The 55,923-nt window shown below is 57.9% G+C and carries 55 protein-coding genes and 4 pseudogenes; 30 read left to right on the top strand and 29 right to left on the bottom strand.

Going from position 1 to position 55,923, the window contains the following annotated elements; genetic code table 11:
• Window positions 1–59 precede the first annotated feature (59 nt).
• Window positions 60–959, top strand: a complete 900-nt coding sequence (locus tag BFQ04_RS27845; RefSeq protein ID WP_007910298.1) for a LysR family transcriptional regulator — start codon at window positions 60–62, stop codon at window positions 957–959.
• Window positions 960–991: 32 nt separating this feature from the next.
• Here the strand turns inward: BFQ04_RS27845 and BFQ04_RS27840 are convergent, their stop codons facing one another.
• Window positions 992–1,894: a LysR family transcriptional regulator gene (locus tag BFQ04_RS27840; RefSeq protein WP_065953538.1), complete on the bottom strand. Its 903-nt coding sequence runs from the start codon at window positions 1,892–1,894 to the stop codon at window positions 992–994.
• 166 nt (window positions 1,895–2,060) lie between these two features.
• On the opposite strand from BFQ04_RS27840, the gene BFQ04_RS27835 reads away from it, so the two are divergent.
• The 3 genes from BFQ04_RS27835 (at window position 2,061) to BFQ04_RS27825 (ending at window position 3,365) form a co-directional block, all read left to right on the top strand.
• Window positions 2,061–2,258, top strand: a complete 198-nt coding sequence (locus BFQ04_RS27835; RefSeq protein ID WP_007910302.1) for a tautomerase family protein — start codon at window positions 2,061–2,063, stop codon at window positions 2,256–2,258.
• 70 nt (window positions 2,259–2,328) lie between these two features.
• Window positions 2,329–2,682, top strand: a complete 354-nt coding sequence (locus tag BFQ04_RS27830) for a putative quinol monooxygenase (protein ID WP_007910304.1) — start codon at window positions 2,329–2,331, stop codon at window positions 2,680–2,682.
• A gap of 68 nt (window positions 2,683–2,750) precedes the next feature.
• On the top strand, window positions 2,751–3,365 hold the full coding sequence (locus tag BFQ04_RS27825) for a nitroreductase family protein (RefSeq protein WP_065953537.1): 615 nt from the start codon (window positions 2,751–2,753) through the stop codon (window positions 3,363–3,365).
• 84 nt (window positions 3,366–3,449) lie between these two features.
• Here BFQ04_RS27825 and BFQ04_RS27820 read toward each other — a convergent pair whose 3' ends face one another.
• The 3 genes from BFQ04_RS27820 to BFQ04_RS27810 all read right to left on the bottom strand — a co-directional run bounded on the left by BFQ04_RS27820 (window position 3,450) and on the right by BFQ04_RS27810 (window position 6,069).
• Window positions 3,450–4,154 (bottom strand): hypothetical protein, encoded by a 705-nt coding sequence (locus tag BFQ04_RS27820; RefSeq protein WP_256544625.1) that lies wholly within the window; start codon window positions 4,152–4,154, stop codon window positions 3,450–3,452.
• A 71-nt stretch (window positions 4,155–4,225) separates the two neighbouring features.
• Entirely contained in the window at window positions 4,226–5,020 is a 795-nt protein-coding gene (locus tag BFQ04_RS27815; RefSeq protein ID WP_065953536.1) for an SDR family NAD(P)-dependent oxidoreductase, read from the bottom strand.
• A gap of 140 nt (window positions 5,021–5,160) precedes the next feature.
• On the bottom strand, window positions 5,161–6,069 hold the full coding sequence (locus BFQ04_RS27810) for a LysR family transcriptional regulator (RefSeq protein WP_065953535.1): 909 nt from the start codon (window positions 6,067–6,069) through the stop codon (window positions 5,161–5,163).
• A gap of 145 nt (window positions 6,070–6,214) precedes the next feature.
• On the opposite strand from BFQ04_RS27810, the gene BFQ04_RS27805 reads away from it, so the two are divergent.
• Window positions 6,215–7,168, top strand: a complete 954-nt coding sequence (locus tag BFQ04_RS27805; RefSeq protein WP_139111978.1) for an alpha/beta fold hydrolase — start codon at window positions 6,215–6,217, stop codon at window positions 7,166–7,168.
• Window positions 7,169–7,240: 72 nt separating this feature from the next.
• Here BFQ04_RS27805 and BFQ04_RS27800 read toward each other — a convergent pair whose 3' ends face one another.
• The gene (locus BFQ04_RS27800) at window positions 7,241–8,140 is read right to left on the bottom strand and encodes a LysR family transcriptional regulator (RefSeq protein WP_065953533.1); all 900 of its coding nucleotides are present in this window, start codon (window positions 8,138–8,140) and stop codon (window positions 7,241–7,243) included.
• 109 nt (window positions 8,141–8,249) lie between these two features.
• On the opposite strand from BFQ04_RS27800, the gene BFQ04_RS27795 reads away from it, so the two are divergent.
• The 4 genes from BFQ04_RS27795 to BFQ04_RS27780 are packed head-to-tail and all read left to right on the top strand — an operon-like array spanning window position 8,250 to window position 10,825.
• Complete coding sequence (locus BFQ04_RS27795; protein ID WP_065953532.1) at window positions 8,250–8,879, top strand: NADPH-dependent F420 reductase; 630 nt, start codon at window positions 8,250–8,252, stop codon at window positions 8,877–8,879.
• 19 nt (window positions 8,880–8,898) lie between these two features.
• A complete protein-coding gene (locus BFQ04_RS27790; protein WP_065953531.1) occupies window positions 8,899–9,741 on the top strand; it encodes a DODA-type extradiol aromatic ring-opening family dioxygenase in 843 nt (280 codons plus the stop codon).
• Entirely contained in the window at window positions 9,734–10,405 is a 672-nt protein-coding gene (locus BFQ04_RS27785; protein ID WP_065953530.1) for an alpha/beta hydrolase, read from the top strand. The genes BFQ04_RS27790 and BFQ04_RS27785 overlap by 8 nt, the downstream gene beginning before the upstream one ends.
• A gap of 18 nt (window positions 10,406–10,423) precedes the next feature.
• The gene (locus BFQ04_RS27780; protein WP_007910319.1) at window positions 10,424–10,825 is read left to right on the top strand and encodes a DoxX family protein; all 402 of its coding nucleotides are present in this window, start codon (window positions 10,424–10,426) and stop codon (window positions 10,823–10,825) included.
• An 81-nt stretch (window positions 10,826–10,906) separates the two neighbouring features.
• Here BFQ04_RS27780 and BFQ04_RS27775 read toward each other — a convergent pair whose 3' ends face one another.
• Window positions 10,907–11,788 (bottom strand): LysR family transcriptional regulator, encoded by an 882-nt coding sequence (locus BFQ04_RS27775; protein WP_065953529.1) that lies wholly within the window; start codon window positions 11,786–11,788, stop codon window positions 10,907–10,909.
• Window positions 11,789–11,955: 167 nt separating this feature from the next.
• Between BFQ04_RS27775 and BFQ04_RS27770 the strand changes: the two genes are divergently transcribed.
• From BFQ04_RS27770 to BFQ04_RS27715, 12 genes are all read left to right on the top strand, one after another.
• Window positions 11,956–12,963, top strand: coding sequence for an LLM class oxidoreductase (locus tag BFQ04_RS27770; protein WP_065953528.1), 1,008 nt, complete (start codon window positions 11,956–11,958; stop codon window positions 12,961–12,963).
• A complete protein-coding gene (locus BFQ04_RS27765) occupies window positions 12,960–13,760 on the top strand; it encodes a TIM barrel protein (RefSeq protein ID WP_065953527.1) in 801 nt (266 codons plus the stop codon). The genes BFQ04_RS27770 and BFQ04_RS27765 overlap by 4 nt, the downstream gene beginning before the upstream one ends.
• A 15-nt stretch (window positions 13,761–13,775) precedes the next feature.
• The gene (locus BFQ04_RS27760) at window positions 13,776–14,600 is read left to right on the top strand and encodes a sugar phosphate isomerase/epimerase family protein (RefSeq protein ID WP_065953526.1); all 825 of its coding nucleotides are present in this window, start codon (window positions 13,776–13,778) and stop codon (window positions 14,598–14,600) included.
• Between the two features lie 24 nt (window positions 14,601–14,624).
• A complete protein-coding gene (locus BFQ04_RS27755; protein WP_065953525.1) occupies window positions 14,625–15,608 on the top strand; it encodes an LLM class flavin-dependent oxidoreductase in 984 nt (327 codons plus the stop codon).
• A 79-nt stretch (window positions 15,609–15,687) separates the two neighbouring features.
• Window positions 15,688–16,062 (top strand): ArsR/SmtB family transcription factor, encoded by a 375-nt coding sequence (locus BFQ04_RS27750; protein WP_065953524.1) that lies wholly within the window; start codon window positions 15,688–15,690, stop codon window positions 16,060–16,062.
• A gap of 325 nt (window positions 16,063–16,387) precedes the next feature.
• On the top strand, window positions 16,388–17,497 hold the full coding sequence (locus BFQ04_RS27745; protein WP_065953523.1) for an S-(hydroxymethyl)glutathione dehydrogenase/class III alcohol dehydrogenase: 1,110 nt from the start codon (window positions 16,388–16,390) through the stop codon (window positions 17,495–17,497).
• Between the two features lie 65 nt (window positions 17,498–17,562).
• Window positions 17,563–18,141 (top strand): S-(hydroxymethyl)glutathione synthase, encoded by a 579-nt coding sequence (gfa, locus tag BFQ04_RS27740; protein ID WP_065953522.1) that lies wholly within the window; start codon window positions 17,563–17,565, stop codon window positions 18,139–18,141.
• 251 nt (window positions 18,142–18,392) lie between these two features.
• Entirely contained in the window at window positions 18,393–19,085 is a 693-nt protein-coding gene (locus tag BFQ04_RS27735; RefSeq protein ID WP_065953521.1) for a 3-oxoacid CoA-transferase subunit A, read from the top strand.
• Window positions 19,086–19,093: 8 nt separating this feature from the next.
• Window positions 19,094–19,735, top strand: coding sequence for a 3-oxoacid CoA-transferase subunit B (locus BFQ04_RS27730; RefSeq protein WP_065953520.1), 642 nt, complete (start codon window positions 19,094–19,096; stop codon window positions 19,733–19,735).
• Between the two features lie 151 nt (window positions 19,736–19,886).
• Complete coding sequence (locus BFQ04_RS27725) at window positions 19,887–20,315, top strand: MarR family winged helix-turn-helix transcriptional regulator (protein WP_065953519.1); 429 nt, start codon at window positions 19,887–19,889, stop codon at window positions 20,313–20,315.
• A gap of 52 nt (window positions 20,316–20,367) precedes the next feature.
• Window positions 20,368–21,624 (top strand): M20 family metallopeptidase, encoded by a 1,257-nt coding sequence (locus BFQ04_RS27720; RefSeq protein ID WP_065953518.1) that lies wholly within the window; start codon window positions 20,368–20,370, stop codon window positions 21,622–21,624.
• Window positions 21,625–21,630: 6 nt separating this feature from the next.
• Complete coding sequence (locus BFQ04_RS27715; RefSeq protein WP_065953517.1) at window positions 21,631–22,275, top strand: trimeric intracellular cation channel family protein; 645 nt, start codon at window positions 21,631–21,633, stop codon at window positions 22,273–22,275.
• Between the two features lie 25 nt (window positions 22,276–22,300).
• On the opposite strand, the pseudogene BFQ04_RS27710 reads toward BFQ04_RS27715, so the two are convergent.
• From BFQ04_RS27710 to BFQ04_RS27680, 7 genes and pseudogenes are all read right to left on the bottom strand, one after another.
• Window positions 22,301–23,636: pseudogene (locus tag BFQ04_RS27710) on the bottom strand (MFS transporter).
• A gap of 29 nt (window positions 23,637–23,665) precedes the next feature.
• Window positions 23,666–24,586, bottom strand: coding sequence for a formylglycine-generating enzyme family protein (locus BFQ04_RS27705; RefSeq protein WP_065953516.1), 921 nt, complete (start codon window positions 24,584–24,586; stop codon window positions 23,666–23,668).
• Window positions 24,570–26,276 carry an arylsulfatase gene (locus BFQ04_RS27700; protein WP_083218083.1) on the bottom strand — a complete coding sequence of 569 codons (1,707 nt, stop codon included), beginning with the start codon at window positions 26,274–26,276 and terminating at the stop codon, window positions 24,570–24,572. Before BFQ04_RS27700 ends, BFQ04_RS27705 begins: the two co-directional genes overlap by 17 nt.
• A 47-nt stretch (window positions 26,277–26,323) precedes the next feature.
• Window positions 26,324–27,733 carry an alginate export family protein gene (locus BFQ04_RS27695; RefSeq protein ID WP_065953514.1) on the bottom strand — a complete coding sequence of 470 codons (1,410 nt, stop codon included), beginning with the start codon at window positions 27,731–27,733 and terminating at the stop codon, window positions 26,324–26,326.
• 130 nt (window positions 27,734–27,863) lie between these two features.
• Window positions 27,864–28,799: a catechol 1,2-dioxygenase gene (gene catA / locus BFQ04_RS27690; protein ID WP_065953513.1), complete on the bottom strand. Its 936-nt coding sequence runs from the start codon at window positions 28,797–28,799 to the stop codon at window positions 27,864–27,866.
• A 49-nt stretch (window positions 28,800–28,848) separates the two neighbouring features.
• A complete protein-coding gene (catC, locus tag BFQ04_RS27685) occupies window positions 28,849–29,139 on the bottom strand; it encodes a muconolactone Delta-isomerase (protein ID WP_065953512.1) in 291 nt (96 codons plus the stop codon).
• Window positions 29,140–29,164: 25 nt separating this feature from the next.
• A complete protein-coding gene (locus BFQ04_RS27680) occupies window positions 29,165–30,286 on the bottom strand; it encodes a muconate cycloisomerase family protein (RefSeq protein ID WP_065953511.1) in 1,122 nt (373 codons plus the stop codon).
• Window positions 30,287–30,436: 150 nt separating this feature from the next.
• Between BFQ04_RS27680 and BFQ04_RS27675 the strand changes: the two genes are divergently transcribed.
• Complete coding sequence (locus BFQ04_RS27675) at window positions 30,437–31,309, top strand: LysR family transcriptional regulator (protein WP_065953510.1); 873 nt, start codon at window positions 30,437–30,439, stop codon at window positions 31,307–31,309.
• A gap of 43 nt (window positions 31,310–31,352) precedes the next feature.
• On the opposite strand, the gene BFQ04_RS27670 is transcribed toward BFQ04_RS27675, so the two are convergent.
• On the bottom strand, window positions 31,353–32,228 hold the full coding sequence (locus BFQ04_RS27670; protein WP_007910381.1) for a LysR family transcriptional regulator: 876 nt from the start codon (window positions 32,226–32,228) through the stop codon (window positions 31,353–31,355).
• A gap of 100 nt (window positions 32,229–32,328) precedes the next feature.
• Between BFQ04_RS27670 and BFQ04_RS27665 the strand changes: the two genes are divergently transcribed.
• Window positions 32,329–33,678 carry an MFS transporter gene (locus BFQ04_RS27665; protein ID WP_065953509.1) on the top strand — a complete coding sequence of 450 codons (1,350 nt, stop codon included), beginning with the start codon at window positions 32,329–32,331 and terminating at the stop codon, window positions 33,676–33,678.
• An 84-nt stretch (window positions 33,679–33,762) separates the two neighbouring features.
• On the opposite strand, the gene glyA is transcribed toward BFQ04_RS27665, so the two are convergent.
• The 3 genes from glyA to BFQ04_RS27650 are packed head-to-tail and all read right to left on the bottom strand — an operon-like array spanning window position 33,763 to window position 37,570.
• On the bottom strand, window positions 33,763–35,025 hold the full coding sequence (gene glyA, locus BFQ04_RS27660) for a serine hydroxymethyltransferase (RefSeq protein WP_065953508.1): 1,263 nt from the start codon (window positions 35,023–35,025) through the stop codon (window positions 33,763–33,765).
• Window positions 35,026–35,065: 40 nt separating this feature from the next.
• Window positions 35,066–36,244 (bottom strand): M20 aminoacylase family protein, encoded by a 1,179-nt coding sequence (locus tag BFQ04_RS27655; RefSeq protein ID WP_065953507.1) that lies wholly within the window; start codon window positions 36,242–36,244, stop codon window positions 35,066–35,068.
• Between the two features lie 3 nt (window positions 36,245–36,247).
• Entirely contained in the window at window positions 36,248–37,570 is a 1,323-nt protein-coding gene (locus tag BFQ04_RS27650; RefSeq protein WP_065953506.1) for an MFS transporter, read from the bottom strand.
• A 388-nt stretch (window positions 37,571–37,958) separates the two neighbouring features.
• Here BFQ04_RS27650 and BFQ04_RS27645 point away from each other — a divergent pair, with 388 nt between their 5' ends.
• A complete protein-coding gene (locus tag BFQ04_RS27645) occupies window positions 37,959–39,098 on the top strand; it encodes a porin (protein ID WP_065953505.1) in 1,140 nt (379 codons plus the stop codon).
• Here BFQ04_RS27645 and BFQ04_RS27640 read toward each other — a convergent pair.
• Entirely contained in the window at window positions 39,095–40,018 is a 924-nt protein-coding gene (locus BFQ04_RS27640) for a LysR family transcriptional regulator (protein ID WP_065953504.1), read from the bottom strand. The two genes, BFQ04_RS27645 and BFQ04_RS27640, sit on opposite strands and share 4 nt — an antisense overlap.
• Window positions 40,019–40,178: 160 nt before the next feature.
• On the opposite strand from BFQ04_RS27640, the gene BFQ04_RS27635 reads away from it, so the two are divergent.
• A complete protein-coding gene (locus BFQ04_RS27635) occupies window positions 40,179–41,240 on the top strand; it encodes an SDR family oxidoreductase (protein ID WP_065953503.1) in 1,062 nt (353 codons plus the stop codon).
• Window positions 41,241–41,525: 285 nt separating this feature from the next.
• Here the strand turns inward: BFQ04_RS27635 and BFQ04_RS27630 are convergent, their stop codons facing one another.
• The gene (locus BFQ04_RS27630) at window positions 41,526–42,461 is read right to left on the bottom strand and encodes an alpha/beta fold hydrolase (RefSeq protein WP_083218082.1); all 936 of its coding nucleotides are present in this window, start codon (window positions 42,459–42,461) and stop codon (window positions 41,526–41,528) included.
• 97 nt (window positions 42,462–42,558) lie between these two features.
• On the opposite strand from BFQ04_RS27630, the gene BFQ04_RS27625 reads away from it, so the two are divergent.
• Window positions 42,559–43,140, top strand: coding sequence for a CGNR zinc finger domain-containing protein (locus tag BFQ04_RS27625; RefSeq protein WP_065953502.1), 582 nt, complete (start codon window positions 42,559–42,561; stop codon window positions 43,138–43,140).
• Window positions 43,141–43,201: 61 nt separating this feature from the next.
• Here BFQ04_RS27625 and BFQ04_RS27620 read toward each other — a convergent pair whose 3' ends face one another.
• Window positions 43,202–43,501 (bottom strand): hypothetical protein, encoded by a 300-nt coding sequence (locus BFQ04_RS27620; RefSeq protein ID WP_065953501.1) that lies wholly within the window; start codon window positions 43,499–43,501, stop codon window positions 43,202–43,204.
• Between the two features lie 196 nt (window positions 43,502–43,697).
• Between BFQ04_RS27620 and BFQ04_RS27615 the strand changes: the two genes are divergently transcribed.
• Complete coding sequence (locus BFQ04_RS27615) at window positions 43,698–44,276, top strand: DUF1349 domain-containing protein (RefSeq protein ID WP_256544627.1); 579 nt, start codon at window positions 43,698–43,700, stop codon at window positions 44,274–44,276.
• A 47-nt stretch (window positions 44,277–44,323) separates the two neighbouring features.
• Here the strand turns inward: BFQ04_RS27615 and BFQ04_RS27610 are convergent, their stop codons facing one another.
• The 4 genes and pseudogenes from BFQ04_RS27610 to BFQ04_RS27595 form a co-directional block, all read right to left on the bottom strand.
• On the bottom strand, window positions 44,324–44,950 hold the full coding sequence (locus tag BFQ04_RS27610) for a GNAT family N-acetyltransferase (RefSeq protein WP_065953499.1): 627 nt from the start codon (window positions 44,948–44,950) through the stop codon (window positions 44,324–44,326).
• 170 nt (window positions 44,951–45,120) lie between these two features.
• The gene (locus tag BFQ04_RS27605; RefSeq protein WP_065953498.1) at window positions 45,121–45,738 is read right to left on the bottom strand and encodes a dTMP kinase; all 618 of its coding nucleotides are present in this window, start codon (window positions 45,736–45,738) and stop codon (window positions 45,121–45,123) included.
• Window positions 45,739–45,789: 51 nt separating this feature from the next.
• Window positions 45,790–47,529, bottom strand: a complete 1,740-nt coding sequence (locus tag BFQ04_RS27600) for a hydrogenase maturation protein (RefSeq protein WP_065953497.1) — start codon at window positions 47,527–47,529, stop codon at window positions 45,790–45,792.
• A 139-nt stretch (window positions 47,530–47,668) separates the two neighbouring features.
• Window positions 47,669–48,022, bottom strand: a pseudogene (locus tag BFQ04_RS27595) (zinc-binding dehydrogenase); the annotation flags it as partial.
• Between the two features lie 190 nt (window positions 48,023–48,212).
• On the opposite strand from BFQ04_RS27595, the gene BFQ04_RS27590 reads away from it, so the two are divergent.
• Complete coding sequence (locus BFQ04_RS27590; RefSeq protein WP_065953495.1) at window positions 48,213–49,118, top strand: LysR family transcriptional regulator; 906 nt, start codon at window positions 48,213–48,215, stop codon at window positions 49,116–49,118.
• A gap of 1 nt (window position 49,119) precedes the next feature.
• Here the strand turns inward: BFQ04_RS27590 and BFQ04_RS27585 are convergent, their stop codons facing one another.
• The 3 genes from BFQ04_RS27585 to BFQ04_RS27575 form a co-directional block, all read right to left on the bottom strand.
• Complete coding sequence (locus tag BFQ04_RS27585) at window positions 49,120–50,052, bottom strand: cupin (RefSeq protein WP_065953494.1); 933 nt, start codon at window positions 50,050–50,052, stop codon at window positions 49,120–49,122.
• Window positions 50,053–50,210: 158 nt separating this feature from the next.
• A complete protein-coding gene (locus tag BFQ04_RS27580; RefSeq protein WP_065953493.1) occupies window positions 50,211–51,533 on the bottom strand; it encodes an LLM class flavin-dependent oxidoreductase in 1,323 nt (440 codons plus the stop codon).
• 23 nt (window positions 51,534–51,556) lie between these two features.
• Window positions 51,557–52,513 (bottom strand): ABC transporter substrate-binding protein, encoded by a 957-nt coding sequence (locus tag BFQ04_RS27575; protein ID WP_065953492.1) that lies wholly within the window; start codon window positions 52,511–52,513, stop codon window positions 51,557–51,559.
• 292 nt (window positions 52,514–52,805) lie between these two features.
• On the opposite strand from BFQ04_RS27575, the gene BFQ04_RS27570 reads away from it, so the two are divergent.
• Window positions 52,806–53,675, top strand: coding sequence for an isocitrate lyase/PEP mutase family protein (locus BFQ04_RS27570; protein WP_065953491.1), 870 nt, complete (start codon window positions 52,806–52,808; stop codon window positions 53,673–53,675).
• Window positions 53,676–53,735: 60 nt separating this feature from the next.
• Here BFQ04_RS27570 and BFQ04_RS30605 read toward each other — a convergent pair.
• Both BFQ04_RS30605 and BFQ04_RS30600 read right to left on the bottom strand, forming a co-directional pair.
• Window positions 53,736–54,212, bottom strand: a pseudogene (locus BFQ04_RS30605) (methyl-accepting chemotaxis protein); the annotation flags it as partial.
• A gap of 111 nt (window positions 54,213–54,323) precedes the next feature.
• Window positions 54,324–55,091: pseudogene (locus BFQ04_RS30600) on the bottom strand (PAS domain-containing protein); the annotation flags it as partial.
• A gap of 183 nt (window positions 55,092–55,274) precedes the next feature.
• On the opposite strand from BFQ04_RS30600, the gene BFQ04_RS27560 reads away from it, so the two are divergent.
• Window positions 55,275–55,655 carry a RidA family protein gene (locus BFQ04_RS27560; protein WP_065953490.1) on the top strand — a complete coding sequence of 127 codons (381 nt, stop codon included), beginning with the start codon at window positions 55,275–55,277 and terminating at the stop codon, window positions 55,653–55,655.
• Window positions 55,656–55,923 lie beyond the last annotated feature (268 nt).

Genomic DNA, 55,923 nt, shown 5'->3' with positions numbered 1-55,923 from the left:
ATCACCAACCTGAATACTGGTATGCTTGCAGCCTCGTCACTCCTCCCGAGCTGCCTGCAATGCACCTACGCGAACTCGACCTGAACCTGCTGGTGATCTTTCATCAACTATTGATCGACCACAGTGTTTCCGGTGCGGCTGAAACGCTTGGCCTCACTCAGCCGGCCGTGAGCAACGCACTCAAGCGTCTGCGTACCTCACTCAATGACGAATTGTTTGTACGCACCCATCAAGGCATGCAACCAACGCCCTACGCGTTGCAAATGGCCGAGCCGGTGTCTCAGGCAATCAACCTCCTGCACGGCGCGATCAATCGCCAGGACGAGTTCGATCCGGCCACCAGCCAGAAACGCTTTGTCGTAGCGATGACCGACATCGGTGAGATTTACTTCATGCCGCGATTGATTGAGGCCCTGCTCAAGCAGGCCCCCGGAATTTCGGTCAGCACGCTGCGCAGCAATGCGGGACTGTCTGAAAGTCTTGCCAGCGGCGAAGTGGATCTGGCGGTCGGATTACTGCCCGATTTGCAGGCAGGCTTCTATCAACGGCGTTTGTTCCATCATCGATACGTGTGCCTGTGCCGCCAGGATCATCCGCTGACACAACAACCCATGACGCGAGAACGTTTTTGTGAATATGGGCACGTGAGAATCGTTGCGGCCAGTACCGGACATGGTGAGATCGACACGCACATGCAGCGGGCTGGCCTGCAACGCCAGATACGCCTGGAGGTGCCGCACTTTGTGGCGGTAGGGCATATCTTGCAGAACACCGATCTTGTCGCGACCGTGCCTGAGCGCTTCGCCAGCAGTTGTAGCGGACCGTTCGGTTTGACCATCCTGCCGTTGCCATTACCGCTGCCGGAGATTGCGATCAATATGTTCTGGCACACCAAATATAACCGCGATCCGGCCAACAAATGGTTCCGGCAACTGATGTTTGATCTCTTCAGCGATTGAGTTTCAGACGCTAAGGGCGCCATGGCAGCAGGTCACTGCCAATGCTCACAAAGTTTTACCAACTCATCGACCACGTACCTGACTTTCGGCCGCAGATGCGAGACCTTTGGCCAGACGGCATGTACATCAACCGGATCAGGCTCGTAATCTTCCAGGACTTCGACCAGCCTCCCCGCCTCCAGGTCTTCTCTGAACAGGCAGCGCGGCATCTGGCACAAGCCTGTCCCGGCGACGGCGGCAAGAATCATCGCTTCGCCGTCGCCTATTTGATGCGTGGACGGTGGCGCATAACGGACAGTTTCCGCGCCTTGCCTGACGCGCCACGACAAAGGCTGGCCGCGACGATGGCCGACGATGCAATGGTGATGGCTTAAGTCCTCCAGTGTTTGTGGCACTCCAAACCGCTGCAGATACCCGGGCGCCGCACAAATCGCCCAGCGTTGGCGAGTAAGCCTGCGTGCTACCAGGCCGCTGGTGTCCTTCAGCTCGCCGAAGCGCACTAAGAGATCAATGCCTTCTTCGAACGGATCAACAATGTGGTCGGAAAACGTCATGTTCAGTTGCAGTGCGGGGTATTTGTTAGCGATCTCGAACAGCAATGGCGCAACGACCCGACGACCAAACGCCACCGGGATGTCCACTCGCAAGCGACCGGATGGCTCCCCTGCCCCCGGCCCAAGGCCACTTTCCGCTGCGCCGATTTCCTCGAGCGCTGTGGAGCACGCGGTGAAATACGCTTCGCCGTCGGCCGTCAGCGAGATGCGTCGTGTGGTGCGGTGGAACAGCTGTGTGCCCAGGCGTTCCTCAAGGCGCGCAATTGATTTGCCCACGGCCGATTTGGATAGTCCGAGGCGTTCTGCGGCCTGAGTGAAGCTGGTTGATCGGGCGGCGATCACGAAGGTGATAACGCCCTGAAACGAATCGACAGGAATCATGCGAGCCATCTGATTGTAGAGTTTGAATCTACCCAGATTATAGTTTCAGGCTGTTTATCGCCAGATGATTCGACATTAGCATTGAGACTCGAAAAACATCGGTGCAACGCGCTCAAGCGTGCAAGCACACCGATTATCCAGATCAATGTCTAAAGAGGAATTTGCCATGCCTGTCGTACGAGTCAGTTGGTTTGAAGGTAAAGAACACGAGCAGAAAGCCGCTGTTGCCGCAGACATCACCGCGAGCATCGTCAAGCACACCGGTACTGATGCGAACTACATCTACGTCATTTTTGAAGACGTCGCAGCCTCCGACTGGGCCGGTGCCGGCAAATTGTTTGGAGAGGCGCCGGAGAAATCCTGACCCGATCGTTAACGCCTGCATCGGCTGGGTCAGCGATGCATTCTCACTAGCGTCTAAGGAAAAAACCGCCATGCATCCACATATCTCCTGCCTGTTCTCCCTCGCGGTCAAACCCGCTGACTTCCCTGAATTCAAAGCGCTGATCGCCAACATTGTCGAAGCCACCAGCGCTGAGCCGGGCACACTGGTTTACGAATACAGTGTCAACGAAGACAACAGCGTCGTTCACATTCTTGAGCGCTACAACGTCGGTGCCGTGGTCAGCCACGTAGACACTACGTTTGCACCATTCGGTCAGCGCTTTCTAGAACTGTGCACCGTCACCAGCCTGGTTGTGTATGGCACGCCTGACGCCGAAATCCGTAAACGTCTGGATCCGTTCGGGGCTGTGTACATGACCCCATTCGACGGTTTCAGCCGCTAATTTTCAGACGGCGCAGGCTCCACTTCAATGACTGGGTCTGCGCACTGTCTTCCCGCACAGAGACCCTCATGTCCGATATCGCAAACATTATCAAATCGCGAATTTCCGCCAACAGCTATGACACTGAGCGCAGCCTGAGCGATCGACAGGTTGCCGAGCTGATCGAGTTGGCTACCCATGCACCTTCCGCGTTCAATCTGCAAAACTGGAAATTCCTCGCCGTACGCAGCGCCGAAGCCAAAGCGCGTCTCCTGCCTCTGGCGTGGGGGCAGCAGAAAATCGTCGACGCTGCCGTGACATTTATCGTCTGCGGCACACTCAATCCGCATGAGACATTGCCGTCGGCGCTTAAACCTACCCTGGATGCCGGCATCATTGATCAGGCTATCTACGACATGTGGGTAGGTGCAGCTGAAGGCATGTACAAGGAAAACCCACAACTGCAGCGCGATGAGGCGATTCGTTCCGGCTCACTGGCAGCCATGACACTGATGCTGGCCGCGAAGGGCCAAGGCCTGGTTTCTACGCCAATGATCGGCTTCGATCAGTCGGCGGTGGCCAAGGAGTTTGGTCTGTCTGACCTGGAAATTCCGGTCATGCTGGTCACCGTTGGCTACCCGGGTGCGACCAACTGGCCGCAGAAGCCACGCAAGGCCGTCAACGACGTTCTGCAGTTCGTGTAAGCACACGCGCCCCGGCGAAGTCAGATTGATCTCTGACTTCGCCGGGGTATTGATCTATTCAAAGGCATTACAAGCCTTTGAAGTTCAACCCTTGTCGTTTCTGGAAATCCGCAGATTTCTGAAGTGCGCGACTGTCCCGGACTCGATCCAGATACCCACTCCTCCGCGCTGCGCCGCCCCGTACTTCAGATCCCGTACGATAAACGCTGGTTTCTCGTTGTGATCCAGGAACAGATCAACGTTTGAGCCTTTGATCACCAACTTCATATGAATCCATCGACCCAACTGGAGGTCGGCGTAGGTCTCGTACTTTTCCGGTGATTCTTTGCGAAGCTGATCAAATCTGAAGTCTGGATAACCGGCGTATTGCACAGAATGATTGCGTCGTATCTGGTCATCAGCCGAACTGTTGGTCGGTCGCAGGTAAATGCTTTCGAAGCGTCCTGCCCTGTCGATACGAAAGGCAACACCGACAAATCCACGCGCGTATTCAGGGGCGTCTTTCGCCAAGTCACTGGCGACGTCGAATTCGATGGAGCCATCGCCGAAATCCATGGGCAGCCACGCCATGAAATTTCTATCGAGCAATCGTTCCCGGGTCGGATCCTGATAGGAAGAACCGGGCATTTGCAGCGCTAAGGCGTGCTGCCCTTGATAAAGCGTCTCGACCAGCGAAACGCCCGAAAGCCGATATTCAGCGGGCGCTGTATACGCGCGGGCCTTTTGATCACTTGCCATCACCACTTCAACTAAAAGAGACGCCGCGACAGCGATTGAATGCAGCATCATCGCAAAGTCTCCAGGCTAAGAACAAAAAAGACCCATGACACAGGCTGACATGGGTCTGCGATTGTTTCGAATCAGACGATGTCGTCGACTACGCCACCATCGACCCTGAGCGAAGCCCCCGTGGTGGCCGATGCTTGCGGCGAGCACACATAAACGATCATGTTGGCCACCTCCTCCACAGTGGCTGCACGCTGGATGATCGAGCTCGGGCGATGCTGCATCACAAAATCAGCGACGACCGTCTCCAGCGATTTGCCGGTGCGCTCGACTTCACCCTTCATCATGTCTGCGACGCCATCGGATAGCGTCGGCCCAGGCAGGACGCTGTTGACGGTGACACCGCTGCCGGCGACGCGTTTTGCAAGGCCACGCGCCAGCGCCAGCTGCGCTGTTTTGGACACACCGTAATGGATCATGTCCGCGGGAATGTTTCGGGCCGACTCGGAGGCGACAAACACCACCCGGCCCCAACCGTTCTCAACCATGGCAGGCAGCAATGCACGACTGAGGCGAACGCCGGACATCACGTTGGTTTGCCAGTAGTTGTTCCAGACCTCGTCGTCTGTTTCAAAGAAATCCTGTGGCTCATAAATGCCTGCGTTGTTCACCAGGATGTCGATGCCACTGACACCGGCGAGCAAGACCTCTACGCCTTCGGCAGAACTCAGATCTGCAGCCACACCACTGACGGTCGCGCCGGGCACTGCCGCGTGCAATCGGGCGATCGCGTCGTTGACCGAGCGTTCACTGCGACCGTTTATGACAACCGCGGCGCCGGCCTGTGCAAGCCCCTTGGCAATGGCGAAACCAATACCTCCGGTAGAAGCGGTGACCAGTGCGTGTTTGCTATCGAATTGGATATTCATCATTTCTCCGTCAAGAATGAGCGGGTATTGCTACCCGTCATCTGTTTCTACTGTCAGCGTAGAAAACAAAGCTGCCACTGTATGGGCTGCCCTTGCGTGGATAAATATCGATTCGGAATGGGGATCTACAACAGTTTGTTTCAAAAGCGCTCGGGCGCGATCGAGTCGGCTCCAAACGCCGCTATAGCGAAGTCGAGAAAACTGCGCAATTTTGGCGTCAGTCTGCGATCCGGCGCGTACAAGACATGCAGGGGGCGACTCGGCGGTGGATAGTCGGGCAATAAAGAAACCAGCTCACCGTTCTCAAGTGATTGGCGAACCAGTTCCTCCGGCTGCAGCAATATGCCCAGGCCGGCCAATGCGGCACACAACAGCGGTTCGCCGTGATCAGCCATGAAGCGGCTGCCAACCGGAACGACCACCGTTCCTTCCGGGCCATTGAATGTCCAGTGTGTACGTAATTCCGTGTGCGAGAAACCCAGGCATTCATGGTCCTGAAGGTTCCAGGGTGTTTCGATCGCTGGCTTGCCTTGCAGATAAGAAGGTGCAGCGCAGAGCACGAGTTTATAGGGCGCCAGTTCTCTGGCAACCAGACCGCTGTCTGCCAGTTGCCCGACCCTGAATACCACGTCGAAACCTTCATCGATGAGGTCGATTGCACGGTTGGCGAGGCTCAGTTCGATGCTCACCAACGGATTGGCTTCCATGAACTCAGGCAGTCGCGGCGCAAGAGACTGCATGCCGAAACTGACGGGAGCGTTGATCCTCAGACGCCCACTGGGCAAAGCCTGAGTGTGCGCGGCCAGGTTCTCAGCCGACTCCACTTCAGCAAGGATGAATTTGGAACGCTCATAGAATTCACGCCCGAAGTCAGTCAGGCTCTGTCGTCGAGTCGTGCGATTGAGCAAGCGAACGCCCAAGTGTTGCTCTAAATGATGGACATGTTTGCCAATCAGTTGCGCCGACATTTGCAACGCGTCACCGGCGGCGCTGAAAGACCCCATCTCCACGGCTTTAACAAATGCCGCCATGCTGCTCAGACGATCCATTCCCAACAATCCGTTTCTAATGTTTGGGCATTTTGAGTATTTATTCCCCTACTGTCCAAGGCCTATCGTGGTGGCGCAGCGAATCGCTGCGCCTGGCGAGGCATTCGCCTGTTCAGACACGACTTTTAAAGACATGGGAAGGACTGTGAAATACCCGCTGAAAAATCAATCGATCTCCGAATTGCTCGGCGAAGACTTTTACTTTCCGCACGAAATCATTGGCCAGGCGTTCCGCGCTGCGGACTTTGAAGAGCTGAAAATCAGCAGCTTCACCACAGGCGACGGAGTGAGCCTGGCGTACTGGGAAGCCGGAAGCGGTCAGCCGTTGATCTTCATTCCCGGCTGGTCGGCGAACGGCGCGATGTATTTCCACCTTATGCAAATCCTCAGCAAGCACTATCACGTCTACGTGCTTGATGTTCGCAACCAAGGGCTTTCGGAGAAAACCGAAAAGGGTAATCGCATCTCGCGTTACGCCATGGACGTGAAGGAATTTGCGCAGCATCTGGATCTGCCCCAAGCGCACTATTGTGGTTGGTCCATGGGGGCCTCGATCATGTGGGCTTATATTGATCTTTTCGGCACACAAGGCATCCGTACCCTTAGCATCATTGACCAGGCCCCCTCAATCTACTGCCACGCTGACTGGACGGAACAGCAGCGACTGGAGGCCGGAGCATTCACCACATCGCCGGAACGCATGATCGCGTCCTACGTCAACATGACGCCCACCAACCAGTTGATTTCTGGCAGTCGGGTTGTCGAGCGGGCGATGGCGCTCGACTCCCCTTATTTTCACAATGTGATTAGCCTGGTACAGGTTGTGGTGAAGGACGACATGGCGTTCACTGGCCTGGTACTTTTCGATCACGCTACCAACGATTGGCGCGATGTCATTGAAACCAAAATAGACGTGCCTACGGCGATCTTTACCGGCGAATACAGTGACTGGCTGGAAAGCCAGCGATGGATGCACGCCGTGATCCCGGACTCGGTTCTGCATGTCTACAGCAAGGCGGACCAGGGCGATCACTTCCTGGCATTCAAGCACCCGGAAAAGTTTGCGGCAGATTTGCACAGCTTCTTGCAACGGTCGTAATTGATACAGGCTCCTTTTGCCCGGCTGAATGCTCCCCCTTGTTGTCAGCCGGGATTTTTTGCTGAACCTGTTCTAGCGCTCCCATTGCGGGTGAGCGAAACGCTCAGCCAGAAAGTTGATCAACACGCGGACTTTGGTCGCCAGATGCTTGCGCGTGGGATAGACCACATAGATGCCCAATTCCACCGATTGATACGCTGGCAGAATCTCAACCAGATCCCCTTTGCGCAGGTCATCGGCCACCATGAAACTGGGCTGCAAGGCAATGCCACCACCTGCCAGCGCGATGCTGCGACAGGTATCACCATTGTTGCAGCGCACACTCGAGCGCGTACGCACAGTCTCGCTTCCATGAGGCCCTTCGAACTGCCACTCATTGCCGCTGGCAAAGTTGGTATAGGCGATCACGCCATGCTCAGTCAGGTCAGACAGCGAGCGAATCTCAGGGTGATTGGCCAGGTACTGGGGCGAGGCACACAAGCACATTCGCGTACCCGCCAGACGTCGCCCCACCAGAGAAGAACTTTCCATCCGCGCAATGCGAACGGCGGCATCAAAGCCCTCCTCCACCAGATCCACCAACCGGTCATTCAGGCTGATATCCAGTTCAACGTTGGGGTACACCTTCATGAAGTCTGCCCACACCGGAGCCAAGTGCAGCACCCCGAAACTGACCGGCGCATTGATCCGCAGTACACCGCTCGGCTCGGGCGCCGACGACGAAACCGCCTCTTCCGCTTGATCCATGAGCGTCAGTACATCGCGTGCCTGGTGATAGAACTGACGCCCTTCCTCCGTCAATGAAAGCTTGCGTGTGGTGCGATGCAGCAGTCGCACGCCCAGGCGTTCTTCAAGCCCACTGACGTAACGCGAAATAGCCGCCTTCGACATCTCCAATGGCTCGGCTGCGCCGACGAAGCTGCCTTTATCCACCACCGTGCAGAACACCTGCATCTCTAACGCCCTGTCCATCACTGTCTCACTAAGTGGAACTATTAATCACATTTCGCCTTATTTATCTCATTTTTACAACCTATAAACTGAGCCCATCGAAACGAACATCAACGGAGATGAAGTCACTATGAAAATTACAGTCGTGGGTACCGGCAACATGGGTTCGGCGTTCACCAAGCAATTGTCCGCCGCCGGACACATCGTTCGAGTCACTGGCCGTGACATGGGAAAGGCCAAGGCACTGGCTGCTCAGGTTGAAAATGCACAGGCTTACCCGGCAGCAGAGGCTCTGGGCGACAGCGATGTCGTGGTAATTGCCACCGCCTACCCCGATGCCGTAGCAGCGCTGCAAAGCCTGGGCGATCTGATTGGCAAAGTGATCATCGACATCACCAACCCCCTGAGCGCCGACTACATGTCGCTGACCATCGGTCACGAGACAAGCGCCGGCGAAGAAATCGCCAAAGCAGTGCCTCAAGCGCACGTCGTCAAAGCCTTTAACACCTTGTTCGCTCAAGTACTCGCCGATGGTCCGACGTTCGCGGATAACCAGAAAGGCAGCGTGTTCGTCGCCAGCGACAGTGAGCGTGCCAAACAAACCGCTATCACCCTCGCCTACAGCCTGGGCTGGAACGCGGTGAACACCGGTGGACTGATCAACGCACGTTACCTGGAGCCACTCGCCGGCCTGAATATCTACCTCGGCTACGGCGCCGGTCTGGGCACCTCGATTGCCCCGGTCTGGCTGAACAAGTAATCACATTGGAGCTTTCACCATGAACACCTCGTTCCCCCTGCTGTTTGTGTCTCATGGTGCTCCGCTGTTTGCCATCGAGCCCGGTCTGGCTGGTCCGCGTCTGGCCGAGCTCGGTCGCGAACTGCCGCGACCTGATGCCATTGTCATCCTGTCTCCGCACTGGATGACCCGTGGTGAAGTCAATGTCACGGCGAGCACCGCCCCGCAAACCATTCACGACTTCGGCGGTTTTCCCGACGAGTTGTATCAATTGCGCTACCCGGCACCGGGTGCTCCGATCCTGGCTGCCCACATCGTCAAACTGCTGCAGGCAGCAGGCTGGACCTCCCGACTCGATCACCAGCGCGGGCTGGACCATGGGGCGTGGGTGCCGCTGATGTACTTGGCGCCCGATGCCGACATTCCCGTGGTTCAGGTGTCGATGCCCGCGCGGCTCGATACCCATCAGGCCTGGAAACTCGGTGAGGCGCTCAAACCACTGCGTGACATGAATGTGCTGATCGTAGCGTCCGGCAGCCTGACTCATAACTTGTACGAGTTTCGTGGAGCGACCCGCGAGGGTGCGGATTACGTGAAGGCGTTCGCGGCCTGGACCGCGCAAACACTGCGTGCCGGGCAAACCGATCAACTCCTGGATTACCGGCAACAGGCGCCCTCTGCCGAGCGCGCTCACCCGACAGATGAGCACTTTTTGCCGTTGCTGATCGCTCTGGGTGCCGCCGGCGAACGTTATGACACCCGCGTGCTGGAAGGCGGCGTGTCCTACGGGGTGCTGGCGATGGACAGTTACCTGTTTTCCTCGAAAAACGAAGATGGATCTGAATCCACTCCTCTCAATCAAGGCGTTACCAACCATGCGTGATACGACTTTTTCCGAAGCGGCCCGCGAGCCGCAATCGGGCCTCTTTTTCCGCAAGGGCTGCAGCGTTGCAGCGCCCAAGGGCCGACTGATTCTGCTGCATGGCGTGGGCTCGAATGAAGCCAACCTTGCGTCTATGGCTCAATCGCTACCCGAAGGTCTGGAAGTGATTTTGCTGCGCGCTCCCCTGCAGGTCGGGCCTCAGGGCTTCGCCTGGTATCAGGTGAACTTCACCAGTAATGGCCCTTCGTTCAATCAAGAGCAAGCAGAAGCCAGCCGGCATCTGCTGCACACCTTTATAGACGCACTGCCCCAGTTGCCGACGGTCATCGCAGGCTTCAGTCAGGGCGGCATCATGAGCGCGAGTCTGGGCGTGACCGAGCCTGAACTGGTGCAAGGTTTTGCGATTCTCAGCGGCCGAATGCTGCGCGAGATAGCAACGAAGGTCGCCTCGCCTGAGCGTCTCAAGTCAGTGTCGGCATTCATCGCCCACGGTCACCACGACGGCGTGTTGCCGGTGGACTGGGCCAAGGAAGCTGACGCTTGGCTGGATCGAATCGGCGTCGTCCACGAAACCCATTTCTACGAAATGGCCCACGAGATCGTCGCTGAAGAACTGGCTGACTTCTCGACATGGCTGACCCAAACGCTGTCACTGATTCATTAAACAAAAAGGAGCTACACCATGATTGACTCTCGCACCGCCCCCTACGCTGCATTTGTGATGCGCCTCGCCCTGGGCATCATGTTTATCGCTCACGGCCTGACCAAAGTGTTTGTTTTCACGCCCGCAGGTACCGCAGGTTTTTTTGAATCCATCGGTTTTCCGGGCTTTCTCGCTTACCCGGTCATGGCATTTGAAGTGATCGGCGGCTTGATGTTGGTATTGGGTGTTTACGCACGCTGGGTGGCCGCCTTGGCGGTGGTTCAGCTGTTCGTCGCCGCAACCGTCCACTTCGGCAACGGCTGGAGTTTCACCAATGCCAACGGCGGCTGGGAATACCCGATCTATTTGTCCGTGACGGCATTGGTTGTTGCACTGCTGGGTGACGGCGCCTTTGCCGCGAAGGCATCCCGCACAGCGTAACTCTCTGCGTAGTACTTGAATGCCGATGCACTGGAGCAATCCAGTGCATCGGCATTTTGCGTTGTGGTCAACGGTGGTACATCACGCCAGTCGCTCAGTCATGAAGCTGACGAACGCTTTTATTTTCGGCAAAGGGTGGCGACTGGATGGCCAAAGAATGCTGAACGTACGGTGATCGCTCATGTAGCGATCCAGAAGCGCAACCAATCTTTCATCGGTGATGGCATCTTCGACAAAAAAATCCGGCAGGCACGCGATTCCCAATCCAGCCTCAGCCATCGCCATGAGCGGCTCTATCGCATTGGCGGTTGCCGACTGCCCGGGTTCATAGCTGTCCTGACCCTTTTTTGTCAGTAGTGGCCAAGGGTCGAGTTTGCCACTGGTTGGATACCGGTAACGCAGGCAGGAATGGCCGGCGAGATCTGACGGCCGTGCAGGCGTACCACGGGTTTTGAGGTAGTCAGGCGATGCAACGAGCCGATGGCTGTAGCCATTGAGCTTGCGCATTGTCAGGCGCGAGTCTTCGACCTCACCGATACGCATCACCGCATCAAAACCCTCCTCGATGACGTTGACCAGCCGATCACTGAATTCAAGCTCCAGCTCCACGTCGGGATAGGCCTGCTGAAACGCAATCAAGTGAGGCATCAAACGCATGCCCAACTGGGGCAAGCCCAGACGCAATTTGCCCTGGGGTTTACCAGCAGCCTCGGTGATCTCCCGTTTGGCGACCTCATATTCCGCAAAAATACGGTGACAGCGCTCAAGGAACACACTGCCCTCGGAGGTCAGCGTTATCGCCCGTGTGGAGCGGTGAAACAACCTCACGCCGATTTCTTCCTCCAAACGTGCCACGGCCTTGCTGACCGCCGATGAAGAAACGCCAATCCTCCGTCCAGCCTCGGTAAAGCTGCGCGTTTGCGCGGCCTGAACGAACGCGCCGAGCGCTCCAAAATGGTCCATGACGACTCCGATCTATTTGAGCGTTTTATTCATAAATGTTCGGAACTGCATCCTGTTTTTCTTTCACATCATACAACCTATAGTCACCGAAATTGTGGCTTCACCCCAAGGCGTATCGCCTCGCGAAGCCTCTGCCATCCTGGATTACAGAAGAGCCCTCGAAAATCATGTCCTCTCGCTATACGAGTGCGCCGGAACTGCAACAGCACCGCGGTTATGCGCGGGTTTTTCAGCCCGGTCATCTGACGTTTGGCTTCATCGCCCCCTTGGAAAGTTACCCCGACAGTCCGGGTCCGACTCTGCAGGATCATGCGCAGTTGGCTCGCCGGGTCGATGAGGCTGGTTTTTCCGCGATCTGGCTTCGCGATGTACCATTCTATGACCCGAACTTCGGTGATGTGGGGCAGATTCTTGACCCTCTGGTGTACGCCGGATTCCTTGCTGGCGTGACCCGTAATATCACCATCGGTACCGCGGGCATCGTTCTCCCTTTGCGCGATCCATTGATCGTTGCCAAACAGGCTGCGAGCATCGATCAGTTGCTAGGGGGACGATTTATCCTCGGCCTGGCCACCGGCGACCGTCCGGTGGAATACCCTGCTTTCGGGCTTGATTTCAACAATCGCGCCGAGCGTTTCCGTGATGCGCTGGCGATCATCCGCGCTGCAACCGAAACCCACTGGCCAGTGCATGCCTCTAAGTTTTATGGCCAGTTGAACGGTGATATCGACCTCATTCCCAAGCCTGTCAGCCCACGTATGCCGACCATTATTGTGGGTCAGGCCGGCCAGTCGCTGGAGTGGATTGGCGAAAACACCGACGGCATTCTCTCGTATATCTCCAATCCGATCCTGATTCCGCAAATCATCGAACGCTGGCGCACGGTTTGTGGCCAGGGGATTTACAAGCCCTACGGCTACGGCACCCTGTTTGATCTGGACCGCGACCCGAACTTTCCACTGCAGGCGGGTCGGGTGCTGCGTGCCGGTCGCAACGCATTGATCGAGCATTGGAAGCGTCAACAGGATCAGGGCGTCGGTCACGTTGCCCTGCACTTCAAACCTCAGCGACGTCACGCCTCGGAAGTCATCGATGAGCTGGGCGAATACCTTCTCCCACACTTCCCCAGTGCATCACTCCCGGTCGAACCCTCACCCATGCAGGCCCGCTCATGAATCGCCCTCTTCATCACATGGATTTCATCTTTCAGACCGCATTGGGCACTTACCCGTTGGCAGCACAGTGCGAAATGCTCGCCGAACTCGGCTACCAAGGCATGACGATGTCTGCCTGGAGTAAAGACTTGCAGTCGATTGCCCAGGTCAAACCCACTTGGGGCCTGGACGTAGGTGCCGTCTACCTGATCTATCGCCTAGGTCTGGAATCGTTTGTAACCAAGATCTTCGAAACCATTGAGGGCTGCACCACGATTGAGCTAGCCCTGCATTCGGGCGACGAAGTCACCGACGCTGACCGCAGAATCCTTGAGCACCTGCTGCCGATCTGCGAGCGTCGAGGCCTTGAGATCAATCTTTATCCCCACGCGCGCTACGGCATGCAGACAACCGCCGAAGCCGCGGCACTGTGCGAAGAGTTCAACCACCCGCTACTCAATATCGTTTTCAACGGTTATCACTGGTATGCGATGCAGGAGCAGGCTCTTGAACAGCGTCTTGATGCGGTTTGGCCCTGGCTGAAACAGGTCAATATTGCCGGCACCCGGCGCTCGCCACTGGGATGGGGTGGCCTGGCGACCATCGAACCGCTCGATGAAGGGGAAATGGACAACTTCGTGTTGTTGGGCGCCCTCGAACGTCGTGGTTTCGACGGACGCTTTGGCGTTCTGGGCTGGGAGAGTATGGGCGGTGACGTCTATGGCAACCTGCGCCGTTCGGTCACTGCGTTTCGCTCCATGGAGCACCGGTTGGCGGTCCATCCCGAATGGTCCGTTCTGACCGACTCACCGCGCTGAGCCCAGGAGATAAACATGGCTCATCGTATCCATGCACTCGATTCATTTTTCTACTCATCAATGGGCGTTTACGCCTTTCAAACGCAATGCGAAATGTTGGCCGAACTGGGTTATGACGGCATCACCGTCGCGGCCTGGGGAGGTACACCGCTGACCGATCTCACTTTATTACCTCGTGTCAGGGAAACCCACGGCTTGCACGTCGAGGGGCTTTATCTGGTGCTGCACGAGGGGCGTAACGACATTCTGATACGACGCATCGTTGAAACCGTCGAAGGTGTCGAACTCATCGAGCTGGCGATACAAACCAGCGTCAATGGTGCTCAAGCCATTCTCGGGTTCATCGAGTCGCTGCTGCCCATTGCCGAGCAGCGTGGACTGCGAATCGCGTTGTATCCCCATCTGCATCATGTGACCCAGACCACCGAACAAGTCGTGCAGATCTGCGAACTGTTTACTCACCCGCGCCTGGGTGCCTCGTTCAACGGTTATCACTGGTACTCCAGCCAGGAGGGAGCGCTTGAAGCACGCCTCTTGGCAATGAAACCATGGCTTATGCAAGTGGTGACGTCCGGTAGCGCGCTTTCACAACTGGGCTGGGGCGGCGTGGCCACGATGGAACCGGTCGATCGTGGCGAGATGGACAACTTCGCGTTGATTGCCGCGCTGAATCGCGCTGGCTACACCGGCAGCATTGGCGTGCTCGGCTGGGATTATGGTGGCGACATCTACCTGAAACTCCAGCGATGCCTCGCAACGCTGCGTGATATTGATCGACGCCTTGAAGCCCATCCGCAATGGGCGAACTTCCCATTGAAGCAAGACCGCATTTCCTTGTGAACCCGAATTGAAATGGAGCCTGCAATGACAGCCCTCTCTGTACTGGATCTGATGATGATTGGCGAAGGCAAAACCTTCGCTGACACCCTTGATGATGCGGTTGCGCTGGCGCAACACGTGGAAGCTCACGGTTATAAACGCTACTGGATCGCCGAGCATCACGACCTGCCGGGTATCGCATCCTCGGCGACTACCCTGCTGATTCAGCATCTGGCGGCAGCAACACGCACCCTGCGCGTAGGCTCTGGCGGGATCATGCTGCCTAACCACTCGCCCCTCGTAGTTGCGGAGCAGTTCGGTACGTTGGAAACGTTATTTGCGGGGCGTATCGATCTGGGCATTGGCAGAGCGCCTGGATCAGCCGGGCCAGCAATCCGCGCCTTGCGCGGCGACGCCTCCGAACGCGACTTCACGCAAGACCTGCGACAAGTGCAGGACTATCTGGCGGACAACGGCAAACAGCCGGTGCGGGCAATCCCGGGGCACCACGACACCCCGCTCTGGTTGCTGGGCTCAAGTATCAACAGTGCTGACCTCGCGGCAAAACTGGGGCTGCCATACGCATTCGCTTCGCATTTTGCCCCGCGTTTTTTGATGGAAGCGATTACCCATTACCGCAGTACGTTCCGCCCCTCGGCCGTTCTAAGCAGCCCGTATGTTATCGCTGGTGCAAATGTCTTCGCGGCCCCTTCCCGGGCCGAGGCTGACTACATCGCCAGCTCACATCGACAGTGGGTCTGCAATTTATACGCAGGCAAGGCGGGCCCATTACCCCGTCCGGATGAAGGCTACATGGAACGAATCTCCGCCTATGATCGACAGAATCTCGCCCAAGCCATGTCTTGCACTGCAGTGGGTGACGTGGACGATGTTGGCAGTTGGTTGCGTCAGTTCATCGCTACCACTCAGGCGGATGAAGTGATCATCGATGCGAGGATTTATGACCCCGCGGCACGTTGCCGCTCGTATCAGATTGCCGCCGAATCCATTGCCGACCTGCTCGACTGATGCCAGTCGGATGTCGTGTCCACTGTCTGTGCAGGCCTCGACATGAGGCTTGTCAGCGCTATGAAATCGAGGATCAGACATGTTCAATGCTGATCAGCAAGCGATGCTCGCTGCGCCTTCCCCTTCCCCTCAAATGATCCTGCACGCGATCGCACACCCGCTGAGACGAAAGATACTCGGCTGGCTGAAAGACGCGATTCGGTATTTCCCTCAGCAAGCCTACGGTCGCGAATTCGGCGTGTGCGCTGGCCAGATTGCGCTGCGTTGCGGGCTGGCACAATCGACGGTGTCCCAGCACTTGTCACTGCTCAAGAAGGCCGAATTGATCGAGGAACACAGAGTCGGTTCTGTACATTTTTTTACGCGAAACGAGGTCACGCTTCAGCACTTTACTCATCAGCTGACTTTCCTGCTGGCCAACCCGCTGAGTGCGGTAAATCACCAGACGGATTGAGCATTTCCCCGTGAGCCGTCAGCGCTCGGCTGATTAGAAACAAATCGACCGTAGTCACCAAACAGAACGGGCGTGTTTGTTTTTCTGATGAACGCCTAAGCTTTCCGCTAACCCGATTCCCGTAATTGACGCCCTCGGCCGGTTACTCCATCGCAGTACAAATGGTGCTGATGGAGACGCTCCGCCTGCTTTCGCCACGCTTGGCGAAAACTCATCGATGAAGACGCTCACCGCTGGGTACTGAGCTCAAGTAATCACTTGCATGCCTTTTCGATCCAGACCAACGCCTCGGCCTGAAAGTATTACCACTTGGAGATAAAGCTTTATGAAATCCCGTGCTGCAGTTGCATTTGAACCCGGCAAGCCGCTTCAAATTGTCGAGATAGACGTTGCGCCGCCACGCGCTGGCGAAGTGCTGATCAAGATTACCGACACCGGTGTGTGCCATACCGATGCCTTCACGCTGTCGGGTGATGATCCAGAGGGACTGTTCCCTGTTGTGTTGGGGCACGAAGGTGCGGGCGTGGTCGTTGAGGTCGGTGAAGGCGTTACCAGCCTCAAGCCCGGCGATCATGTTATTCCACTGTATACCGCCGAATGTGGCGAGTGCCTGTTCTGCAAGTCTGGCAAAACCAATCTGTGCGTCGCCGTCCGTGAAACACAAGGCAAAGGCCTGATGCCGGATGGCACCACCCGGTTTTCCTACAATGGTCAGCCGCTCTACCACTACATGGGTTGCTCGACGTTCAGCGAGTACACCGTAGTGGCTGAAGTCTCCGTCGCGAAGATCAATCCGCAGGCCAACCATGAGCATGTATGCCTGCTTGGCTGCGGTGTCACCACCGGCATTGGTGCAGTGCACAACACAGCCAAGGTGCAACCGGGAGACACCGTCGCGGTATTCGGACTCGGAGGTATCGGGCTCGCCGTGATTCAAGGCGCGCGTCAGGCCAAAGCCGGACGCATCATTGCCGTCGACACCAACCCTGGCAAATTTGAGCTCGCCCGGTCTTTCGGCGCCACTGACTGCATCAACCCTAAGGATCACGATAAGCCTATCCAGCAAGTCATCATCGAAGCGACCGGATGGGGTGTCGACCACTCGTTCGAATGCATCGGTAACGTGCATGTCATGCGCGCCGCGCTGGAAAGTGCGCACCGTGGCTGGGGCCAATCGATCGTCATCGGTGTAGCAGGTGCCGGGCAGGAAATTTCGACCCGCCCGTTCCAGCTCGTCACCGGGCGTACCTGGAAAGGCTCTGCTTTCGGCGGCGTCAAAGGTCGCACTCAGCTGCCAAAAATGGTTGAGGACGCGATGAAAGGTGAAATCGAGCTCGCGCCTTTTGTGACGCACACCATGCCGTTGGAGCGCATCAATGAAGCGTTCGACCTGATGCATGAAGGCAAATCGATCCGTACTGTCATCAAGTACTGAAGTAAGGCTCAGGGCCGCAAGGCCCTGTCGCCTTCCCATGCTCGTTATCGATCTGGAGATACCTTGTGACCGAGATAAAACTTCATCCTTCCCTGGATAGTGGTCTATCCCCTGCCGCCACGAACTTTGCCGGAGGCACGCTGCAATGCCTGTGCCCAACCGATAAAGTCGAAATTGCCATCGATGCTCAGACACTTCATAACCACGCTTGTGGTTGCAGTAAATGCTGGAAACCGGAGGGTGCCAAATTCGCCGTGATCGCGGTCGTGCCACGGGCGAATGTCAGCGTCACCGCAAACGCGGAGAAGCTCGCCATCGTTGACGATACTGCGGTTATTCAGCGCCATGCCTGCAAGGCGTGTCATGCACACCTGTACGGACGTATCGAGAACAAGGATCACGCGTTTTATGGTCTGGACTTCGTTCATACCGAATTGTCCCCGCAAACGGGTTGGTCTGCTCCCGGGTTCGCCGCCTTCGTTTCGTCCATTATCGAGACCGGCACGCCACCCGAGGAAATGAAGGCCATCCGCGCACGTCTACGCTCGATAGGCCTCGAACCTTACGACTGCTTGTCCCCTGACTTGATGGACGTATTGGCGACGCAAGTCGCGAAATTGAAAGGCACCGCCAAGTCCAACTGACGCGCCCGCTAAACACCCGAACAGACATCGTCAGGCAGATGAATGATGCGCCTGTCCGGGTGTTTTTTGCAGTGTCTTTTTACCCCTCGCATCACTCACGGTTGCGTTCGCTAATCGCACGACATCGCCTGCTCGGGCACCCTCCTTTACTCATTGTTTGGCACGCTACTCATATCGCTGCAGGCGCCGCCAGCCCTGCGGTTCGCTTGCTGATTGATCTGTTCAATCAAGATGAATAACAGGAGAACGACTTGATCAACAAAACCTTTGAATCCATCGCGGCAGCGCTGGACGGGATAGCCGATGGTTCGACCATCATGGTCGGTGGTTTTGGTACCGCCGGCATGCCATCCGAGCTTGTGGATGGTGTCATCGCCTCAGGCGCCCGCGAGCTGACCATCATCAGTAACAATGCCGGTAACGGTGAAATCGGTCTTGCCGCCTTACTCAAGGCTGGGCGGGTTGCCAAGGTCATCTGTTCGTTTCCACGCCAATCCGATTCCTATGTATTCGACGAACTCTATCTGGCCGGAAAGGTACAGCTTGAAGTCGTCCCGCAAGGCAATCTGGCCGAGCGTATCCGCGCGGCCGGTTCTGGAATCGGGGCGTTCTATTCGCCAACCGGCTACGGCACGTTGCTGGCCGAAGGCAAGGAGACCCGGGTGATCGACGGTCGCAATTACGTGCTGGAGATGCCGCTGCACGCCGATGTGGCACTGATCAAGGCAGAGAAAGGAGACCGCTGGGGCAACCTCACCTATCGCAAGGCTGCACGCAATTTTGGGCCGATCATGGCCATGGCAGCGACGACCGCCATCGCTCAGGTCAACCAGATCGTCGAGTTGGGCGAGCTGGACCCCGAGCACATTGTCACACCGGGGATCTTCGTTCAGCGCGTGGTCGCCGTGCCGCTCGCCCGTCTTGCTAAAACCAACGTCAATTGAGGTTCGCCATGACAGCTATGAATAAACTTTCGCGTAGCGAAATGGCCCAGCGTGTGGCCGACGATATTCTTGAAGGCTCTTATGTGAATCTCGGCATCGGTGTGCCGACGCTGGTGGCCAATTATCTGGGTGACAAGGAAGTGTTCCTGCACAGTGAAAACGGTGTGTTGGGCATGGGCCCGAGTCCTGCGCCGGGCGAGGAAGACGATGATCTGATCAATGCCGGCAAACAACACGTGACGCTGCTGGCCGGTGGTGCCTACTTTCATCACGCCGACTCCTTTTCGATGATGCGCGGTGGGCATATCGATATTGCCGTACTGGGTGCTTTTCAGGTTTCGGTCAATGGTGATCTGGCCAACTGGCACACCGGTGCTGAGGGTTCGATTCCGGCAGTGGGCGGCGCCATGGACCTCGCGACTGGCGCACGCCAAGTGTTCGTCATGATGGATCACCTGACCAAGACAGGCGAAAGCAAGTTGGTGCCGCAATGCACCTACCCGCTGACTGGCATTGGCTGCGTGACGCGGATTTATACCGACCTGGCCATCCTCGACGTGACCCCCGAGGGCTTAAAAGTCAGGGAGATTCTGGCCGATATCAGCTTTGAAGATCTGCAATCGCTCGGTGGCGTGCCGCTGATCAAGTGACAGGGCTTCAACCCTGCGCCGGACAGCGTTATGCACTGTCCGGCGACTGATACTCACGCTTGACCTCCACACCGCTGTAACCAGTCACTGAAAATATAGTTGAATAATTCAACTATATCTCTATACTTCAGCCATACGACTGGAGCCCGCCATGTATTCCGACTTTCTGAATTTCAAGCTTGATTTGGCCAGTGCCCTGCTGATGGAACGGGCGAATGCCGTCTACCTTCAGCACTGGGATCTGGATGTCCGTGGATTGCGGGTTCTGCGCTTGATTCAGGCGTGCCCTGATATCACCCCAAAGGAGGTGTCAGCTCGGGCCTTGCTGGAAAAGACGCTCCTCTCCAAGACGCTGGCACTGCTCGAATCGCGTGATCTCATATCGCGCTCCCCTCACCCGGTCGACCGCCGCAGTGTTGGATTGCGTACCACTGCCGCGGGCTCGCAGATCGCTGACGACTCCACTGTCGTCGGCTCCGAACTTGAAGATCAACTGGTGTCTGCGCTCTCGCCCAAAGAGCGCGCGGCACTGGATAGTCTGCTTTCAAAACTGATGGAAAGCCTGCTTCCGCCTTCCTGACACCACCTCTCTCCCCTCTTTTTGCTGCCCTCTTTTACATAAGGAGTACCCCATGTCGTCCCTGAAAAAGTTGATTCCGGATCTTGATGCCTTGTTGCCTGAACTGGAGGACGTCTACAAAGACTTGCACCGTCATCCTGAACTATCGATGTACGAGTATCGCACCGCGAAAATCGCCGCCGATTATCTGGTGCGTTATGGGTATGAGGTGACGCGCGAAATCGGCGTGACCGGTGTTGTCGGTGTGTTGCGTAACGGTGATGGTCCGGTGGTCATGCTGCGCGCTGACATGGACGCATTGCCCATGGCCGAGGCTACAGGCCTGCCCTATGCGAGCGATGTGGTCACCCGCGACGAAGACGGTGTAGAAGTTTCCGTTTGCCACTCTTGCGGGCACGACATGCATGTTACTTGGCTGATGGGTGTGGCTCGGGTGCTATCCGAACATCGCAGTACCTGGAGCGGAACGCTTCTGGCTGTATTCCAGCCGGGCGAGGAAGTGGGTGTCGGCGCGCAGAGCATGATCGACGACGGCATGCTCGATCGCTTCCCCAAGCCGGACATCATTCTGGGTCAGCATGTCATGGTGGGGGCAGCCGGCACTGTGGGTCACCGCAGCGGCACGATCCTTTCGGCCGGTGACAGCCTGAAAATCAAGATGTTCGGGCGCGGAGCTCATGGCTCTCAGCCACAGACGTCGGTTGACCCGGTGATCATGGCGGCATCCACCGTGCTGCGCCTGCAGACCATTGTCTCGAGAGAAGTCTCCCCGCTCGATCAGGCCGTGCTGACGGTCGGTTCGCTGCAAGCGGGCACCAAGGAAAACATCATCCCGGACAATGCCACGTTGAAACTCAACATGCGCACCTACGACGAAGACGTACGCGAGCACATGCTGGGCGCGATCAAACGCATCTGCTGCGCTGAATGCTCGGCCTCCAATGCGCCGCGCGATCCCGAGATCACCACCATCAACCGCTATCCGTTGACGGTCAATGATGCGCACGCTTCGAGCCGATTGGCGGATGCGTTTGGCGCCTGGTTTGGCGACAGAGCGTATGAAACGGCACCGGCCGCTGCGAGTGAGGATTTCAGTGTATTCGGCCGTGCGTGGAAGGTGCCCTACGTGTTCTGGTTCGTGGGTTGCACAGACCCGCAGATCTACGAACAGGCCAAAGCCACGGGAAAAATCAACAGCATCCCGAGCAATCACTCGCCGCAGTTCGCACCTTTGCTGGACCCGACATTGCGCACAGGGCTCGAATCGATGCTTTGCGCAGCGTTCGCCTGGTTCGGCAACGCTGAGTAACCAGGCATGGACACCCACCTGATCTACACCGTCATCGATCTGCTCGGCACGTTTGCATTTGGCGTGAGCGGTGCCATTGCCGCACGGCAGCAGCGCCTTGATCTGTTTGGCATTGCGACCATCACGTTCATCGTTGCCTGTGGTGGCGGGATTCTGCGGGATCTGTGTCTCGGCACACTGCCGCCGGCCGGGCTGTCGAGTTGGCGCTATCTGATCGTGTCGCTGATAGCTTCAGCGTGGGTGGTGTGTGCTTACCCGATGGTTTGCCGAATGAAATCCCCTGTGCAACTGTTCGATTCCATTGGCCTGGGACTGTTTGCAGTGGCCGGCGCGAAAAAGGCACTGGCCGTCCACGCCGGTGCTGAGGTCGCGATATTACTGGGGATGGTTAGCGCCGTCGGTGGCGGCGTGCTCAGGGATATTCTGCTGTCACGCGTGCCCAGCATTCTGCAGCGGGAAATCTACGCGTCTGCCGCGTTGGCTGGCGCAGGAGTAGAGGTTTTGCTGAGTTACAACGGCGCCGATTCCGTGATGGCCTCGTGGCTGACCGCAGCAGGATGCACCCTGCTGCGGCTGGCGTCATTGCACTACCGTTGGCGGTTGCCCTCCACCGACGATGAAGCTGGCAATCATCCGGACAGCGCTCATTAGGCTCGGCGCGAACCGGGCCCGATGATTATTCACTGGGTTGTAGCCGGATTTCTTCGTGCGACTGTACCGTTCGACGCTTGAGAAATATCAGGATAGCCGCTGCACCAATGACGCCCGGAACGGCAAATACCAGGAAACTGGCCTGCAGTGGCAAGCTTGATCCGTGTAATACACCGCAAAGCACGGGCCCGATGATTGCCCCTATGCGGCCTATCCCCATCGCCCACCCCAAACCGGTGGAACGGACATGTGGCGGGTAATATTGAACGGCGCAGGCGTTCGCCAGAATCTGAGTGCCGATTGTGCAGGCCGGCAATCGCAATGAGCAAGTAGAGCATCATCAAGGGAGCCTTCACGGCCAACAGACTTAAGGACAATGCTCCGCAGGCGAAGAAAAACAACAGCACTTTGGCGATGCCGACTCGATCACCCAGCCATCCGCCACCGATGGCGCCTACGATAGCTCCCGTGTTGAGCACAAACAGAAACGCCAGGCTTGAATTGAGCCCGTATCCAGCGCTGCTCATGATCTTGGGCAACCAGGAACTCAATGCGTAAACCATTAACAGGCAGCAGAAAAACGCTACCCACAAAGCGAGCGTACTGATCGTTCGCCCATCACGAAACAGTTCTCCCATCGAGGCTTTCGTTCCCTGCGAAACGTTATGAATCAGTAGGTCATCGGGTTCAGGCGCATAGGCAGGCGTCGCCTTGGCGAGCAAAAGTCTGGCCCGTTCGAGTTGCCCGCTGCGCAGAAGAAAATCCATTGACTCTGGCAGTTGCTTGATCAGCAACGGCGTCAGCAACAATGGAATCAATGCGACATAGAACACCGCTTGCCATCCCCACAAGGGTATGAAGATCATGCCTAGTCCTGCCGAAAGCATCCCGCCCAGCGAGTAGCCACTGAACATGATGGCGACCAGCGTACTGCGTGATTTACGAGGCGCGTACTCATTCATCAGGGCAACGACATTCGGCATGACCCCACCAATTCCCAACCCGGCGATGAAGCGACATAGCGCAAAGGTTTCGGGCGTGGAGGCAAAGCCGTTCAGCGCCGTTACTCCGCTGAACAGCAACACACACATCATGATGGTTTTGCGTCGGCCAATCCTGTCCGAGAGCGAACCGAAAAAAAGTGCGCCCAGCATCATCCCGACGAGTGCACAACTACCGAGTGCGCCAGCCTGCAGCGCAGTCAGATCCCACTCGGCCATCAAGGACGGCAGCACGACACCGTAGATCACCAGGTCGTAGCCATCAAAGATGATGATCAACGCGCACCAGAACAACACTCGCGCATGAAAGGCATTGAAACGGGCCCCGTCGATCAGGGCTGAAGCATCGATTTTACGCATGGCATCGCTCGTTTTTTGTTGTTGTTCAGTCATCGCCTGACACACCTGAAACCGATGTGAGAACTGGTGGTGTCGACGGATTGTGGCGATCGAGCTGGCGCACGGTAGCGCTGGCAATAGTTGGGTGCACACAGGTGTGATCCGCCTTTGAGCACCTTCATCCCCGCCGACATCTTCTTCGCGCTTGAGCAACATGACTTTTGGGGAGCCTCATGGGTGGGCTGGAAGACCGAAGTCGTCCACTCCCAGACATTGCCGATCATGTCGAACAGGCCGAATCCATTGCCGGGAAAGGTTTTTACCGGAGACGTACCGGCGAAGCCGTCGGCTTCGAGATTCTCGTGGGGAAAGGCGCCCTGCCAGGTGTTTGCCTGATACTGGCCATCGGGCACCAACTCATGCCCCCAAACGTACTCGCTTGCCTGCTGCCCGCCCCAGGCGGCGTATTCCCACTCCTGCTCAGTCGGCAGGTCGCACCCCGCCCATTGGGCATAAGCCATGGCATCTTCGAGCCCGACGTGCACCACCGGATGATTGTCCATATTGCGTAGATTCGAACCGGGTCCCTGCGGATGAGACCAGTCAGCTCCCGGAACCAACGACCACCAGCGGCTCACATCATCCAGAAGCACAGGGCTGGTTGGCGGTATGAATACCAGCGACGCGGGTTGAAGCTGCGCCGGCGGCACACCGGGGTAGTCTTCAGGTCTCAGGGGCCGTTCGGCCTGCGTGACATAACCGGTGCATGCGATGAATTCGGCAAACATGACATTGGTGACCGGCGTGTCTTGAATCTCAAAACCCTCGACCTGCTCCCAATGGGCTGGTGCTTCTTCCGGGTAATGACGATCCGACCCCATCAGAAACGCCCCGCCCTTCAGCCGGCGCCAGTTGGCAAGTCTGACAACGGCGTGATCCTCTTCGCAGCGCGCATCAATCGACTGTTTCATAGTGCTTGATCTCGTTGCCGAAACGGATTTTCGTCGCGAGTTGTTCATCCCATGTAATACCGTTACGCGCTTGGCACTCTTGCCATTGATTCAGCAAGGTTCGGGTAATCTGAGGATTCTGATCCGCGAGATCTGCGCGCTCGGTCGGGTCCTTGCGAATGTCGAAGAGTTCCCATTTGCCCGGCCCCCATGGCGTATTGCTGAAGGTCATTTTCCATTTGCCTTGCAGCAGTGAGACTCGACCGAACAATTCGGTGCACTGCATCTGATCTTCCGGGTGAATGGCAGGGCTGCCCGCTTTTAGAAAGCTCAGTGCAGACGTCCCCTGCATTTTCTCAACGCTGGTATCGCGCGTTGATGGGTGTTCGACACGAGCCAGTTCCAGGAACGTGGGAGCAAGGTCTTTCACACTCATATAAGCGTCTGAAACTTCCCCTTGTCGCATACCCGGCCCGGCGATGAACGCTGCGGTACGAATGCCGCCTTCATAGGTAAAAGCCTTGTACATCCTGAAGGGCGTCGAGCTGACACGCGCCCAGTTTGGACCGTATCCACTGAATGATCCCGGCTTGCCAATATTGTCCAGTGAGTTGTCAAAGTTTTCGGCAATCCACTTCGCGTTGTTCGGCGTGACGTCCTCCGGATTACTGCCTTCTGCGCCGTTGTCGGAAAAGAACACGAACACCGTGTTGTCATACTGCCCGGTATCTTTGAGGTGCTTGACCAACTTGCCGACGTTGTCGTCCAGATTAGTGATCATTGCCGCATAAACTTCCATTCGTCGCGACTCTAACGCCCTCTCGCGGGGTGACAGCTTTTCCCAGGTTGGCCATACGTCGGGGCCGGGATTGATCTGTACATCCTGTGCGACGAGTCCTTTGTCCTTCATCCGTTTCAGGCGTGCTTCGGCGATGTTTGCATAGCCTTTGTCGTAGAGGCCGCGATAGCGCTCGAGGTACGCCGTTGGTACCTGCAGTGGCCAGTGCGGTGCGGTGTACGCCAGATAGGCGAAGAACGGCTTGTCGGTAGCCGCTCCAATCTGCTCAATGGCCGAGCGCGTGAAGTAATCCGACGAATAATCGAAGTTTTTCGGGAGGTCGATATTTTCCCCATTCAATCGATAACTCGCCTTGGGATTCCTGTCGGTGGTGCCCCCTTGCGTGAAATGGTCGGCAGAGCCCTCGAGAAGCGCAAAGGACTGGTCAAAACCTCGCGCTTTTGGCCCCAGTTCCGGCGTTTTTCCAAGGTGCCATTTACCCACCATCATCGTGCGATAACCGTTGGCCTGAAGCAGCTTCGGAAAGGCCACAACGCGATCGGTCAGATAGCCCTCGTAACCGCGTTTGCCTGCCTGCTCGGGAAGTACCAGTTCGGCCATGGTGCCAACACCGGCGATGTGATTGTCGGTGCCGCTCATGAGCATTGAGCGCGTCGGTGAGCATGTCGGGGCCGTGTGGTAATTGCTGAACGTCACCCCTGCCTTCGCAATGGCGTCCAGGTTGGATGTCTGAATTTCACTGCCAAACGCACTCAGATCCGAATAGCCCATATCATCGGCCACGATCAGCACGATGTTCGGGCGACTGTCTTTTTCTATCGAGGCTGCATGGCTGTAGGGTTGCGAAAGCAGGCTCATGCCTCCTGCCAGGGCAACGGCACAGATCATCGATGGTTTACGTTTAACGAACATTGCGGACTCCGTTGTTATTGTTCAGCAGGCAAAGAATCGCCAAAGGATCAGAAAACGAACTGGGTGTAGATACCGAAGTAGTCAGTGTCTTTACCGCCGATATCCTCCAGGGCCGCCCCGGCCTGGACATGGGTATACATGGCGTGAACGGTCGTGAACCGGTTCACCCGCCAGTCAACGATGAAGTTGGTATTGGTTGCGACGTGCCGCGCATTTCCCTGGTTCGGCGCGTAGGGAGCAGCGGTCGGAAGGTAATAGATGCCGTCCTTGGTGCTTTCACGCATCAGGACATCGACGTTCGCTTCGAGCTTCACGTCCTGGGTCAATTTGAGCGATGCCACGGGGGCGACGTTGACCATGTTGGTCGCGGTAAACCAATTGGCATCGGTGTACACCAGACCTGATGCAAGCGCTGGCGCAACGAAGTCTCCGAGGGTGTTGTCGTTCGGATCGTCGTCGCCGCTGAACGCGTTTGCTCGAAACCCCAAGCGAGGCGTTAGCGGTACATCTTTGAAGGTGTAACCCGCCTGCGTCATCAGTCCCCAGGCGCGGATGTCCTGGCCGCCGCTGTTGCCACCCTGCACCACGGCTTCAATGTCGTAATCCCAAGGCGTGGATTGGCGATAAAACCGTACGCCATAACTGTTGCGCCGCTCATTGCCGGCGACACTGGTGTAGACCGCATTGTCGCGACCGAAGGTATAAGCGAAAACATCAATATTGCTGTCCAGAGGGCTCCAGACTGCCGTGCCGTATAACCCGGAAAAATCCTGATGTTTATCGCGCTGGTCATCGAACTTGAGCGGATCGATCTGCGTCGGATTGACCGAGAACAGCTCCCAGCGGGTCTTGCCCGGGGTTTGCCAGCCCAGCTTCACGCCGTCATAGGTGTAGCGGACGTTGGCCCCCTCGCGAAGTCCGGCAAGGCGCACACTGCCCATAGGCATCACGAAACGTCCGCCCAGAACGTTGAAGACTCCATAGGAATCATCTCCCATGGAATATTCGACGAACATTTGCTGCAGATCGGTCTTGTCGCGATTGAATCGACTCACCCGCTCGGAGAAAAACTCGCGGTTATCACCCAGCTCGGTAAATACCCGCAGACCATTACTCAAATTGAGATCTGCGCTGAGTCTCAGACGCTGTTGCAGCATACTGTTTGGATTGGCTTTCCCGCCCACACCCAGCAAGGCATGTTGATAGTCCTGATACTGGTATCTGACTTCGCCACCGATCGCGAGATAGTCCCGTGCATCACCGGACAAGGGAATGTAGCGGATAGAACCTAACGGATCGTTGCGACGGATTTTTTCATCGGCGAGGTACAGTGGGTTGTCGGCCCACGCAATCGTGCTGACGGGCGGCAACTTCAATTGTGTTGCTTCTTGCGCCATGGCAAGTGATACGCCACACAAAAGAGACGAGCACAACAAGGGCTTGGAATAACTGTTCATAGGTAGCCTTTCTTATTTTTATTATTACTTTTGCAGGCTGCGAATTCCCTTCAATGCCTTTCACATCATTGTGTGCATCTGGAAAAAAGTAAGGTGGCGACTTGCGTGGAGTCGCCACCCTTCCCTTGCGTCAGTCCTGAAGCACGCGCGGGCGCAAGCTTCGCTGCTCTTGCGTTACGGCCTCAGCCGGTTGCAATTGGAAGTCGAAAGACAGCTCGGCGAAACGCCCTTCTACACCACGTTTGGCACTCGATTGAGCGTCATCAATGAAGCACACTTCACCGATCAAGCCTTCTCGCGTGGCGTAGGCGAAGTCGTCCCACAGATACTTTTCGCCTGACAGATTGATTTGAGTGGTCAGGTGGCGGTAACCGGGTGCTGAAATGAAATAGTGAATATGCGCAGGACGCTGACCGTGGCGACCCAACTGATTCAGGCATTCCTGAGTCGGGCCCTGAGGATCGCAGCCATACCCGGACGGGACGATACTGCGCGCACGATAGCGGCCGTCGGCATCCGTAACGATGCGCCGACGCAAGTTGTACGCCGATTGGGATTTATCGAAGTAGGAGTAGTTGCCTTTGGTATTGGCCTGCCACAAGTCAACGATAGCGCCCGCGACAGGCTGGCCTTGCAGGTCGACGACCTGGCCTTCGATGAACAGCGTTGTGGCGACGCCCTCTTCACTGCCATCGTCCATACGCGCTTCGCCTTCACACAGCGGAGCACCGGCGACATACAGCGGGCCTTCGATGGTGCGAGGCGTGCCGCCGGTGTGGCCAGCCTGTTCATCGCGGGCATCGTTGAGCAAGTCGAGGAAGTGCTCAAGGCCAAGGCCGGCCATGAGCAGAGCGGCTTCACCGCGACCGCCCAGGCGATTCAGGTAGTCGATTGCGCTCCAGAATTCGTCATCGGTAATCTGCAGGTCTTCGATCAAACGCGCACTGTCTTGCAATACACGCAGCAGGATCTGTTTGACTCGCACGTTGCCTTGATCATTGTCCAAACCAGCAGCTTGTTTGAAAAATGCCTGGATCTCATCAGAGCTGGAAATTCTGACTGTCATGATTATGTTCCCATCTTTTTATTATGTTCAAAGTCGTAAAGAGCAACGCTTAACGATCGTCTGCGTGGATCGATGAAGGATGGCGGCAGAGCCCGGTCACTTCGATATCCATGTACGGGAACAGCGGCAATTGCATGAGCGTGTCATGCAAAGCCTCAACGCTTTCGACGTCAAAAACGCTGAAGTTGGCGTAGTGACCAGCGATACGCCACAGGTGCCGCCATTTGCCTTCAGTCTGTAAACGCTGCGCCAGTTCCTTTTCATCGGCTTTCAAACGCGCGGCTTTCTGTGGGTCCATGTCCACGGGAAGCTTCACCGTCATTTTTACGTGGAAGAGCATCTTTCTTATCTCCTGATAACAAGGTTTAGCGGCGACGGAAGCGGGCCAGGCGATCTTCATCGAGCGTCAGCCCCAGACCTGGTGTGGTCGGAACATGCAAGTGAAAGTCGCGGTAGACCGGCGCTTCGGTGACAATTTCTTCGGTCAGCAGCAGCGGCCCGAACAGTTCGGTTTGCCACTGCAATTGCTCAAGCGTGATGAATGCATGGGCCGATGCCAGCGTGCCGACGGCGCCTTCGAGCATCGTGCCGCCATACAGCGCAATGCCTGCCGCCTGGGCGATATGGGCGGTGCGCAGGACAGCGCGAGGGCCACCGTTCTTGGCGATCTTGAGGGCGAAAATACTCGCCGCGCCATCGGCGGCGAGGCTGAAAGCATCCTCGACACATTCAATGGATTCGTCGGCCATGATTGGCGCCGGGCTGCGCTGGTTGAGACGAATCTGCCCGCCGCGATTGATCCGGGAGATGGGCTGCTCGATCAGGTCGATCCCGTTCTCTCCCAAGACCTGGCACCCCTTGATCGCTTGAGATTCGCTCCAGTATTGGTTCACGTCGACCCTGACACTGGCGCGGTCGCCAAGGGCTTTCTTGATCGCGACCACGTGAGCAAGATCTCGCTCCAGCGCGTTGGCGCCAATCTTCAGTTTGAAAATGCGGTGACGACGCAGCTCGAGCATCTGCTCGGCTTCCTGGATGTCTTTGGCGGTGTCACCACTGGCCAGCGTCCACGCCACTTCGAGTGCATCGCGAACGCGCCCGCCCAGGAGTTCGCTGACAGGCAGACCTAAACGCTTGCCTTGGGCGTCCAGCAATGCCGTTTCGACTGCGGACCGGGCAAACGTATTGCCTTTAATGGCCTTGTCCAGACGCTGCATCGCGGCATTGATGTTCTCGGCATCCTGGCCAATCAGCAACGGCGCGAAATAGCTGTCGAGGTTGGTCTTGATGCTCTCCGGACTCTCATTGCCGTAGGCCAGTCCACCGATAGTCGTCGCTTCGCCAATGCCCTCGATACCATCACTGCAAAGCAGGCGAAGAATGACCAGGGTTTGCCCCTGCATGGTATGCATGGCCAACTTGTGCGGGCGAATGGTGGGCAAGTCGACGATGATAGTCTCAAGGCGCTCGATCCGGGTTACGTTCATTTCTGGTTCCATTGTGCGCAGGTTCAGATGTGGGTCGTGATGCCTATGCATCGATACCCACGGAATCTTGTTTGATGTAACTTAGAATCCGCGCAACGCATCTACTGCGTCCAATATTCATTTTGTCTCTATCCATACCTCGGAGGTATCGTGGAACTCAGACATATCCGCTACTTCCAGGCGGTGGCCGAAACACTCAATTTCACCCGTGCCGCCGAGCGTCTGAATATCGCCCAGCCACCGCTGAGCCGGCAGATTCAGCAACTCGAAGAGCATTTATGTACAGCACTGCTGGAGCGCACACGTCCGGTGCAATTGACCGAAGCGGGCCGCTACTTCCATGAGCACAGCGGCATGCTGCTCAAGCAGTTTGAGCAGCTGTGCGAGAACACCCGACGCATTGGTGAGGGGCAGCGGCAATGGCTTGGTATAGGCTTCGCGCCGTCTACCCTTTACGCGCTGCTGCCTGAACTCATTCGAGAATTGCGCCGCGATTCAGACCTTGAGCTCGGTCTGCAGGAAATGACCACCCTTCAGCAAATCGAGGCACTGAAAAGCGGCCGTATCGACATAGGTTTTGGTCGTATTCATTTCGACGATGGCGTCATCCACCAGCAAGTGCTCTATGAAGATCCGCTGGTCGCGGTACTGCCGACCGGGCACCGTTTGCAGGGTGAAACCATCACCCTGGAGCGTCTGTCGCACGAGTCTTTCGTGCTGTACCCGGCCAACCCGAGACCCAGCTACGCCGATCATGTTCTGGCGTTGTTTGCGAATCACGGTATGGGCGTGCGGGTTTCTCAGTGGGCTAATGAGCTGCAGACCGCCCTGGGCCTAGTGGCGGCGGGACTGGGCATCACGCTGGTCCCCGCCTCTGTTCAGCAGCAACATCGTGCGGATCTCACCTACGCGCCTATTCAGGATTCCGAAGCGGTATCGCCGATCATTCTGAGTCGCCGGGCTGGCGACATCAGTCCAATGATTCAACGCTGTCTGGCAATCATTACGGCCATCAACCACTGAGTATCAGGGCGCCTGTTTGCCCTGGGCGTCAAGCGAAACGGGATCAACGAGTACTGCTGGCCAATCCCAAACCGCAGGGTGCCAGTAACTTCACGATTGCATCGGCGGTCCTGCGTATCACCGTGTCGTTTCGCCGATCAGGATGCATGGCCACCCAGATATCGAGATCGAGCATGGGCAGATCGCTTTCCAGTCTGATCAGCCGAGGATCCGGATCGCCGATGAAGCAAGGCAATCCCGCAACCGCGATGCCGGTGCACGCCGCGTCGTACTGCTGACTCAAGTCGGTCACTTCACAGGCCACGCGCCTGGAGCCGATGATTTCGTAGAGCCAACGTTTGTGGGCAAAGTCGAAGTCTGGATCGTTATAACCGACAAATTCCCAGGCGTGCTCGTCATGGATGTTGTAATAGTCAGGCGCGGCATAGAGACCAAATTTCATGACCCCGACTTTGCGGACGATGTCCGTGTCCTCGATCGGCGATGCAAGCCGCAGTGCCAGATCAGCCTCAAGCCTAGACAGTGAAACAACATGGGAGTCGCTAAGAATCGAGAGTTGCACTGGCGGATCCAGGCGACACAGCATTGCCACATTCGGCGTCAGCAAGTGCCTCGACAGGATAGGCGGCGCCGAGATCGTTACCTTCGAACGCACGGTAGAGCTGGCAGTCAGGCACTTGCGCTCTATTGCGAACGCTCTTGAGTCGATTTCGACGAGATCGTCCAATAACTGCTGCCCGATAGCCGTCAACGGTGATTCACGCGTGAGCCTGTCAACAAGCCGAACATTGAGTTCGGCCTCCAACGCAGCGAGCCGGCGACTGACGGTTGCCTGATTGACACGCAAAGTCCTGGCAGCCCCTGAAAGACTTCCGGCCCGTGCGATCGCCAAGAAATAACGTAGATCTTCCCAGTTCATAAGCCATGCAGATATGCATTGATAGTGTGCGAATTCTAGTATTTACGCATATCACGTCAACCGTTACTTTCAGGCCCATTCTTCTTGATGCGAACCTGATATGCCCAAAACTTCCTTAGCTGCGATTCAAATTGCAGCCTGTCTCGGCTTCTTGGTTGTCCAGCTTGACGTCAGCGTCGTCAACGTTGGGCTCGGAACGTTGAAGGCAGCATTCGACACCAATCTCACCGGCCTCCAATGGGTGATCAACAGCTATGCACTGGCTTTTTCTGCCTTGCTGATTCTCGGCGGTGCATGGGGTGACAAGTTCGGCGCCAAGACAATCTTCGCGGTGGGGTTTGTAATTTTTACAGTCGCCTCGATTGGCTGCGGACTGTCAAACAGCATGGCGATGCTCATTGGTATGCGCATCGTTCAAGGTATCGGGGCCGCCCTGCTGGTTCCAACCTCCTTGACGTTGATCAGAGTCAGTTTTCAAGACCCTGAAAAACGGCGTTCGGCCGTGGCAATGTGGGGCGCGTGCGGCGGCATCGCCTTGGCTGCCGGTCCAGTGATCGGTGGATTGTTGATTGAGTCACTCGGCTGGCGCAGCATTTTCCTGCTTAACGTACCGATTGGCATTCTCGCGGTGGTATTGATCCTGCGTCATGCCCCGCAGTCGCCTCGTACTGATCAGAAAGTGGATGCGCTGGGCCAAATCTGTATTGCTGCCTGTCTGGCGTCTCTGACCTATGCACTGACTGAGTCAGGTGCTATCGACTGGAGCACTGAAACCCTTTCAATCCTGTTGCTCGCCGGCGTGTGTGCAGTGGCCTTCGTGCTCATCGAGCGACGGATCAAGCATCCGATGCTTCCAGCCCGATTGGCCAAAAACAGGATCCTCGCCACCACCGCTCTGGCAGGGGCAGCGATCAACCTGACGTTTTACGGCACGGTCTTCGTGTTCAGCATCTACTTTCAGTTGTTCCTGCACTACGATGCCTTCCGCACGGGACTGGCATTTATTCCACTGACCGCAGTGTTGACCTTCTCTACGATGGTGTCCTCCCGGATTGCCAAACGCGTGAGCGCCGCAAAAATCATCACGACCGGATTTCTTATTCAGATCGTCGGTTTCCTGGCTCTGTCCCAAGTCACTGCACAGACATCGCTCTGGTACTTGAACGTCGCCTTGATGATCGTAGGCATCGGCAGCGCCTCGTCCGTTCCCTCGATTACCAATTCAATGTTGTCAGCAGTCTCTCAGCAGGACGCCGGCATGGCCTCTGGATTAATGGCTTCAGCACGTCAATTAGGCGGGGTCATCGGCGTAGCGGTGTTCGGCGGACTGATCAGCAGCACCGCGCCCGAAGCGTTTGCCCGGGGTTTATCCAACTCGATGCTCGTCTCGGCTGCCGCTCTTTTTTTCTGCATTTGCGTCAACCATTGGGTAAACCGAAAGTCGTCCTGAACATTGGGGACTTACCATCATTCGACGATGGACTTGCTTATCGGTTTACCCGCTGACACCAAGGTTTCCAGCCTCAGGTGATCCTCAATCGCAAGTAGATTGGTAAACCGGGAACCATTGGCACAACTGCGCGACCTGCCGAGCGACGTGCGCTTCGACGTCAGCATCACCCAAGTGATCAAGCACATCGCAGATCCAACCGGCGAGCGTCCGGCACTCCTCCCCCGTAAAGCCTCGCGTCGTCACCGCCGCCGTTCCTATCCGCAGCCCGGAAGTCACGAACGGCGACTGGGGATCATTCGGCACTGCGTTTTTGTTGACCGTGATGCCGCAGCGTTCCAGCGCAGCGTCGGCGTCCTTGCCGGTAATGCCCTGGCGAATCAGGCTGAGCAGAAACAGGTGGTTGTCGGTACCTCCGGAGACGACGTCATAACCCCGCTCGATAAAGGTTTGCGCCTTGACTTGGGCGTTCTCGATGACACTTGCCTGGTAGGTCTTGAATGTCGGCAGCGCCGCTTCCTTGAAGCACACGGCCTTAGCGGCGATAACTTGCATCAATGGCCCGCCCTGACTACCGGGGAACACTGCCGAGTCGAGTTTTTTCTCAAGTTCGGCATTGCTTCTGGCCAGGATCAGCCCTCCGCGTGGGCCGCGCAGCGTTTTGTGCGTGGTGCTGGTCACCACATCAGCGTAAGGCAACGGACTCGGGTACAACCCCGCCGCCACCAGCCCCGCCACGTGTGCCATATCAACCATCAGCAACGCCCCGACTTTATCGGCAATGGCCCGAAAGCGTGGGAAGTCGAGCGTGCGTGAATACGCCGAGAAACCCGCGACGATCATGCGGGGTTGATGCTCGACGGCCAGGCGCTCGACTTCGTCATAGTCAATCAATCCGCCAGCATCAGTGCCGTACTGTACGGCGTGGTAGAGCTTGCCGGAACCAGACACCTTGGCACCGTGAGTCAGGTGGCCGCCGTGCGCCAGGCTCATACCTAGCAACGTGTCGCCGGGCTTCATAAGTGCAAGGTAAACGGCACTGTTGGCCGACGAGCCTGAGTGTGGCTGGACGTTGGCATAATCTGCACCGAACAGCTGTTTGGCCCGATCAATCGCCAGTTGTTCGATGACATCGACGTGGGCGCAACCACCGTAGTAGCGTTTTCCGGGATAGCCTTCGGCGTACTTGTTGGTCAACAAGGTGCCTTGCGCCTGCATCACCTGTGGGCTGGCATAGTTCTCCGAAGCAATCAGCTCAATGTGTCGCTCCTGACGTCGGGACTCGTCGGTAATAGCGGCGGCCAATGTTGGATCGAAATCAGCGAGGGACAGGCTTTTCTTGAACATGAATTTTCCTTGAACAATGTTTTGAGGCTAATCAGGGCGGTCAGGCGAGAAAATCTTCCACCAGTTTTACCCAGCAATCGGCGCCCAACCGGATCAGCTCATCATTGAAGTCGTAGTGCGGGTTGTGCACGGAGCAGCCGTGAAACTCGCCCTCACCATTACCCAGCAAGAAATAGCACCCTGGCACTTCCGTGAGCATCCAGGCGAAGTCCTCGGTGGCCATTACCTTCGGTCCGCGGCTTTGCAGGTGGCCAGGTTCAAAGAGTGGTGCAAGGCTTTCGCGCACTCGTTGCGTTTCGGTCTCGTCATTGATTAGGGCGGGGGCCAGCGGGGTAATTTCCAGGTCAATGCTCACGCCGAACGATTGCTCGTGACCGCGGACGATCTGTTCGAGTCGCTGATTGATCTTTTGCTGTGTCTGCGGGGTGTCGGTACGCACACTGATCAGCATGCTGGCCTCATCAGGAATGATGTTGTAAACACTCCCGGCCTGCAGCATGCCGATGCTGATGACCGCGTATTCCTCCGGGCCGAGGTTGCGCGACTTGATGGTCTGGATCGCATTGATCAGGCTGGCTACGACAGGCAATGGATCAACCGATTTCTCTGGCATGGCGCCGTGTCCACCTTGGCCGGTGATGCGCAGCGATACACGTTGCGAGGACGCCATGGTCGGCCCCGCCTGAACCACAGCCGTGCCCAAGGGGTAACCAGGCATGTTATGCAGCGCGAAAATCGCATCGCAGGGAAATCGCTGGAACAGGCCGTCGTCGATCATCGCCTTGGCCCCACACAAGCCCTCCTCGTCCGGTTGGAAAATTAAATTCAGGGTGCCGTTGAATTCGCCGTGGGTTGCCAGACGATAAGCCGCCGCGAGCAGGATCGCGGTGTGCCCGTCATGCCCGCAAGCATGCATGCGATCGGCAATCTGGCTGGCATGCGCAAAGGTGTTTTTTTCTTGCATGGGCAGCGCGTCCATATCGGCGCGCAGACCGATACGGCGTGTGCTCTCGCCTCTTTTCAGGACACCGACCAGGCCATGTCCGCCGATACCGCGATGCACCTGATAGCCCCATTGCGTCAGTTTGGCGGCGACCAGTTCAGCGGTGTTTGGTGTTTCGCCGCCCAGTTCAGGCGCAGCGTGAATTTGCTTGCGCAAGGTAATGAAACTTTGCAATTCGGTTTGGTTCAACGCTGATTGGTTCTGTTGATTGCGCATGGGTCAGTCTCGTCCAATATTTTCCGGAAACAGTTTCAGGCAGCACAGGCTGATTACTCCGCCGACAAGCAGGTAGAACGCCGGGGCCGTGGGTGTGTTTAGTGCCGAGGTAAGCCAAGTGGCGATCAAGGGCGAGAAGCCGCCGAACAGAGTGACGCCGAAGCTGTAACTCACCGAGGTGCCGAGCGCTCGGTGCTGCTTGGCAAAGCCTTCCATGATCATCGCGAAAAATGCCCCCGAGCCCACACACCCGGGCAGTACCAGAAGCGCGACGATCAGCATCGCGATGTACAAGTCAGTGGTATGCGACAACAGCCATAGCGCGGGCCATGCTGCGATAACCGGTAAGGTGATCGTCCAGACCAGCAGTTTTTTGCGCAGGCCGTGGCGGTCAGCGTAGCGCCCTGCTATCGGCGTGATGATCGCCAGGCACGCGGCAGAAGCACAGGCAATCGCCAATGCGCTGCGTTGCGCATAATGCAGTGCACTGACCAGATACGCCGGCATGTAGAAAATGAACAGGTACATGCTGATGGTTGCGCTCGCCATCAGTCCGGTGGCGAGTACGGTATTGCGCAAATCAATGACCTCGCGCCAGCGGAGTTTGTGCACTGTGGATGGTGAAGAGCTGATGGCGGGCGCCTCGAGGGTTTCCGGCAGGCAGCGGCGGATGTACCAGCCGACAGGGCCAATCAGCAAACCAATGACAAAAGGGATACGCCAACCCCACGCTTCCAGGTCAGGCGTGGTCATGACACTGCTAAGGAGAAGACCGATTCCAGCCCCTACCAGCGCCGCGTAACCCTGGCTCGCAGCCTGCCAGCTGACGTTGCGGCAACGATTTTTCGTCGCCGACGATTCCATCATCAACACCGAGGCGGTTCCGACTTCTCCACCGGCAGAAAAACCTTGAGTCAGCCGGCCGATAACCAGCAGAACAGTGCCCAATACTCCTGCTTGCTGATAAGTGGGGGCGAATGCGATCAGCGCTGTACCCAGTGTCATCAGTGCAATAGTCAGCGTCAGCGCGGCCTTGCGCCCTTTCCTGTCGGCGAAACGGCCAATCACCATCGCCCCTACCGGACGCATCAGAAAGCCCACCCCGAACGCCGTCAACGACATCAGCAATGACGCGATCGGCGACTGGGCCGGGAAAAAGTTCTTGGCGATGATCACGGCAAAAAAGCTGTAGATCGTGAAGTCGTACATCTCCAGGGCATTGCCCAGGGCGCACGCTACCGTGGCTTTTCTTGAGTTGGATGTGGCCGGATTGGAACGCATCGTTCCTCCGTTGGCCAGGGAAGTGTCCGAATGCAGGGTCGTCATGGCACGCTCCGATTTCTTATTGGCGTTATGCGAGACCAACTATCGGGGAACTCCGAAGACGAATCACTTGCGCTTTTTGCAGGCAATTAACCAATGGTTAACTTGATTGCGTCACGTCCTTTGAATGCGCCCTACAACGGTGCCGCGCGAGGGCTTGATGACGGGTATCGCACCAATGGCTTCCATTATTCAGACGCATGCAGTCGCCGAATCGAAGTAGTCGGGCTTCTTTTTGTGATCTTTGCAGACGCCTGCCGCCCTCATTGCATCGGTCATTCCCCAGCAAATTAACCAGTAGGCATACCCATGCAAAATTGACCATTTCCGCCGGTTTTTATTTTCGTGGAGGCTGCGACCCATCAGCCATCACGTCTACGGAGCGTCTGAAATGGTTATGTCCGCCGCGCGCAATTGTTCATTGACCGCTTTGCTCTTGGGGCTCGGGCTACCGACGTGTAGCCAGGCTGAGGGATTCCCTGCCATTGCCCGAGTAGCGCCGGGATTTGGCTATTACAACGTCGATAAGGGCTATACCGACAAGCTCAATGTCTACGGCACGCTCGACGCATTTGTTAATTATCAGGACTCGGGCCATCACTCCGGGACCAAAGTCGCGGGAGGCGGCGCCTGGACCAACAAGCTTGGGCTTTACATGCGCAAGGCACTCAACCCTGACACGGTGCTGGAGTTCGACGTCGAGGAAGGTTTCAACCTCAATGGCCAAGCGCTGAGCGAGCACTGGAAGCAGGTCGGCACACTACGCCTGGCAGTGGCGGCGCTGCGTTCGCGGGAGTACGGCAAGTTGGAGTTCGGTAAAACCTATGGCATGGGCACGCCGACATTTGCTGATCCGTTTCTGGCCACCTACGGTTCGCCCTATACCTACCTGACCAGCCCGCCCGCCGGGCTCGGTGCCTATTATCTGGATATGCGACCCAAGCACACCCTCGCCTACACCACGCCCAAATTCGCCGGTTTCAGCGTGGCCACCGCCGTGAGCCTGGGCCTGAACGATACCGCCAGCTCCGGCAAAACCGTGCGCGGCAAAGGCATGAGTGTTCAGTACAGCAATGCGCGGTGGATTTTGCTGGGCTCATTCAATGATTACTTGAGCGATCCATGGGACGACGGCGACCGTAAGCGGCAGACCCACAACTACTTCAAAAGCGCTTCGGCGTTTTATGACTTCGGGCCGCTGTCTGCCAATGTCACCTGGCAGCGCCAGGACGTCGACTACCACGCCACACCGAGCATGAGCGCATGGACGTTGGGCCTTTCCGCGCCCGTTGGCAAAGCCGATGTGGCGCGCATGGCACTGGTCAAGCGCGACATCGAATTCGGCGGCAAGGACGCCATCGGGATCATGCTCGGCTACGACCATTTCCTGAAAAAGAATTGGGCCATCTATGGTCGAGTCGCCTTGATCAATAACCGCCCCGAATCCGCTATCAGCTATGCGGGAATCCCCCTCGAGCAAATCGGTGGCGACCCCAGTAACCTGGCCGTCGGCATGTACTATCACTTCTAGTAAGTCGGTTCTGCCGACGACTCAGCCGCCAGCTTGGATTTAAGACCGTAGAACAGATCTCTCGCCGGCGACGTCAGCGAGTGGCGGTCAACGCACACCAGATAAATCGGGTATTCGGGGATGACCTCTTCGACTTCGACGAGGACCAGTTCCGGTACCCGTCCCGGCGGCAGTGCACTGCCCAACGCAAGATTGCTCAGGGTCATGAACGCGTCGGCATTCTCGACCAGGCGCAAGGCCAGAAACAGCGAGGCGCACTCGATGACCTTCTGCGGCGGATGAATATCGTTGACCTCAAACATTTGGTAGAACTGCGACGATTGGTCGTCTACCTCGTCTAGGCTGATCCAGTTGGCGTACTGTAATTGCCGCAACGAGGGCGAATGCCGCATCGGGTTGTTCGGACTACATACTACCGTGCCCTTGATCCGGTGGAGAGCTTCCCAATCGAGATTCAGACGTTGAGTGTTTTGTTGAGACGTCAGGGCAAAGTCCAGGCTCCCGTCGCGCAAACGCTGGACGATATGGCTGGGGCGCAGCTCGATGAGTTTGATCCGCACCCGGGGGTTTTTCGCCTGGTAGTCACTGATGCACTTCTCAAAACCCGGCAGCATGGCTGTCAGTGAAGTGACTCCGACAGCCACCTCCCCCACAGCCATGTCATGGATATTATCGGCCTCGATCTGCAGCCGCCGCATACTCTCGACCGCCATGTGGGCATGACGGATGATCCGCCGTCCTTCATCAGTCAACGACATGCCTTTGTAGGAACGCTGCAGTAGGGTCAGGCCCAATTCGCGCTCCAGATCTTTGATGGAACGGCTCAACGCAGGCTGGGTGACATGCAGCATCTGCGAGGCTTCATTGATGCTGCCGCACTGGTTGATCGCGACCAAGGCTCTGATTTGATGGAATTTCACGGTGTGCGACTCGCTTTTTATTTGGCGCCAACCATAAAGCAAGATGCCAGCCAGTTACCACTCTGTCGCTGAGCGCAGCTCGCCAGGCTAATGCGGATCCGGTTCAGGTTGAACCTCTGTTGCTTACGTGGACTCCCAGATCTAAATCCAGGAGAAACGTATGACCCAGACAGCTTTGGTCGTGGGCGCCAGCGGCATCGTCGGCAGCGCCATCACCCAGTTACTCATCGACAACCAGTGGCAGGTCGCCGCGCTTTCGAGGCACCCGTCGCCAGTGCAAGGCGTGATACCTGTTGCGGCAGACCTTCAGGATCCTGCTTCGCTGGAACAGGCGCTTGCGGGTTTGAAGCCTACGCATGTGTTCATTACTACCTGGTCACGGCAAGCCACGGAGGCCGAGAACATTCGTGTCAATGCCGCCATGGTACGCAACGTGCTGGCCGCCATCCGGCCGGCCAAGAGCGTCGAGCACGTAGCGTTGGTTACTGGCCTGAAACACTACCTCGGCCCATTCGAAGCCTATGGTAACGGCAGCCTTCCGCAAACACCGTTCCGCGAGGACCAGGGCCGTCTGGACATCGAAAACTTCTACTACGCCCAGGAAGACGAACTTTTCGCCGCTGCTGAAAAGGACGGCTTCACCTGGAGCGTTCACCGCCCGCATACCGTTACCGGGGTTGCCGTAGGCAACGCGATGAACATGGCCACCACCCTCGCCGTCTATGCCTCGATTTGCAAACACACTCATCGCCCCTTTGTGTTTCCCGGGTCACGCGTGCAGTGGGACAGCCTCACCGACATGACGGATGCCCGGCAGTTGGCCAAACAACAATTGTGGGCGGCCACTACGCCGGCTGCGGCCAATCAGGCATTCAACGTCACGAATGGCGATGTCTTTCGTTGGAAATGGATGTGGAGCCGAATCGCCAAATACTTCGACGTGCCAGCCGCCGATTATCCCGCTTCACCCTCCCCCCTTGCCAGGCAGATGGCTGACGACCAAGCCGTATGGACGCAAATGGTCGCGCAATTCGGGCTGAAAGAAGCCGATATCGGTCGGCTGATATCCCCATGGCATACCGATGCAGACCTGGGTCGACCCATCGAAGTGGTCACGGACATGTCGAAAAGCCGTGCCATGGGCTTCACCGCCTACCAGGCGAGCGATCAGGCATTTTTTGACGTGTTCGACAAACTACGCGAGACACGCTTGATACCCTAAGCCGTTCCTGAGACACCAGGCCGTTTGTTGCCTCTCACGGCAGGCATCAATCGGCCAGAAGTGCCCAGCGTTCGTGATCACACCAGACTCTGGCGATCTGAAGGTATTTCGCGCGTGTAACGGCGCTTGTCAACGCGTCTCCTGCCGCAACCAATGCCGCGCAGGCCAATGCCAGCGATTCCAGCCGAACGCGTGAGCGAGGCCGTAACGCGTGAGACCCGCGTCGCGTCGTTACCGTTGACGTTCTTCGCGAGCAAGTTCGCGCCTACAAAGGGTTCGCGTTGGTCACCGCAGGTTCTTGTCGAGGAACGCCCGTATAACAGGAATGATCTCCTTGCCATGGGTTTCCAGCGCAAAGTGCCCGGTGTCATAAAAACGAATATCCGCCTTGGGAATATCGCGCTTCCACGCCTCGGCGCCGGCCGGCAGGAAGAATGGGTCGTTCTTTCCCCAGACCGCGAGCAGCGGTGGCTGGTACTGGCGGAAGTACGCTTGGAAGGCCGGGTACATCGCTACGTTCGAGGCGTAGTCCAACACCAGGTCGAGCTGGATGTCGGCATTGCCCGGCCGGGAGACTTGCAGCCCTTCCAGCGTGTAGCCATCGGGTGAAACCGCGCTTTGGTCGGCCACGCCTTCCAGGTACTGCCACTTGATCGAGGCGGGGGTTGGGAAATCGCGCAGGGCCTCACGGTTTTCTTGGGTCGGGGCGTGCCAGTAGCGTTGGATAGGCGCCCATCCTTTGCCCAGGCCTTCTTCGTACGCGTTGCCGTTTTGGGAAATGATCGCGGTCACCCGCTCCGGATGGGCGCTGGCCATGCGCCAGCCCACGGGGGCGCCGTAGTCGTGGACCATCAGCGCGTATTTATCGAGTTTGAGCTGTTCGGTGAACTGGCCGATGGTCTTGGCCAGTTGGCTGAAGGTGTAGGCGTATTCGCCGCGTGGAGGGGCTTGGGTGAAGCCAAATGCCGGTAGGTCTGGCGCGATGACGTGATAGCGGTCGGCAAGCTCGGGCAGGAGTTCGCGGAACATGAAGGATGAACCGGCGAAGCCGTGCAGCAGCAACACGGTCGGCGCGCTGGGGTCGCCGGCCTCGCGGTAGAACACCTTTACGTCACCGACCTGCTCATAACGGTAATGCACTGTGTTGTCGGCGACAGCGCTGCTCATCAGCAAGGAGGCGGCGAGCCCGGCAGCGGCCATGGAGGCGTTGGACGTAGTCATGATGTGGCTTCCTGTGTAACCGTTAAAGTTGGTGTTTGAAGGTTATTCCCGGATTTGGTAACCTGTCAAACATAATTTATTGGTTACAGGCCGCCCCATGAATCCGAACAGCACTGCTTCAGGCGCACTTTTTCTGGCTGACAACCTTGCCCTCGATTTCATCAACTCCGAGTACGGGGTGGGTGATCAGCGCCATGACTGTTTCGTCGATGATCACAGCGTCATGAGTTGGCTGGCGCAAGCGGGGCTGTTGCCCGAGCACGTTGAGCTGCAGGCTCCGAGTGGGCTGCTGGCGCTCGCTCGCACGCTTCGCGCGAGTTCAAGGGCGGTGGTGAATGCCGCAATGACAGGCGTTGCCGTCGATCTTGCGGTGATCAACCAGGTGCTTGAAGCGGGGCAGCCGGTGAGCCGGCTGGAATGGGAACAGGAGAAGAAGGCATTTCGAGCTGCCACTTATCCTCGGGACAGCAGTCCGGCCAGCCTGCTTGGGCCGGTGACCGAGGCGCTGGTGGGCTTGGTCACTCACGATAAGTTTGAATACGTCCGGCAGTGCGAGGCCCACGACTGCGTGCTGCTGTTCCATGACCTGAGCAAATCACACCGCCGCCGCTGGTGCAGCATGGCGACCTGCGGCAACCGGATGAAGGTGGCGGCGTTTCGTTCCAGGAATAAACCTTGATCGTTCTCGCCGCCCGTATCCGCCGAGGGCGATGCGCGCCCCATGAATGGTCGCCCCTTTTTTATTGATGAGTGTCCGCTTCCTCAGCCGGATAAAACTCGCCCTCCTTGCCGATTTTTTTCAGGCGTTCGCGCACAGTTGCCTCAATGCTGGCGACGGCGGCTTGATCGTCAGGGTTGACCAACTGCAAGCACAGGCGTCGGATATTCTGATCGTGGGTGCCCTCGCTCATCATTTCGTGGGTGAAGGCTTGTTTGCCACGCCACAGGCATAGCTGGGTATGCGTCCCGCCGAGCCATATTTCGTTGATTGACTCAAGGTCGGTGGTGGCCAGTTTATCGGCGGTGATTGTCTTATCCATTGCGCTGTACCTTAGCCATGAGTAGATACAGGTAGACTGATCGGCAGAGTCGGTCGTTCCAAATGACCCATCGGTAAGCTTCGAACCGGCGCAGTGAAAGGCCTGGTTTGCAACGCAGGTCCGGCTAATGAATTCTGGAGGCAGCAGGGTGGATACAACTCAAACCGCAGAGGTCTGTCAGGACGTTGAAACGTCAATTTGGCGAACCGCTGATTGGCTGAATAAACCGAACCGTTGCCAAGCCTTCACTGACGGTTCCCTGGAGGTGGTTACCGACTCCCAAACCGACTTTTGGCGTGAAACGCACTACGGGTTCATACGCGATAGCGGACACTTCCTGGGATTTGCGGCGTCAGGCGCCTTTACGGCTCAGGTCAGAGTCAACGCTGACTTGCGCGAGCTGTACGATCAGGCAGGAATGATGGTCAGGCTCGATGAGAAGACTTGGCTCAAGGCAGGCATAGAAATCAATGACGGAACCCCTATGATCAGCAGCGTGCTGACCCAAGGTCAGTCGGACTGGGCGCCTGGCTGCTTCCCCGGCAAGCCGGACGATTTTTGGCTTCGCATAACCGTTTCCGGGGGTGTGCTGCGCTTGCAGTATTCAACCGATGGTGTGACTTGGCCATTGCTCAGGCTTGCGCCCTTCCCAGAGGCGAAAATCTATACCGTTGGCCCCATGTGCTGCACACCGCAGCGCCAGGGTTTGAGGGTAAGGTTTTCTGAATGGTCTTTAACCCAGCCTCTCGGGCGAGATCTGCATGATTTGAGCTAGGCACATACACCTTGCGAGCCGCAGAGAGGCTTTTGCCGCAAGGCCTGTCAAGCGCAAGGTAGCGGCTCGTCAAGGCATGTAGCGCCGCGTATCAGCGGCACATGCTGCGCCGCTTTTGCGTTGACCAACCCAGTCAACCGGGGATCCTGGAAAATTTCAACTTGTCGGGAAAATGGTTCGAAGCCTGATCGGCGATAAAAATCCAACGCGGCGGGGTGATCAAATGTACAGGTATGAACCCAGAACCGTTCGATAGGCCGTGCCCAGGCGCGCTCGATAGCACGGTTCATCAGCCAACGCCCAACTGGCCCTCCAATCAACGGACTCGATAGACCAAAAAAAGCCAGCTCGCACGAGCCTGGCTGACGAAAGTCTAACTCCAGCAGCCCTTCGCCGCCGTCGTGCCCACGCAGGTGGTAGATGTCCACGTCAGGCGAATGAGTAATTTCGTCCAAGCCGTCATCGGTCATGGCCAAGCGGCTGAACCACAGCCAATCTTCTCCAACATTCTTATAAATCGCACGGTAGGCGTCGGGTTGAGGATTCAACACACGCTCGAAATCCCAAGCGGGTGTGGCTGTTTCCGGCCTCAAATCAGGGCGCGACGTCATCGACAGCGACGTGACCACTGTAGCAAGCATGCCATCAGGTACTGAGTGGTAGCCTTCTTTCATCCTGTATCCTCAATTCTTTGTAAGCGTCCGGCGAGGTCATCTCTATCGGATTCTGAATAAATAGCACCATTGGCTCGTTCGTCCTTGCGTTAATTCGCTACGAAACCTTGGGTGACTATTTCTCACCGCTACTGGAACACGATGCCAGCGTCACCTTGACGGGCGCCGCACTAGCGCCCGCTCAGCACGTTATCTATCGCGCAAACCACCTGCCTCGTCGCCTCCTCGATCGATCCCTCATTGCGGCATAAAACCCAACCGTGATCGGCAACCGCGCGTTCGAACGCATGGGTGCAGGCGGCATGTTCTTCCAGCGTGTGCAGCACCGTACTGTTCAGCCCACGCCGGCGTGCCGCTGCCCTCGCCCATGAGGTGTGCGCGTGGGTGACAACCCCGACATGCAGGTCCGGCACCTGCACGTGACGGTCGAGGTTCAGTTGCAGAATCTGCGCAAACGGAATCAGCCGGCGAAAGGCCGCGTCGGACGGATACCAGCGGTCAATCAGGATGATGCTGTCAGAAGGCTGTTCAGGCAGTACGTGCCTGGAAATCCAGCCACGGCTATCGGCTAACCGCTCACACACCGCCCACTCCAGTGCCGGGTCGGGATGTCGGACGAGCTGGTTGACCAGTCCCATGGTTTCACCCCGGTGGGGATCGCTGTTTTTTTCGCACAGCCTGACGACCTTTTTATGATCGGCCCTCAGCGCTGCCGTCACCGCTTCCAGCAGCGTGGTCTTGCCGGTGCCCTTGGGCCCGTCCAGCGAAATGAACAGCGGGCGACTCATAGCTTCCTCGCCATCCTGTTGCCAAACGCCAAGCATAGCATCGCAACTGGCTTAACCGACCATCCCTCTCTGGCTTTCCGGCAACCCGGTCTCGAACCCCAACGCCCATGCCGCGATCAGACGCTGCGGGGTCTGGCAGGTTTTGCGCTTGAGTACGAAGTTGCGGCACTTTTGCGCAAACTGTTGGCGGTCTTGCACCATGTCCAACTGCATTTGTGCCAGCTCCCGTTCGCGACAGCGCTCAACCTGTTCGATATCCAGCGTGGCTTTACGGGTGCGTGCGAGCAGGTATCGCTCATCGTTCAGCGCGCTGCCGGCTTGTTGCGCGAGCCACAGGCCGAATGCGTGCGGGCAACGGGGGCCGATGTCCTGGATCATTCCATAGTGCCGGGCCTGAAGAGCACTGATGGGCAGGCATTCTTCGGTGAGCCTGTGCGCGACTTCACTGCCGACGGCCCGTGGCAGGCTGTAGGTCCAGTATTCGGAACCGTACAGTCCCATACTTTTGTAATGAGGGTTCAGCACCACGCCTTCGCGTGCCAATACGATATCGGCGGCCAGCGCGAGCATGACGCCGCCTGCGCCCGCACTGCCGGTCAGGCCACTGATCACCAGTTGCCCGGCCGTCAGAAGCTCATGGCAGACATCGTCAATGGCTTGAATGTTGGCCCAGGCTTCCAGCCCCGGCACCTCGGCCGCCTGGATGACGTTAAGGTGAACCCCATTGGAAAAGCTGCCGCGACCGCCCTTGATCAACAACACCTGGGTGTCTCGCCCCTTGGCCCAGCGCAACGCAGCCACCAGCCGCTGGCATTGTTCAGTGCTCATGGCACCGTTGTAGAACTCAAACGTCAGCTCGCCGACGTGACCGAACTCCCGGTAGCGGATCGGTTGATAGGCCTGCCGATTGAACGCCTGGCGGGCGATGGCGCTATCAAGCACCGGAATACCGGCCAGGCCCTCGGCCAGCACATGCCGCGCCGGCCGCTTGAAGGTTTCTTCCCCTGGCTGGGCCTTGCGTTTGAGCGAGCCGATCCAGACGCTGTGATCCCCGGTCGCCACCAGCACGGCGTCGTCCTGTACCGCAAGGATTTCTCCCGGCGTCCCCTGGCGTGAATCCAGGTGCGCGTCGTACAGGTAATACTGGCCGCCCTGGAGGCTGGCCAACACACCGGGCTGGCCATCGGCGGCGTCGATACTGCGCTTGATGAAAGCTGCGCAATCGAACCAACTGAAGGTCCGGTCAGCCTGGGTCATGTTCGGCTGCAAACGCCCGATAACACTGGGTTGCGTGTAGTCGAGGGGGACCGGGACGAAGCCCTTGGCGAATTTTTCCACCACGTCGCGGATGCACACCATCGCGGCGTCACTCACCGGGCCATTGTACAACTCGGATTTGCGCACATTGGCGGGCATGTCGAACTCACAGGTCGACCAGATCGGCCCGGCATCCATTTCCTCGACCGCCTGCAGCGCCGTGACGCCCCAGCGGCCGAGCTGCCGGGTGATGGCCCAGTCCAGCGCACTGGCGCCACGGTCGCCGACAATGCCTGGATGGATGATCACCACCGGGCGCTGCGGGTGGCTCCACAGTTGCCGGGGCACACGGTCCTTCAAAAAAGGGCAGATCACCAGGTCCGCGCCTGAGTCCTCGATCTGCTGACACACGGAGGTTTCGTCCGTGAACACGACAACACTGGGATCATGACCCGCCTGGCGCAAATCCAGCCAGGCCCGCTGGGTCAAACCGTTGAATGCCGATGATAATAAAAGGATCTTCACTGATCGCATGGCTGACTCGTCCTTGAGATGCGCGACCAGAGACGCACGTTGAACCGTCCCTGGTCTTCGATGGAGGCCTGATGGTACAGAGCGGGCCAGCAAGGACACCTGATCAGGATCAATGGTGAGCCCCGCTGGTAACCCTATTTTAGCTGACCTTGATAACGACCTTGCCGAATGGGCCGCGCGCCAGGTGCTCGTAGGCCTCACGCGCCTGTTCGAAGGGGTAGACGTGATCGATCACCGGACGGATGTGATGGGTGTTGAGGCACTCGTTCATCCGATCGAATGACGCGCGTGGGGCAACCGCAATGCCACGCAGGGTGGTTTGGCGGAAGATCAGCGGCATCAACTTCAGGTTAGCCGTTTGCCCGGTCAGGAAGCCAATCTGCGCAATGCGGCCACCCACTCTGGTTGCCTGGACGGAGTCGTTGATACCTTCGCCACCGGCGACTTCAAGAAGCAGGTCCACGCCCTTGCCGTCGGTAAGCTTCAATACTTGCAATGTGGGAGGGGGCTTGCTCCCGTTAGCGGTGGGCCAGTCAAAGATGCATTGACTGAGACTCCCTCATCGGGAGCAAGCCCCCTCCCACAGCCAGATTACCGCCACAGCCAGCTTGGCTGTTCGAGTTGACAGCACGAGGCAAACATCCACAACCTGCACCTCTGCCCGCCCTGCCCCGAGGCCACCCGTGGATTATTTCGCCGCCCTGACCGCTTTCGTCGAAGCCGCTGAAGGCAATAACTTCTCCCGCGCAGCCGAGCGCCTGGGCATCAAGGCCTCCACTGTTTCACGCTACGTGAAGGACCTTGAGCAGGACCTGGGCATCGCGCTGTTCAACCGTTCCACACGTACCCTGCACCTGACCGAAGGTGGCCAGACGTTCCTGAGGCACGCCCGCAGAGTGCTCGAGGAACTGGAACACGCCAAGGCGGCGACGTCGGCGTTGAATCAACACCCGCGCGGGGTGTTGAAGCTCAACCTGCCGCCGGCCTTTGCCCGTCATCATATCCTTCCGGCCTTGAGCGACTTTCGCCTGCGCTACCCACAGATCAGCGTCGAGCTGGTGCTGGATAACGCCCAGGTCAACCTGATTCATGCCGGTGTCGATCTCGCCATCCGCATTGGCGCGCTGGCCGATTCCACGCTCAAAGCGCGCAAACTCTGCGACGGCCACTACCGCCTGGTGGTGAGTCCGGCATTCGCCATGCAGCACCCGCCGCCCTCGACGCCCACCGATCTTGCCAGTGTGCCCGCAATACTGGGCACACAGGCCGCGAGCGATATCACCTTCGTCGCCGACAGCCGGGTAGCGTCGTTGGTGCATGGCGACTGCATCCGGATCAATGACCTGGACGCGCAATTGATCGCCGCGCGCCAGGGCTTGGGGTTCGCGCTGTTGCCGGACTGGCTGGTGGCCCGCAGCCTCAAGGCCGGCGAGTTGGTGGTGTGGCTGCCGCAATGGCGCATCCAGGGCGCCGAGCGGGCATTTGCCGTGTGGTTCGTCTACCCGCCCAAGCGCATCGTGTCTTCCAAGGTCCGGTGTTTTATCGACTTTATCGTTGAGCGCCTGGGCGAGACACCGGACTGGAACTGACTCAGCTGAAGCGAATATCCAAGGCACGCAGGTAGGTTTGCAGCCCCGCGTCCTGAATCGGGATCAGGAACGCCTCGGTGTCGGCTTCGTTGAAGTGCGCATGCCAATACCCCGGCGGCGTCACGAAGGCCAGGCCAGGCGCCCAGTCGACCCGCACCGGGTTGCGAATCTGCCCGTCCGCCTCCAGCTCGGTTCCCACCAGGGAGTAGCAACCGGGCGGGCAGTCAATGATGAAATCCAGGGCGATCGACTGATGGCGGTGGGGCTTTTGCACCGAGCCGGCCGGCAGAATTCCATACATCGCCCACAGCACATGCGTCACGGTGCGGGTTTGGGGGAAATTGCGGTTGCCCAGCAGGATGCTGATGCGGCTGCGGTCCTGGGCACGCGGATCGTCGGCTGCTTCACGCAGCTTCGCGTTGGCCAGTGCCGCCGGGTACAAGGTTGGGGTAAAACGCTCGGCGCTGGCGGTCACGCCCAGGTAACGCAACAAGGGTTCGTCGTGCACATAGTAGAGACGCGCATCCTGGCTGGCGCAAAATTGCGCCTCCTGCAGGCCGGGCAGCGCGATAAAGCAGCCCGTTGACCATTCAATCACTAACTCACCCTGAACCGCACGGCCCTCTCCCGCGATCACATAGAACACCTGCGAAGTGGCGTTGGGGTGCAAGGTGAGCGTATCGCCGCGATTAAGCCGCATGAAGTTCGCGCACAAGCCCGGACCGGTCGCCGGGCCTTCACAGCCCAGGGCGTCGCTGAGGTCCAGCGGTACCACGCGCGAAGGGCCGCTGTCGTACAGCGAGGCGGGAAAGCTGTGATAGGGAATGCGCGGGATGAGATTGGCACTGATAGGGTTGGCCGCCTTGCTGTACTCGAAGTACTCGGCGTCCACTTGGTTGATAGCGCTCAGGGCGGGATCGAATTCACGGTTCATCAGGCTCACCTCAGTCCGGGGCTGGTTGCGCAGCGCGGTTGAATGCGCTGCGTGGGTGAGTGAACTATAGGCACGACGCGTCTGCCGATTAATCCCTTGATCCGCACAGCAGTTATGCCAAATGGGGCGGTGACTGTTCAGCGTTCGCGGCACCTGACTTAACGCCGCGCAAACGGCGCAATGTTCAGCCCCAGGCTCTCGCGCAATGTCGTCCCTTCATACGCGGTCCGGTAAACGCCCCGCTCCTGCAGTAACGGAATGACCTCCCGGGTAAATCGAGCAAATTGCTCCGGGTGCCCGATGTAGATGTTGAAACCGTCCACGGCACGGGCCTGCAGCCAGTCCGCCATTTTCTGCGCGACCGTGTCGGCCGTGCCTGTGAACGCGCCCGGACGCAGTTGCCGACCAAACTCCACCGCCTGGCGCAGCGTGAAGCCGTTCTCGCGGGCCTGATCGGCAATGCGCTGGGCGGCGGTGAAAAAGCTGCTGCGCGCAGCCTCCAGGCTCTCTTGAGGAAAGGGTGCATCGAGGTCGTACTGGCTGAAGTCATGCCAGCCGAAATGACGTCCGAACTCTTTGAGTGCCAGCTCGAAACTATGGTCGACCTGATGATAATGCTGCTCGATGTCGCGGGCGTGCGCATCGGTGTCGCCCACATACACCTCGGCCCCCGGCATGATCAGCAGTTGCTCGGGGTCACGGCCCGAGGTCAGCGCCCTGCCCTTTATATCCCGGTAGAACGCCTGGCCCTGCTCGATGCTGGCGGCATGGGTGAAGATCACATCGGCTGTCGCGGCGCCCAGGTCGCGACCTTGCTCGGAATCCCCAGCCTGGAATATCACCGGCTGGCCCTGGGGTGAGCGCTGGATATTCAATGGGCCGACCACTGAAAAGTGTTCGCCCTGGTGATTGAGGCTGTGCAGTTTGCTCGGGTCCAGAAATTGCCCGGTGGCACGGTCGCGCACAAAGGCGTCGTCCTCGTAGGAGTTCCACAGCCCCTGCACCACCTGCACGTGTTCGGCCGCGCGGCTGTAGCGCGTGGTGTAGTCGTAATGCTCGTCACGGCAGTAATTGCCGGCAGTGCCGGCGTCGCCACTGGTCACCACGTTCCAGCCGGCGCGGCCTTTGCTGATCAAGTCCAGGGAGGCCAGGCGCCGCGCAACGTTATAGGGCGCGTTGTATGAAGTCGTCAGCGTACCGACCAGGCCGATATGCCGCGTGCTGACGGCCAGTGCCGACAACAATGTCAGCGGCTCCAGGCGGTTGAGGTAATGGGACGGCGAGCCCGGGGTGATGAATTGGCTGTCGACGATGAACATCAAGTCGAACAGCGCCGCTTCAGCCTGGCGTGCGATATCGATATACCAGTCGATGTTGACGCTGGCGTCGGCAGGCAATTGCGGATCGAGCCACAGGTTGTGGCGGCCCGGGCCACCGCTGCCCATGGTCAAGGCGCCCAGTTTGAGCTGTCGTGTGGTCATGTCAGAGGCAATCCTTGGGGTATTCAGGGCTGTGTTTGTGCGACGGCCGGCTGCAGGGCCGCGCTGAATGAGGGGTCGAACAGGCTGGCGGCCGGGAACGATTTGACCAGGCCCTGGCTGGCGAAAAAGTCCACGGTCTTCTGCGCTTCAATGGGCGCCTGGGCGTTCAGCGGCTCGACGGTGGTGCGCGCCCGGGCAAACCAGACGCGTGCAATATCAGCGTCGGCGCGGGTGCGTCTGGACCAGGCGTCGGCGTAGGCATTGGTGTTGGCCGGACTTTGGCGTGCCCAGTCGCGGGCTTTTTTCAGACGCTGGAGAAAGTCGCTGATGGGCGCACGCTTGCTCTCGACCGCCGTGGCGTTGGCGGCGATAAAACTCTGCGCCGGGATCAACCCTTCTGCCGTCGCCAGTACGCGCGCACCTTGACGTTCCTGTTGGGTGACATAGGGTTCCCAGGTAGCGATGACGTCGACCGCACCGCCTTCCAGCGCATGGGAGGCATCCAGTGCACTGAGGTAGCGCAGCTCCAGGGCGTCCCGGGCAACACCGGCTTTATCCAATGCGCTCAGCAGCAGTTGCTGACTCCAGGAGCCTTTCCAGATGGCGGCGCGTTTGCCTGCAAGGTCCGCCAGGCTGTGGATCGGCGAATCCTGTTTCACCAGAATGGCCACGCCCGCCAGGTTTTGCCGGCTGACGGCAATCACCTTGATCGGCGCGCCCAATGCGCCCAGGAACAACACGGGCGCGTCGCCGAGCAGGCCTATATCCAGGCTGCCGACATTGAGCGCTTCGGCCACCGGCGATCCGGCAGTGAATTGTTTCCACTCAAGGGTGTACGGCAAGTCATCGAGCACCCCTGCCGCTTCCATCGCGGCCTGGGCGTTGTAGCTCTGGTCGCCTACTACCAGCGTTTGCGCATGCGCGCCCAGGCAGATCAATGCGGTGGCCAGTGCGGCCGCCAGTGTTGTCAGGTAACGCACGTTCGTCTCCAGATGCCGTGTGAGGCACTTCAGGTCGATCCGCGCGTGCGGTCTCGGGGGTCGTTGTGGGGGCTACGATGAGGTTGTAAGAATGCCTTGTAAAATATCTTTAGTGCATAACCTAATGCTGTAAAAATGCAGGCATTGCATTTTAACGATCTATCTCGGTTGCCCCTTCCCTCCCTGCTAAACGCTCAAACGTCATAAACCCCTGCCCGTCGCCGTGGTAATCTCGCGCCACCACGAATAGACATTGATCGTCACTTGACGATGACCAAAGCCAGGAAAGACCATGCCCAAGATTTCTCACTCAGCGCTGCGCCGCAACTTCCGCGAACTGCTTGCCAAGCCAATCTGTGTCGAAACCGCCTCGGTTTTCGACCCCATGTCCGCGCGTATCGCGGCTGACCTGGGCTTTGAGGTCGGTATCCTCGGCGGCTCCGTCGCCTCCCTGCAGGTACTGGCGGCACCCGATTTTGCGTTGATTACCCTGAGTGAGTTCGTCGAGCAGGCCACCCGTATCGGCCGTGTCGCGCAGTTGCCGTTCATTGCCGACGCTGACCACGGCTACGGCAACGCCCTCAACGTGATGCGTACGGTTGAAGAATTGGAACGTGCCGGCGTTGCGGCGCTGACCATCGAAGACACCCTGTTGCCTGCGCAATTCGGGCGTAAATCCACGGATTTGATCTCCGTCGAGGAAGGCATCGGCAAGGTCAAGGCGGCCCTCGAAGCGCGTGTCGACCCAGAACTGTCGATCATTGCCCGCACCAACGCCGGCGTATTGCCCACCGAAGACGTGATCGCCCGCACCCAGGCCTACGAAAAGGCCGGCGCCGACGGGATCTGCATGGTCGGCGTCAAAGACTTCGAGCACCTGGAAAAAATCGCCGAAAAGCTCACGGTACCGCTGATGCTGGTGACCTACGGCAACCCGCAGCTGCATGACAGCGAGCGCCTGGCCAGCCTGGGCGTGCGTATTGTGGTGGCCGGGCATGGCGCCTACTTTGCCGCGATCAAGGCCACTTACGACAGCCTGCGTGCGCAACGCCAGCTCACCCACAGCACCTCGAACCTCAGCGCCACGGAGTTGACCCACACCTACACATTGCCGGAAAGCTATGTGGCGTGGGCTGAAGAGTTCATGGATGTGAAAGAGTAAAGACCGCGCCGGTGCTGGTCCTGGCGATCAGTACCGGCGCGCGCTTTCAGTGGATCAGCATCAACCCACCCAGCCCACTGCGGCCTTTGGAATAACTTCCGACTCGTCCAGCTTGGACGCAAACATGCTCACCGCCTGCACCGCATCGCTGGTGCTGGTGCGGATCTGCAAAATCACCGATCCGGCCTGATCGGCCAGGCTCACCCCGCGCTGCGCACCTTCCTGGGTAGCGTTCATGCTGCTCACGGCATCCCGGGTTTCGGTCAGGATCATGCCGATCATCTCAGCGATTTCCGCAGTGGAGCGGCTGGTACGCCCCGCCAGTTGCCTGACCTCATCGGCCACCACCGCAAAGCCGCGTCCCTGATCACCGGCGCGTGCAGCCTCAATGGCGGCGTTGAGCGCCAACAGGTTGGTCTGGTCGGCAATCCCGCGAATGGTATTGACGATCGCGGTGATCTGTTCCGAGCGATCGCCCAACTGCCCCACCAGCCGCGCCGATGCGCCGATATTGTCGGCAATGCGGCGCATCTCGGTGGCGGTATCCTGAATGACCTGAGTGCCGTGCTCGGCAAAGCGTTCGGTTTCCGATGAAATATGATAAGCCCGCGACGCCCCGCGCGAGTCCTCCTCGAACTTCTCGACGCGCTCGGTGATATCGCTGGCGAACTTGACGATCTTGACCAACTTGCCGTCGCCGTCGTAGACCGGGTTGTAACTGGCCTCCAGCCACAGGACCCGGCCGTGTTTGCCGAGTCGCTTGAACTGACCGGTGAAAAACTCACCGTTGTTCAAACGTCGCCAGAAATCAGCGTATTCACTGCTGTTGATCAGGCTCGGCTCGCAAAACAAACGGTGATGCTTACCTTTGAGTTCCGCCAGCGAATACCCCATGACGTGTTGGAAGTTGGCATTGGCGTCCAGCACCTGGCCGCTCAAATCGAACTCGATCACCGCCATCGCCCGGTCCAGTGCGGCGAGTTTGCTGCGGGTGGCGGCTTCCTGCTCGACCTTGGCGGTGACATCCAGCGCGTACTTGACCACCTTCAGCACCTGCCCACGCTCATCCAGCAGCGGGTTATAGCTGGCCTCCAGCCAAATGGTCGCGCCGCTGCTATGCACGCGCTTGAAGGTGCCGGACACAAACTTGCCGGCGCGCAGGTCGCTCCATAATTGAGCGTAGGCCGGGCTGCTGATGAGGGCGGGGGAGCAAAAATCGCGATGGGTCTTGCCGGCCAATTGCTCGCGGCTGTAGCCCAGGGTATTCAGAAAATTATCGTTGGCACGCAGCACCTTGCCGTTGAGGTCGAATTCGACGACGGCCATGGAGCGTTCGAGTGCAGCAATCAGTCCTTTGTACTCATCGACTTCGACCGTCCTGGCCGCCAGTTCTTGTTTGAGTTTCGCGTTGAACATGATGTCGCCCTCAGCCATGCGGAGAATCGGTGTCTAACACGCTATCGGCGCGGCTTTAAGTGACTTTACCCGGGATGGAGTTTTCTTTTTTGACGTCAGAAAAACTACTGGGCGCCATCGTGACCCGCAGGGCCTCAATGGTTAGACTGCCCGGCAACGTTTACGCCAACGCGAGAGGTTTTCATGGCAAACCACGATCTACAGTTCACCCCTGATCCGGATGCGGAGTCCATCTCCTGCGACGTGATCGGCTTCAACGGCATCCTGGTTTCCACCCAGATTCCAACCCACGCCGACGGCAGTCTGGAACTGGGCGATATCACGCGGCAAAGCGAATGCACCCTGCAAGCGCTGAAAGTCGCCCTGGAAAAAGCCGGGAGCTCCATGGACCGGGTGATGCACCTGACCATCTACCTCACCGACATGGCTGACCGGGCCGCGTTCAACGAAGTGTACAAGCGCTTTTTCGCCAAACCCTGGCCGGTACGCGCGGCAGTAGGCGTTGCCGAACTGGCCGTCAAAGGCATGCGGGTTGAAGTCACCGCAATGGCCGCCAAGGCCTGATACCTGAGGGGGCTGTAGAAAATGTGGGAGCGGCGGTGCGACGATTCGATTTGCCCCCGATGAGGAAGAGTCAGTGAGTGCATCAGTGACTGATACACCGCCATCGGGGGCAAGCCCCCTCCCACATTTGGAACGGGATCGACACAAAATACCGGTCGGCTCTAAGGCCGCCGCGCTTTTGATCTTGATCTCAGGCGCCCCGTTAAACCACGCTGGCCGAACGCAGGCTTGAATCCGTGGGCAACCCGGCAGGACGCCGGGTTAGCCG

Source organism: Pseudomonas sp. 37 R 15 (assembly GCF_900004865.1).
GTDB lineage: Bacteria > Pseudomonadota > Gammaproteobacteria > Pseudomonadales > Pseudomonadaceae > Aquipseudomonas > Aquipseudomonas fluorescens_AM.
The sequence above is the reverse complement of the archived record's forward strand: the minus strand, read 5'-3'. Positions and strand labels throughout refer to the sequence as shown.

Coding starts and splice junctions, on each gene's coding strand:
- BFQ04_RS27845 (WP_007910298.1), top strand. CDS start 60: ATGCACCTACGCGAACTCGACCTGAACCTGCTGGTGATCTTTCATCAA.
- BFQ04_RS27840 (WP_065953538.1), bottom strand. CDS start 1,894: ATGATTCCTGTCGATTCGTTTCAGGGCGTTATCACCTTCGTGATCGCC.
- BFQ04_RS27835 (WP_007910302.1), top strand. CDS start 2,061: ATGCCTGTCGTACGAGTCAGTTGGTTTGAAGGTAAAGAACACGAGCAG.
- BFQ04_RS27830 (WP_007910304.1), top strand. CDS start 2,329: ATGCATCCACATATCTCCTGCCTGTTCTCCCTCGCGGTCAAACCCGCT.
- BFQ04_RS27825 (WP_065953537.1), top strand. CDS start 2,751: ATGTCCGATATCGCAAACATTATCAAATCGCGAATTTCCGCCAACAGC.
- BFQ04_RS27820 (WP_256544625.1), bottom strand. CDS start 4,154: ATGATGCTGCATTCAATCGCTGTCGCGGCGTCTCTTTTAGTTGAAGTG.
- BFQ04_RS27815 (WP_065953536.1), bottom strand. CDS start 5,020: ATGAATATCCAATTCGATAGCAAACACGCACTGGTCACCGCTTCTACC.
- BFQ04_RS27810 (WP_065953535.1), bottom strand. CDS start 6,069: ATGGATCGTCTGAGCAGCATGGCGGCATTTGTTAAAGCCGTGGAGATG.
- BFQ04_RS27800 (WP_065953533.1), bottom strand. CDS start 8,140: ATGGACAGGGCGTTAGAGATGCAGGTGTTCTGCACGGTGGTGGATAAA.
- BFQ04_RS27795 (WP_065953532.1), top strand. CDS start 8,250: ATGAAAATTACAGTCGTGGGTACCGGCAACATGGGTTCGGCGTTCACC.
- BFQ04_RS27790 (WP_065953531.1), top strand. CDS start 8,899: ATGAACACCTCGTTCCCCCTGCTGTTTGTGTCTCATGGTGCTCCGCTG.
- BFQ04_RS27785 (WP_065953530.1), top strand. CDS start 9,734: ATGCGTGATACGACTTTTTCCGAAGCGGCCCGCGAGCCGCAATCGGGC.
- BFQ04_RS27780 (WP_007910319.1), top strand. CDS start 10,424: ATGATTGACTCTCGCACCGCCCCCTACGCTGCATTTGTGATGCGCCTC.
- BFQ04_RS27775 (WP_065953529.1), bottom strand. CDS start 11,788: ATGGACCATTTTGGAGCGCTCGGCGCGTTCGTTCAGGCCGCGCAAACG.
- BFQ04_RS27770 (WP_065953528.1), top strand. CDS start 11,956: ATGTCCTCTCGCTATACGAGTGCGCCGGAACTGCAACAGCACCGCGGT.
- BFQ04_RS27765 (WP_065953527.1), top strand. CDS start 12,960: ATGAATCGCCCTCTTCATCACATGGATTTCATCTTTCAGACCGCATTG.
- BFQ04_RS27760 (WP_065953526.1), top strand. CDS start 13,776: ATGGCTCATCGTATCCATGCACTCGATTCATTTTTCTACTCATCAATG.
- BFQ04_RS27755 (WP_065953525.1), top strand. CDS start 14,625: ATGACAGCCCTCTCTGTACTGGATCTGATGATGATTGGCGAAGGCAAA.
- BFQ04_RS27750 (WP_065953524.1), top strand. CDS start 15,688: ATGTTCAATGCTGATCAGCAAGCGATGCTCGCTGCGCCTTCCCCTTCC.
- BFQ04_RS27745 (WP_065953523.1), top strand. CDS start 16,388: ATGAAATCCCGTGCTGCAGTTGCATTTGAACCCGGCAAGCCGCTTCAA.
- BFQ04_RS27730 (WP_065953520.1), top strand. CDS start 19,094: ATGACAGCTATGAATAAACTTTCGCGTAGCGAAATGGCCCAGCGTGTG.
- BFQ04_RS27725 (WP_065953519.1), top strand. CDS start 19,887: ATGTATTCCGACTTTCTGAATTTCAAGCTTGATTTGGCCAGTGCCCTG.
- BFQ04_RS27720 (WP_065953518.1), top strand. CDS start 20,368: ATGTCGTCCCTGAAAAAGTTGATTCCGGATCTTGATGCCTTGTTGCCT.
- BFQ04_RS27715 (WP_065953517.1), top strand. CDS start 21,631: ATGGACACCCACCTGATCTACACCGTCATCGATCTGCTCGGCACGTTT.
- BFQ04_RS27705 (WP_065953516.1), bottom strand. CDS start 24,586: ATGAAACAGTCGATTGATGCGCGCTGCGAAGAGGATCACGCCGTTGTC.
- BFQ04_RS27700 (WP_083218083.1), bottom strand. CDS start 26,276: ATGTTCGTTAAACGTAAACCATCGATGATCTGTGCCGTTGCCCTGGCA.
- BFQ04_RS27695 (WP_065953514.1), bottom strand. CDS start 27,733: ATGAACAGTTATTCCAAGCCCTTGTTGTGCTCGTCTCTTTTGTGTGGC.
- catA (WP_065953513.1), bottom strand. CDS start 28,799: ATGACAGTCAGAATTTCCAGCTCTGATGAGATCCAGGCATTTTTCAAA.
- catC (WP_065953512.1), bottom strand. CDS start 29,139: ATGCTCTTCCACGTAAAAATGACGGTGAAGCTTCCCGTGGACATGGAC.
- BFQ04_RS27680 (WP_065953511.1), bottom strand. CDS start 30,286: ATGAACGTAACCCGGATCGAGCGCCTTGAGACTATCATCGTCGACTTG.
- BFQ04_RS27670 (WP_007910381.1), bottom strand. CDS start 32,228: ATGAACTGGGAAGATCTACGTTATTTCTTGGCGATCGCACGGGCCGGA.
- BFQ04_RS27665 (WP_065953509.1), top strand. CDS start 32,329: ATGCCCAAAACTTCCTTAGCTGCGATTCAAATTGCAGCCTGTCTCGGC.
- glyA (WP_065953508.1), bottom strand. CDS start 35,025: ATGTTCAAGAAAAGCCTGTCCCTCGCTGATTTCGATCCAACATTGGCC.
- BFQ04_RS27655 (WP_065953507.1), bottom strand. CDS start 36,244: ATGCGCAATCAACAGAACCAATCAGCGTTGAACCAAACCGAATTGCAA.
- BFQ04_RS27650 (WP_065953506.1), bottom strand. CDS start 37,570: ATGACGACCCTGCATTCGGACACTTCCCTGGCCAACGGAGGAACGATG.
- BFQ04_RS27645 (WP_065953505.1), top strand. CDS start 37,959: ATGGTTATGTCCGCCGCGCGCAATTGTTCATTGACCGCTTTGCTCTTG.
- BFQ04_RS27635 (WP_065953503.1), top strand. CDS start 40,179: ATGACCCAGACAGCTTTGGTCGTGGGCGCCAGCGGCATCGTCGGCAGC.
- BFQ04_RS27630 (WP_083218082.1), bottom strand. CDS start 42,461: ATGACTACGTCCAACGCCTCCATGGCCGCTGCCGGGCTCGCCGCCTCC.
- BFQ04_RS27625 (WP_065953502.1), top strand. CDS start 42,559: ATGAATCCGAACAGCACTGCTTCAGGCGCACTTTTTCTGGCTGACAAC.
- BFQ04_RS27620 (WP_065953501.1), bottom strand. CDS start 43,501: ATGGATAAGACAATCACCGCCGATAAACTGGCCACCACCGACCTTGAG.
- BFQ04_RS27610 (WP_065953499.1), bottom strand. CDS start 44,950: ATGAAAGAAGGCTACCACTCAGTACCTGATGGCATGCTTGCTACAGTG.
- BFQ04_RS27605 (WP_065953498.1), bottom strand. CDS start 45,738: ATGAGTCGCCCGCTGTTCATTTCGCTGGACGGGCCCAAGGGCACCGGC.
- BFQ04_RS27600 (WP_065953497.1), bottom strand. CDS start 47,529: ATGCGATCAGTGAAGATCCTTTTATTATCATCGGCATTCAACGGTTTG.
- BFQ04_RS27585 (WP_065953494.1), bottom strand. CDS start 50,052: ATGAACCGTGAATTCGATCCCGCCCTGAGCGCTATCAACCAAGTGGAC.
- BFQ04_RS27580 (WP_065953493.1), bottom strand. CDS start 51,533: ATGACCACACGACAGCTCAAACTGGGCGCCTTGACCATGGGCAGCGGT.
- BFQ04_RS27570 (WP_065953491.1), top strand. CDS start 52,806: ATGCCCAAGATTTCTCACTCAGCGCTGCGCCGCAACTTCCGCGAACTG.
- BFQ04_RS27560 (WP_065953490.1), top strand. CDS start 55,275: ATGGCAAACCACGATCTACAGTTCACCCCTGATCCGGATGCGGAGTCC.